Source organism: Streptomyces sp. GESEQ-35, from assembly GCF_017948485.1.
In the GTDB taxonomy this organism is placed as follows: domain Bacteria; phylum Actinomycetota; class Actinomycetes; order Streptomycetales; family Streptomycetaceae; genus Streptomyces.
Genome location: NZ_JAFFSX010000001.1, coordinates 1 through 56870, shown reverse-complemented (window position 1 = coordinate 56870; position 56870 = coordinate 1). Strand labels below are relative to the sequence as shown.

51 protein-coding genes and 5 pseudogenes are annotated in these 56870 nt (G+C 68.2%); 28 read left to right on the top strand and 28 right to left on the bottom strand.

Going from position 1 to position 56870, the window contains the following annotated elements; translation table 11 throughout:
* The first annotated feature begins 70 nt into the window (after positions 1-70).
* Both KCH87_RS00275 and KCH87_RS00270 read left to right on the top strand, forming a co-directional pair.
* Positions 71-787 (top strand): SDR family oxidoreductase, encoded by a 717-nt coding sequence (locus KCH87_RS00275; protein WP_210583141.1) that lies wholly within the window; start codon positions 71-73, stop codon positions 785-787.
* A gap of 267 nt (positions 788-1054) precedes the next feature.
* Positions 1055-2077 carry an LLM class flavin-dependent oxidoreductase gene (locus KCH87_RS00270; protein ID WP_210583139.1) on the top strand — a complete coding sequence of 341 codons (1023 nt, stop codon included), beginning with the start codon at positions 1055-1057 and terminating at the stop codon, positions 2075-2077.
* A gap of 726 nt (positions 2078-2803) precedes the next feature.
* Here KCH87_RS00270 and KCH87_RS00265 read toward each other — a convergent pair.
* The 4 genes from KCH87_RS00265 to KCH87_RS00250 all read right to left on the bottom strand — a co-directional run bounded on the left by KCH87_RS00265 (position 2804) and on the right by KCH87_RS00250 (position 9068).
* Positions 2804-6133: a S8 family peptidase gene (locus KCH87_RS00265; RefSeq protein WP_308298698.1), complete on the bottom strand. Its 3330-nt coding sequence runs from the start codon at positions 6131-6133 to the stop codon at positions 2804-2806.
* A 253-nt stretch (positions 6134-6386) separates the two neighbouring features.
* Positions 6387-6623 (bottom strand): hypothetical protein, encoded by a 237-nt coding sequence (locus KCH87_RS48630; RefSeq protein ID WP_247195509.1) that lies wholly within the window; start codon positions 6621-6623, stop codon positions 6387-6389.
* Positions 6624-6886: 263 nt separating this feature from the next.
* Positions 6887-8005 carry an acyl-CoA desaturase gene (locus KCH87_RS00255; protein WP_210583136.1) on the bottom strand — a complete coding sequence of 373 codons (1119 nt, stop codon included), beginning with the start codon at positions 8003-8005 and terminating at the stop codon, positions 6887-6889.
* Between the two features lie 7 nt (positions 8006-8012).
* Entirely contained in the window at positions 8013-9068 is a 1056-nt protein-coding gene (locus KCH87_RS00250) for a ferredoxin reductase (protein ID WP_210583135.1), read from the bottom strand.
* A gap of 87 nt (positions 9069-9155) precedes the next feature.
* On the opposite strand from KCH87_RS00250, the gene KCH87_RS00245 reads away from it, so the two are divergent.
* Positions 9156-10295, top strand: a complete 1140-nt coding sequence (locus KCH87_RS00245; protein WP_210583133.1) for a CdaR family transcriptional regulator — start codon at positions 9156-9158, stop codon at positions 10293-10295.
* A 554-nt stretch (positions 10296-10849) separates the two neighbouring features.
* Positions 10850-11188 carry a co-chaperone YbbN gene (locus tag KCH87_RS00240; protein WP_210583131.1) on the top strand — a complete coding sequence of 113 codons (339 nt, stop codon included), beginning with the start codon at positions 10850-10852 and terminating at the stop codon, positions 11186-11188.
* A gap of 366 nt (positions 11189-11554) precedes the next feature.
* On the opposite strand, the gene KCH87_RS00235 is transcribed toward KCH87_RS00240, so the two are convergent.
* On the bottom strand, positions 11555-11749 hold the full coding sequence (locus KCH87_RS00235; protein ID WP_210583129.1) for a hypothetical protein: 195 nt from the start codon (positions 11747-11749) through the stop codon (positions 11555-11557).
* A 117-nt stretch (positions 11750-11866) separates the two neighbouring features.
* Between KCH87_RS00235 and KCH87_RS00230 the strand changes: the two genes are divergently transcribed.
* Positions 11867-12133 carry a hypothetical protein gene (locus tag KCH87_RS00230; RefSeq protein WP_210583127.1) on the top strand — a complete coding sequence of 89 codons (267 nt, stop codon included), beginning with the start codon at positions 11867-11869 and terminating at the stop codon, positions 12131-12133.
* A 521-nt stretch (positions 12134-12654) separates the two neighbouring features.
* Here KCH87_RS00230 and KCH87_RS00225 read toward each other — a convergent pair.
* From KCH87_RS00225 to KCH87_RS00215, 3 genes are all read right to left on the bottom strand, one after another.
* Positions 12655-13704: an NAD(P)-dependent alcohol dehydrogenase gene (locus KCH87_RS00225; RefSeq protein WP_210583125.1), complete on the bottom strand. Its 1050-nt coding sequence runs from the start codon at positions 13702-13704 to the stop codon at positions 12655-12657.
* A gap of 84 nt (positions 13705-13788) precedes the next feature.
* Positions 13789-14898 carry an NAD(P)-dependent alcohol dehydrogenase gene (locus KCH87_RS00220; RefSeq protein ID WP_210583123.1) on the bottom strand — a complete coding sequence of 370 codons (1110 nt, stop codon included), beginning with the start codon at positions 14896-14898 and terminating at the stop codon, positions 13789-13791.
* 18 nt (positions 14899-14916) lie between these two features.
* Positions 14917-15681: an SDR family NAD(P)-dependent oxidoreductase gene (locus KCH87_RS00215; protein ID WP_210583121.1), complete on the bottom strand. Its 765-nt coding sequence runs from the start codon at positions 15679-15681 to the stop codon at positions 14917-14919.
* Between the two features lie 185 nt (positions 15682-15866).
* On the opposite strand from KCH87_RS00215, the gene KCH87_RS00210 reads away from it, so the two are divergent.
* Positions 15867-16493, top strand: a complete 627-nt coding sequence (locus tag KCH87_RS00210) for a TetR/AcrR family transcriptional regulator (RefSeq protein WP_210583119.1) — start codon at positions 15867-15869, stop codon at positions 16491-16493.
* A gap of 173 nt (positions 16494-16666) precedes the next feature.
* Here the strand turns inward: KCH87_RS00210 and KCH87_RS00205 are convergent, their stop codons facing one another.
* The 7 genes from KCH87_RS00205 to KCH87_RS00175 form a co-directional block, all read right to left on the bottom strand.
* Complete coding sequence (locus tag KCH87_RS00205; RefSeq protein ID WP_210583117.1) at positions 16667-17497, bottom strand: helix-turn-helix transcriptional regulator; 831 nt, start codon at positions 17495-17497, stop codon at positions 16667-16669.
* A 128-nt stretch (positions 17498-17625) separates the two neighbouring features.
* On the bottom strand, positions 17626-18387 hold the full coding sequence (locus tag KCH87_RS00200) for an SDR family NAD(P)-dependent oxidoreductase (RefSeq protein ID WP_210583115.1): 762 nt from the start codon (positions 18385-18387) through the stop codon (positions 17626-17628).
* A gap of 352 nt (positions 18388-18739) precedes the next feature.
* A complete protein-coding gene (locus KCH87_RS00195) occupies positions 18740-19351 on the bottom strand; it encodes a site-specific integrase (RefSeq protein ID WP_210583114.1) in 612 nt (203 codons plus the stop codon).
* A gap of 28 nt (positions 19352-19379) precedes the next feature.
* Positions 19380-20669: a hypothetical protein gene (locus KCH87_RS00190; RefSeq protein WP_210583112.1), complete on the bottom strand. Its 1290-nt coding sequence runs from the start codon at positions 20667-20669 to the stop codon at positions 19380-19382.
* 1107 nt (positions 20670-21776) lie between these two features.
* Entirely contained in the window at positions 21777-22094 is a 318-nt protein-coding gene (locus tag KCH87_RS00185) for a helix-turn-helix transcriptional regulator (protein WP_210583110.1), read from the bottom strand.
* Positions 22091-23239: a site-specific integrase gene (locus KCH87_RS00180; protein WP_210583108.1), complete on the bottom strand. Its 1149-nt coding sequence runs from the start codon at positions 23237-23239 to the stop codon at positions 22091-22093. Before KCH87_RS00180 ends, KCH87_RS00185 begins: the two co-directional genes overlap by 4 nt.
* 197 nt (positions 23240-23436) lie before the next feature.
* The gene (locus KCH87_RS00175; protein ID WP_210583107.1) at positions 23437-23787 is read right to left on the bottom strand and encodes a GAF domain-containing protein; all 351 of its coding nucleotides are present in this window, start codon (positions 23785-23787) and stop codon (positions 23437-23439) included.
* A 32-nt stretch (positions 23788-23819) separates the two neighbouring features.
* On the opposite strand from KCH87_RS00175, the gene KCH87_RS00170 reads away from it, so the two are divergent.
* The 4 genes from KCH87_RS00170 (at position 23820) to KCH87_RS00155 (ending at position 26330) form a co-directional block, all read left to right on the top strand.
* The gene (locus KCH87_RS00170) at positions 23820-24320 is read left to right on the top strand and encodes a hypothetical protein (RefSeq protein WP_210583105.1); all 501 of its coding nucleotides are present in this window, start codon (positions 23820-23822) and stop codon (positions 24318-24320) included.
* A 761-nt stretch (positions 24321-25081) separates the two neighbouring features.
* Positions 25082-25447 (top strand): hypothetical protein, encoded by a 366-nt coding sequence (locus KCH87_RS00165; RefSeq protein ID WP_210583103.1) that lies wholly within the window; start codon positions 25082-25084, stop codon positions 25445-25447.
* A 38-nt stretch (positions 25448-25485) separates the two neighbouring features.
* Positions 25486-25818: a hypothetical protein gene (locus KCH87_RS00160; RefSeq protein ID WP_210583101.1), complete on the top strand. Its 333-nt coding sequence runs from the start codon at positions 25486-25488 to the stop codon at positions 25816-25818.
* Between the two features lie 71 nt (positions 25819-25889).
* The gene (locus tag KCH87_RS00155; protein WP_210583099.1) at positions 25890-26330 is read left to right on the top strand and encodes a hypothetical protein; all 441 of its coding nucleotides are present in this window, start codon (positions 25890-25892) and stop codon (positions 26328-26330) included.
* A 327-nt stretch (positions 26331-26657) separates the two neighbouring features.
* Here KCH87_RS00155 and KCH87_RS00150 read toward each other — a convergent pair whose 3' ends face one another.
* Positions 26658-27293, bottom strand: a complete 636-nt coding sequence (locus KCH87_RS00150) for a TetR/AcrR family transcriptional regulator (RefSeq protein WP_210583097.1) — start codon at positions 27291-27293, stop codon at positions 26658-26660.
* Positions 27294-27415: 122 nt separating this feature from the next.
* Between KCH87_RS00150 and KCH87_RS00145 the strand changes: the two genes are divergently transcribed.
* The 4 genes and pseudogenes from KCH87_RS00145 (at position 27416) to KCH87_RS00130 (ending at position 29906) form a co-directional block, all read left to right on the top strand.
* On the top strand, positions 27416-28204 hold the full coding sequence (locus KCH87_RS00145; protein WP_210583096.1) for an SDR family NAD(P)-dependent oxidoreductase: 789 nt from the start codon (positions 27416-27418) through the stop codon (positions 28202-28204).
* 180 nt (positions 28205-28384) lie between these two features.
* Positions 28385-28552, top strand: a pseudogene (locus tag KCH87_RS00140) (transposase family protein); the annotation flags it as partial.
* An 8-nt stretch (positions 28553-28560) separates the two neighbouring features.
* Entirely contained in the window at positions 28561-29544 is a 984-nt protein-coding gene (locus KCH87_RS50650) for a hypothetical protein (RefSeq protein ID WP_210583094.1), read from the top strand.
* Positions 29463-29906 carry a hypothetical protein gene (locus KCH87_RS00130; RefSeq protein ID WP_210584053.1) on the top strand — a complete coding sequence of 148 codons (444 nt, stop codon included), beginning with the start codon at positions 29463-29465 and terminating at the stop codon, positions 29904-29906. Before KCH87_RS50650 ends, KCH87_RS00130 begins: the two co-directional genes overlap by 82 nt.
* Before the next feature lie 296 nt (positions 29907-30202).
* On the opposite strand, the gene KCH87_RS00125 is transcribed toward KCH87_RS00130, so the two are convergent.
* On the bottom strand, positions 30203-31126 hold the full coding sequence (locus tag KCH87_RS00125) for an NmrA family NAD(P)-binding protein (RefSeq protein WP_210583093.1): 924 nt from the start codon (positions 31124-31126) through the stop codon (positions 30203-30205).
* Positions 31127-31226: 100 nt separating this feature from the next.
* On the opposite strand from KCH87_RS00125, the gene KCH87_RS00120 reads away from it, so the two are divergent.
* From KCH87_RS00120 to KCH87_RS00110, 3 genes and pseudogenes are all read left to right on the top strand, one after another.
* Positions 31227-31781, top strand: coding sequence for a TetR/AcrR family transcriptional regulator (locus tag KCH87_RS00120; protein ID WP_210583091.1), 555 nt, complete (start codon positions 31227-31229; stop codon positions 31779-31781).
* Between the two features lie 144 nt (positions 31782-31925).
* A pseudogene (locus KCH87_RS00115) lies at positions 31926-32184 on the top strand (transposase); the annotation flags it as partial.
* Between the two features lie 116 nt (positions 32185-32300).
* On the top strand, positions 32301-32783 hold the full coding sequence (locus KCH87_RS00110; RefSeq protein WP_210583090.1) for a hypothetical protein: 483 nt from the start codon (positions 32301-32303) through the stop codon (positions 32781-32783).
* Here the strand turns inward: KCH87_RS00110 and KCH87_RS00105 are convergent.
* The 5 genes and pseudogenes from KCH87_RS00105 to KCH87_RS00085 form a co-directional block, all read right to left on the bottom strand.
* On the bottom strand, positions 32752-33570 hold the full coding sequence (locus KCH87_RS00105; RefSeq protein ID WP_247195504.1) for an IS5 family transposase: 819 nt from the start codon (positions 33568-33570) through the stop codon (positions 32752-32754). The two genes, KCH87_RS00110 and KCH87_RS00105, sit on opposite strands and share 32 nt — an antisense overlap.
* 270 nt (positions 33571-33840) lie before the next feature.
* Positions 33841-34791, bottom strand: a pseudogene (locus KCH87_RS00100) (alpha/beta fold hydrolase).
* Between the two features lie 236 nt (positions 34792-35027).
* The gene (locus tag KCH87_RS00095) at positions 35028-35609 is read right to left on the bottom strand and encodes a YdeI family protein (protein WP_210583089.1); all 582 of its coding nucleotides are present in this window, start codon (positions 35607-35609) and stop codon (positions 35028-35030) included.
* Between the two features lie 649 nt (positions 35610-36258).
* Positions 36259-37120: pseudogene (locus KCH87_RS00090) on the bottom strand (IS5 family transposase).
* Positions 37121-37370: 250 nt separating this feature from the next.
* Positions 37371-38604, bottom strand: a pseudogene (locus KCH87_RS00085) (IS701 family transposase).
* Between the two features lie 167 nt (positions 38605-38771).
* Between KCH87_RS00085 and KCH87_RS00080 the strand changes: the two are divergent.
* Positions 38772-39176, top strand: a complete 405-nt coding sequence (locus KCH87_RS00080) for a type II toxin-antitoxin system PemK/MazF family toxin (protein ID WP_210583088.1) — start codon at positions 38772-38774, stop codon at positions 39174-39176.
* 374 nt (positions 39177-39550) lie between these two features.
* On the opposite strand, the gene KCH87_RS00075 is transcribed toward KCH87_RS00080, so the two are convergent.
* On the bottom strand, positions 39551-39943 hold the full coding sequence (locus tag KCH87_RS00075; RefSeq protein WP_210583087.1) for a helix-turn-helix domain-containing protein: 393 nt from the start codon (positions 39941-39943) through the stop codon (positions 39551-39553).
* 106 nt (positions 39944-40049) lie between these two features.
* Here KCH87_RS00075 and KCH87_RS00070 point away from each other — a divergent pair, with 106 nt between their 5' ends.
* Positions 40050-40886, top strand: a complete 837-nt coding sequence (locus KCH87_RS00070; RefSeq protein WP_210583086.1) for an enoyl-CoA hydratase/isomerase family protein — start codon at positions 40050-40052, stop codon at positions 40884-40886.
* Between the two features lie 164 nt (positions 40887-41050).
* Here KCH87_RS00070 and KCH87_RS00065 read toward each other — a convergent pair whose 3' ends face one another.
* The gene (locus KCH87_RS00065) at positions 41051-41374 is read right to left on the bottom strand and encodes a hypothetical protein (protein ID WP_210583085.1); all 324 of its coding nucleotides are present in this window, start codon (positions 41372-41374) and stop codon (positions 41051-41053) included.
* Positions 41375-41580: 206 nt separating this feature from the next.
* On the bottom strand, positions 41581-42567 hold the full coding sequence (locus tag KCH87_RS00060; protein ID WP_210583084.1) for a helix-turn-helix domain-containing protein: 987 nt from the start codon (positions 42565-42567) through the stop codon (positions 41581-41583).
* Between the two features lie 116 nt (positions 42568-42683).
* Between KCH87_RS00060 and KCH87_RS00055 the strand changes: the two genes are divergently transcribed.
* Entirely contained in the window at positions 42684-44039 is a 1356-nt protein-coding gene (locus KCH87_RS00055; protein WP_210583083.1) for an FAD-binding oxidoreductase, read from the top strand.
* A gap of 316 nt (positions 44040-44355) precedes the next feature.
* Here KCH87_RS00055 and KCH87_RS00050 read toward each other — a convergent pair whose 3' ends face one another.
* A complete protein-coding gene (locus KCH87_RS00050) occupies positions 44356-45117 on the bottom strand; it encodes a MerR family transcriptional regulator (protein ID WP_210583081.1) in 762 nt (253 codons plus the stop codon).
* A gap of 192 nt (positions 45118-45309) precedes the next feature.
* Between KCH87_RS00050 and KCH87_RS00045 the strand changes: the two genes are divergently transcribed.
* From KCH87_RS00045 to KCH87_RS48615, 5 genes are all read left to right on the top strand, one after another.
* Complete coding sequence (locus KCH87_RS00045; RefSeq protein WP_210583080.1) at positions 45310-45996, top strand: DUF3159 domain-containing protein; 687 nt, start codon at positions 45310-45312, stop codon at positions 45994-45996.
* Between the two features lie 147 nt (positions 45997-46143).
* Positions 46144-47853, top strand: a complete 1710-nt coding sequence (locus KCH87_RS00040) for a CocE/NonD family hydrolase (protein WP_210583078.1) — start codon at positions 46144-46146, stop codon at positions 47851-47853.
* Between the two features lie 123 nt (positions 47854-47976).
* The gene (locus KCH87_RS00035; RefSeq protein WP_210583076.1) at positions 47977-48537 is read left to right on the top strand and encodes a hypothetical protein; all 561 of its coding nucleotides are present in this window, start codon (positions 47977-47979) and stop codon (positions 48535-48537) included.
* 187 nt (positions 48538-48724) lie between these two features.
* Complete coding sequence (locus tag KCH87_RS48620; RefSeq protein ID WP_308298697.1) at positions 48725-49063, top strand: transposase; 339 nt, start codon at positions 48725-48727, stop codon at positions 49061-49063.
* Positions 49060-49566, top strand: coding sequence for a transposase (locus tag KCH87_RS48615; RefSeq protein ID WP_308298696.1), 507 nt, complete (start codon positions 49060-49062; stop codon positions 49564-49566). Before KCH87_RS48620 ends, KCH87_RS48615 begins: the two co-directional genes overlap by 4 nt.
* Positions 49567-49602: 36 nt before the next feature.
* On the opposite strand, the gene KCH87_RS00025 is transcribed toward KCH87_RS48615, so the two are convergent.
* Positions 49603-51552, bottom strand: coding sequence for a CocE/NonD family hydrolase (locus tag KCH87_RS00025; protein WP_308298695.1), 1950 nt, complete (start codon positions 51550-51552; stop codon positions 49603-49605).
* Between the two features lie 232 nt (positions 51553-51784).
* Between KCH87_RS00025 and KCH87_RS00020 the strand changes: the two genes are divergently transcribed.
* Both KCH87_RS00020 and KCH87_RS48610 read left to right on the top strand, forming a co-directional pair.
* The gene (locus tag KCH87_RS00020) at positions 51785-53359 is read left to right on the top strand and encodes an AbgT family transporter (protein WP_210583074.1); all 1575 of its coding nucleotides are present in this window, start codon (positions 51785-51787) and stop codon (positions 53357-53359) included.
* 21 nt (positions 53360-53380) lie between these two features.
* Positions 53381-54472 (top strand): DUF5937 family protein, encoded by a 1092-nt coding sequence (locus tag KCH87_RS48610; RefSeq protein ID WP_210583072.1) that lies wholly within the window; start codon positions 53381-53383, stop codon positions 54470-54472.
* A gap of 417 nt (positions 54473-54889) precedes the next feature.
* Here KCH87_RS48610 and KCH87_RS00010 read toward each other — a convergent pair whose 3' ends face one another.
* Positions 54890-55858, bottom strand: a complete 969-nt coding sequence (locus KCH87_RS00010; RefSeq protein WP_210583070.1) for a helix-turn-helix domain-containing protein — start codon at positions 55856-55858, stop codon at positions 54890-54892.
* 332 nt (positions 55859-56190) lie between these two features.
* Between KCH87_RS00010 and KCH87_RS00005 the strand changes: the two genes are divergently transcribed.
* The gene (locus KCH87_RS00005) at positions 56191-56631 is read left to right on the top strand and encodes a peptidoglycan-binding protein (RefSeq protein ID WP_210583068.1); all 441 of its coding nucleotides are present in this window, start codon (positions 56191-56193) and stop codon (positions 56629-56631) included.
* The last annotated feature ends 239 nt before the right edge of the window (positions 56632-56870 follow it).

Below are 56870 nucleotides of genomic sequence, written 5' to 3'. Positions count from 1 at the left end.
CTGCCTCCTCCAGCTTCCTGGTACAGGTTGTCCCTGGCAAAACGGACACGGCCAGGGAACCGTAGGCGTCATGAACGATCGCACAGCACTGGTCACCGGTGCCAACAAAGGTATTGGCAAGCACATCGCCAGCCGGCTCGCCGCAGAGGGCTTCACCGTGTACGTGGGTTCCCGCGACGTCGGGCGCGGGCAGCGGGCCGTCGAGGAGATCAGCGGCGACGCCCGCCTGCTGGTCCTCGACGTCACGGACACCCACAGCATCACCAAGGCCGCGGCACAGGTGGACCGCCTGGACGTTCTGGTCAACAACGCGGGCATCTCGGTCTCGCTCACCCCGCCGACCGAAGCTGATGCCGAGGAGTTCCGGCGCACGTACGAGACCAACGTGTTCGCGGTCGTCGAGGTCACCAATGCCTTCCTGCCCGCCCTGCGCCGATCGCCGCACCCCCGCATCGTCAACATCTCCAGTGGCACCGGATCGCTGACCTGGAGCACGAACCCCAATCCTCAGTTCGCCCCCGGAACTGGTGGCGCCGCCGCCTACCGATCGTCGAAGGCCGCCCTCAACGCCCTGACCGTCTTCTACGCCCAAACGCTGGCCGAGGAGGGCTTCAAGGTCAACGCGCTCGCCCCTGGTCTGCGAGCCACCGACCTCAACCCCCGGGCAGCCGCTGCCGGTGGGGACCCGGCCGACGCCGCCCAGGGAGCCGTCCGCCTCGCTCTCCTGCCGGACGAAGGCCCCACAGGCGCGTTCTTCTCCTGGGACGGAACACCCGTGCCGTGGTGAGCGCGCAGACGCCCCTTACTCGTTACTGACCCACGCTCCTAGGCCGTGCTCGTCGACGGGCCCGCCGGCGGGTAGGCCCGTACGCCGTCCAACTGCTCGCCGCCCGCGGTGTGACCGTCGTGGCGACCGGCACTTGGCGTCGACCTCGGCGCGGAAGCGGCAGTCGCACTCCTGAGAGGGATTCCGACGGCCACGTCGGCCGGTTGGCCTGGTCACACCGTGCCGACGCGGGGAATCAAACATGGGGGCCAGATGCTTCAGAGATGTGTGAAGAAGATTGGTTTTCTCTCCTTTGGCCACTGGTCGCCGAGTGCGCATTCCAGGACCCGGTCCGCTGCTGACTTCCTGCACCAGTCCATCGACCTGGCGGTCGCTGCTGAAGAGCTGGGCGTGGACGGTGCGTATTTCCGCGTGCACCACTTCGCGCAGCAGGCGGGCAGCCCGTTCCCGCTGCTCTCGGCCATCGGTGCACGAACCTCGAAGATCGAGATCGGCACCGGCGTAATCGACATGCGCTACGAGAACCCGCTGTACATGGCCGAGAACGCGGGCGCCGCCGACCTGATCTCCGGCGGCCGACTGCAGCTCGGCATCAGCCGCGGCTCACCGGAACAGGTGATCGATGGCTGGCGTTACTTCGGCTACGCCCCCGAGGAGGGGGAGACCGGCGCGGACATGGCCCGCAGGCATGCCGAGGCTTTCCTCAAGGTGATCGAGGGCGAGGGCTTCGCGCAGCCGAACCCGCGGCCGATGTTCCCCAACCCGCCGGGGCTGCTGCGCGTCGAACCGCACTCCGAGGGGCTGCGCGAACGCATCTGGTGGGGCTCCAGCTCGAACGCGACCGCCGTCTGGGCCGCGAAGCTGGGGATGAACCTGCAGAGTTCCACACTGAAGGACGACGAGACGGGCGAGCCGCTGCACGTCCAGCAGCGCAAGCAGATCGAGGCGTACCGCGAGGCGTACAAGGAGGCGGGTCACGCGCGAGAGCCGCGCGTGTCGGTCAGCCGCAGCATCTTCGCCCTGACTGACGACGTGGACCGCGCCTACTTCGGCAACGACCGCAACTCGCGGGATCAGGTTGGCATGATCGACGACACGACCAGGGCGATCTTCGGACGCTCGTATGCTGCCGAGCCGGAGGTGCTGGTGAAGCAACTCCAGGAGGACGAGGCCATCCAGGCTGCGGACACCCTGCTGCTGACCGTCCCGAACCAGCTCGGGGTCGACTACAACGCCCATGTGCTGGAGAGCATCCTGACCCATGTGGCACCGGAGCTCGGCTGGCGCTGAGTGTTCTGCCGCCCTGCACGCGGGTCGGCTCGGTACCGTGGGGGTCAGGTCGTCTGCTGAGCCGAGCACGGGCCCGGCTCAGTACCGCTGCACCTCGTGCTTCGCCTTGCACGGCCATCGCGCCCTTTGCCGCCGGGCTTTTGGAATGACGGCCCGATGTGGAGCGGCAGAAGCAACGGTGTCACAGCGGCTACCGCAATGAGGTGGAGCGGACCTGGCTGCCGTGACTGGTGCGGGAGTTGAGCGTTCGGTGCGATCCATGGGTACGTCACCATGGATCGTGTCGGACAGGTGGGCACCCCACTGGCGGGGTAGTTCCCAGTACAGCCGCTCTGGGACCAGATCACGGCTTCCGACCCCGATCTCGGTCGCTGACAAGGCGGTTACCGGCACTCCAGCACATCCCTGCCCGGGGGGAGAGAGACGGCGCGCCCGGTGTTCACGCGCCACGTCGCTCCGGCCCTGTGACACCCCGGTCCGGTCATCATCAACCGCCCGAGCACAGCGAAGACGCCCAGCGGCGCCTGTTCGCCGCCGTCCGGCTCGTGGTGTGCGAGGTTCTCGAGATCACCACCGCGAGGGGAGCACCCCTGCCGCACTGGGAGACGGCCGTGGGGGAGGAGAGGCCTACCTGATCTCCGGCCTCACCGGCGGTTCATCGGGCCCTCCTGCGCAAAACCGCTCCCGCACAGGCCACAGCACTGTGCGGGAGCGGTCGGCGCCGGGTTACCGGGCCGTGTACGCGCGGAGGATCGTCTGGTCCACCGTGTTGCCTCGCTTGTCGGCCGCCTTGGCGCGCAGGGACACGCTGCCGCCCGTCTGCGGGGTCTTGACCGAGACCTGGCCTGCGATGACCGGCCGCAGGGTCCAGTGCGCGCCCTCGTCGTAGGAGACGTACACGTGCAGCGCGGCGAGATGTTTGCCGGCCGCCGCGCCCTGCACGGTCACCGGGATCTTCAGGGTCGAGCCCGCGGTGGCCGTGCTGTCCGCCGCGAGCGGCGGGGCGAAGCGCACCACAGACATCGGCAGCGCGGTCTTCTCGGCGACGTTCTGCGAGCGGAACGTCCAGCTGGCGGTGACCTTGTGGGAGACCGGGGTGCCCGTGGCCCGGGTGGCCGTGGTGGTCAGCCGGTACGCGGCGGAGCGGGCCGGGACCGTGAAGGACGCGGCGCCGGTCAGCGGATCGTCGCTGGTGCCGATCTCGGTGCCGTTCCTGGTGAGCGAGGTCCGCGCCGAGGCGTACGTCAACGGAATGGAGTTGCCGTCGCTGTCCGCGAACAGCGGGACCGTGCCGGTGATCTTGTCACCGGTACGGGACAGCCCCTGCCCCGTACCGAGGTGCGGCCCGAACACGCCGATGCCGAAGGCGCGTTGATAGGTCCTGCCCGGCTCGTACGCCGTGTACGGGGCAACGTACTGGGCTTCGAAGAGGCCGGTCGCGATGTCGTACCGCCGGAAGTCCACTTGCCATTTGGTGGCGTTGTCGGTGTTGACGTGGACCGTGGCCTCGTACGGCAGGCTGCGGCTGACGATGTACGCGGCCCCGGTCGGTCCATTGCCGGTGTCGGCGTTGAGCAACAGATAGGCGCGCTTGCCGGGGGTGGGCGAGCCGAGCCGGGTGGAGATGTTCGCCAGTTCGTCGGGCTTCGGGCTGCGGACGAATCCGTCGGTGTAGCGGGTGCCTGCGGCCTGGTACGCCAGGTGGTACTCGGACGCGGTCGCGTCGTTCAGGAAGGTGGCCTGGATGCGCTGCTGGAGCTCACCGGGGTTGGCGTCCGCCCCGAGGTGCGCGGTGCCGAACGTGAAGGTCTTGAAGCTGCTGAGCAGCCACGAGGCGCTGGTCCGGTACTCGGGCGTCTTGATCTCCGCGCCGACATAACCCGAGAGAGCCGTGGCCTTCGGATCGGGCGGGGTGATGTCGACGGGTTTGGCGGTGCGTTCGTCGATGGTGACCTTCGTGTCGTGTTCGAGCTGCAGGTTGGCTTGGTTGATCACGTCCGCACCCGTCCACGTGGAGCCGGTGAAGACGTAGAAGGAGGTGCTGACGAAGTAGCGCCCCTTGGGCAGCCGGATGCTGTCGGTGCCGGTCACGTTGCCCAGATCGCCCCAACGGCCCTTGCCGAGTCCGCCGACGCCCACGTAGTGGCTCTGGTAACTCTTGGCAGGCGTACCGTCCTTGGCGATGTGTTCGAGGGTCAGGTCGTACGACTCGACCTCGCGCTCCACGACTGCCGCCGTGCGCACGGTCTGACCGCCGCCGCTCGCCGTGACGTACGCACTGTAGGCGCCGTCCAGTGTGCCGGCGCGGGTGTCCGCGCTGACGGTGGTGGACGCCTCGCCGCCGGCGGGCACGGTCAACTGCGGGTGCTCCACGGTGAACACGCCTTCGGGCGCGGGCTTGCCGTCGGGGCCGGTGGCCGCCACGGACAGGTCGAGGGTGACGGGCTCGGTGCCCTCATTGCGGTAGGTGAGGCGCTTGGTCAGGAGTTCGTCGTCGGTGTGCGGCCACGTCTGCCGGCCGAAGGAGAGCGAGTTGGGCTCGGCGGTGACGCTCTGGTCGATGGCGCGGGCGAGATCGATGCGGCCGGAGCCCTGCTGGAACGGGGTGTAGCCACCGGAGACCGTCGATCCGGTCAGCGTCGACTTGATCTGCTCGCCGGTCCAGCCCGGGTGCTCCTGGGCCAGGATGGCGGCGGCGCCTGCGACATGTGGCGTGGCCATGGATGTTCCGGAGATGGCCACATAGCCGTCCGCGACGGGCGTGCCCGACTTCGCGATGGTGCTGTCCGGCGCCGCGGCGGCGCCGATACTCACGCCGGGCGCGGTCACATCGGGCTTGATGGCGGCATCACCCAGGCGCGGGCCGCGGCTGGAGAACGAGGCGAGCTGGTCGCTCTTGTCGACGGCGCCGACGGTCAGGGCGGCGTCGGCGCTGCCGGGGGAGCCGATCGTTCCGGTGCCGGATCCGACACCGCTGTTGCCGGCAGCGATGACGAACAGCGTGTCGGTCTCGGCCGAGAGCCGGTTGACCGCTTCCTCCAGCGGGTCGATGCCCGGACTGTCGAGGCCGCCCAGACTCAGGTTGACAACGTTGGCACCCTGCGCGGCGGCCCACTCCATACCGGCGATGATCCCGGAAGTGGCGCCCGAGCCGTAGTCGTTGAGCACCTTGCCGTCGAGGATCTTCGCGCCCGGTGCGACGCCCGTGTACTTCCCCGCGGACTTGGCTCCCGTACCGGCGGCGATGGACGCGACGTGGGTGCCGTGACCGTAGCGGTCCTTGGAGTCGGCGGAGGTGGAGAAGTTCTTCTCGGCGATCTCCTGGCCGGCCAGATCCGGGTGGGTCTGGTCCACTCCGGTGTCCAGGACGGCGATCGTCGTGCCGGCGCCGTCGTAGCCGGACTGCCAGGCAGTCGGGGCGCCGATCTGCGGCACGCTCTTGTCCAGGTCGGCCTGGCGGATGTCGTCCAGCCAGACGGCGTCGATCCCGGACGCGGTCGTACGGTACGGGGCGGCGCTCGCGGGCTCACTGGTGAGCGCGTCCCAGGTGGCCGTGGCGTCCTCGGGCGGGGTGGTCACGGCGTCCGCGTCGAGTGTGGCGAAGGAACGTCTCAACTCGTTGTCGCCTGCGGTGCGTACGTCCTGCCGTGCGGCGGGGCGCGCGCCCTGATAGGTGACGATGAGCTGGATGCCGTCGCGCTGTTGGGCCAGATACGCGGGCTCGCTGAGCGTGGTGAGGTCGAACAGCCGCTGGTCGACGCGGCCTTCCTGGACCAGACGTGCGGCGTCGGCCGGCACGGCGTAGGTGTGGTCCTCGACGCGCTGGATCTGGATGGGGATGTCCGCACGGCCCGCCGGGCGCTCCACGGACACCGGCTCGCCCTCGCCGTCCACGGCGATCCGGTCGCCGGTGACGAGGGTGATCCAGTTCAGCGCGGTGCCTGCGTCAGATGCCGTCAGCGTCTCGGACGTGCCGGTCTGCGCCGCTGATGCTGCACTCCCCGACGCGGCCGCAGGGACCACGGCCAGTCCGGCGACGAGTGCCGTGGCCGACACTGCGGCGACCGAAATGGCGCGTATTCGGCGCGGTCTGCTGCTCGGCTGTCTATTCAATTCTGTGCCCCTGACGAAGTCAATGTGAAAGGAGACCCCATCGGGCCCCCGATCACACAGTATGAGCATGACAAGAGCGTTCGCTCAACTAGCCTCCGGTTATGGGAAGTTGGCGTAAATAGGCCACGATCCCATCGACTTCAGTAAACCCTTTGGCATGTTTCCACTTTGTGAAATTAAATTCGGGCGCGCCGCATTATCGGCAAAAGGCGTCCGCGTTCTTCGCGAGGGCGGGGGAGAGCGACTCCAGGCCGCTGAACGGCGTGCCCTGCTCGAGGTGGCCGGCGCTCAGCAGCTGCGATCGGCCGGCGTGGATCTCCAGGAAGACCTCGTGTATGACCTCTTCCGCGGCCGCCCGGGTGCCCGAGGAGTTCGCAGTGGTCCGGCGAGCATCGGTTCCGGCAGTGTCCGCGTCACAGCCCGTGCCTTCCACCCAGCCCGCCCGTCGGCAAACCGAGTGCGTGTACGCACCCGACTACCGGCCCGACCATGGCAGGTCAGCGCACTACAACACCTCGCCGGGGGCTGTGTGCTGAGCTCCTGGCGCACGTCCAGGTAGCAGCGCAGCCGGACACCGGCTGCCCCGGATCCCGTGTCGTACGGTCTGACGTCGCGGTCGCCCACCGTCCGCAACGGATCTCACCGAACCCGGCGGTGCCGCCGGTACGGCCGAGGGATCTGAACCAATACCGGGAATCAGGCGGCGACGAGCTCCTGCTCGCGGTCCGGCGTCTTGACCTTGGGCTTCTTGTTCGGCAGCGAGAGCCGGAAGACCTTGTGCCACGCGGAGAACACCTGCTTGGGCAGCGGCCCGGTGACGTACTCCAGCTCGTACTTCTCGAACAGCGCGCGCACCTTCACCGCGACCTCGGCGTACCGGTTGCTCGGCAGGTCCGGGAACAGGTGGTGCTCGATCTGGTGCGACAGATTGCCGGTCATGAAGTGCATGGCCTTGCTGCCGCTGATGTTCGCCGAGCCCATCATCTGGCGCAGGTACCACTGGCCGCGCGTCTCGCCCTTGATGGAGCGGCGCTCGAAGACCTGTACGCCCTCGGGGAAGTGCCCGCACATGATCACCGAGTGGGTCCAGATGTTGCGGACCAGGTTCGCGCTGAACGTGGCGGCGAGCGTGGGGAGGAACGACGGGCCCGACAGCAGCGGGTGGATCACGTAGTCCTTGAGCACCTGCTTGCGGATCTTGCGGCCGACGGCCTTGGCCCGCGCGCGGAACTCCGGGTTCTTGCGGCGGCGCTTGTTCAGGTTCTTGCCGAGCTCGAGGTCGTACGCTGCGATGCCGTACTCGAAGAAGCAGGCGTTGATGAAGTTCCACAGCGGCTGGCCCAAGTGGAACGGGTGCCACCTCTGGTCCTCGTCGACGCGCATGATGCCGTAGCCGAGGTCGTTGTCCTTGCCGATCACGTTGGTGTACGTGTGGTGCAGCTCGTTGTGCGAGTGCTTCCACTGGTCGGACGGCGAGACGTGATCCCACTCCCAGGTGGTGGAGTGGATCTTCGGGTCCCGCATCCAGTCCCACTGGCCGTGCAGGACGTTGTGGCCGATCTCCATGTTGTCCATGATCTTCGCCACGGACAGACCGGCGGTGCCGATCAGCCACGCGGGCGGGAAGATCGAGAACAGCAGCACGCCCCTGCTGACCAGCTCGAGCTTGCGCTGCACCGAGATGACCTTGCGGATGTAGGCGGCGTCTTTCTCGCCGCGGTCGGCGATCACCTCGTCGCGAATCGCGTCCAGCTCGCGGCCAAGCTCCTCGATCTGCTCCGCGGTCAGGTGGGCGGTGGGGTCGATGGCGGTCAAGGTGCTCCTACCGTTCGATGTCGCAGGGGCCCGCCGCGGCGGACACGCAGGTCTGGATGAGGACGCCCGGCTCGGCCTCGGTGATCTCTCCGGTGCGCAGGTCGCGGACGGCGCCCGTCTTGAGCGGCGTGACGCAGCCGAAGCAGATGCCCATGCGGCACCCGGAGGGCATGAGCACGCCGGCCTCCTCGCCGATGTCCAGCAACGGCGTGGCGCCGTTGGCGTCGACGGTCTTGCCGGTGACGCTGAATGTGACCTCGCCGCCGTCGCCGGCGACGACGATGCTGGGGCGGAAGCGTTCGGTGTGCAGGCGCTCGTGGACGCCGTGCTCGCTCCAGTGCTTCTCGGCGGCGTCGAGCAGGCCCGCGGGCCCGCAGGCCCAGGTCTCGCGCTCGGCCCAGTCGGGCACGAGTTCGTCGAGACGGGCGATGTCGAGCATGCCGTCTGTGTCGGTGTGCACCTCGGTGAGCCGCAGTTTCTTGTCCGCGGCCAGGTCGTGCAGTTCGCTGCGGAAGATCACGTCTTGCGGCTGTGGCGCGCAGTGGACCATGACGACGTCGTCGAACTCGGTGTCGCGCAGCATGCCCATTACGGGCGTGATGCCGCTGCCGGCCGTCAGATAGAGCACCTTGGCGGGCTTGGCCTGCGGCAGCACGAAATCACCGGTCGGCTGGTCGAGCTGGATCAGCGTGCCCGGTTTGGCCCTGCGGACCAGGTGGTTGCTGACCTTGCCGTCCGGGATCGCCTTCACGGTGATCGTGACGCGGCCGTCCTGGCGGTTTGTCGGCGAGGTGAGGGAGTAGGCACGCCACAGGCGCACCCCGTCGACGTCGACCCCGATCCGCACGTACTGACCGGCTGTGTGGCCGCGCCAGCCCCGTCCCGGCCTGATCACGACAGTCGCGGCGTCACCCGTCTCGGGGTGCACGGCCTCGATGCGCCCACGCAGGTCGGCGCCCGCACGCAGCGGGCTGACCAGGTCGAGGTAGTCCGACGGCAGCAGCGGCGTCGTGACCATCTCCAGCAGTTTCCACGCCCTGCTGCGGAGGGCTGTACTCGTCATGACTCCAGCTTGCTGCGCCTCAGGGCGTAAAGTCCTGACCGCAGGACGTAAATCTGGTCGGCTGAATTGTTCGCAGGGAATAGAAACGTGAGCCATGCAATCCCGAGGGCCAGCGAACTGGCCCTGGATGAGACGACAGTCACCGCACTTCGGGCCGCGCTGAAGAGCACCGCCGACGAGGTCGTCCAGGCGATCATCGACGAGGTCCCTCCCTACGCCAACGCCCTTTCGGGCCACATGGGCGCCACCATCCGCCGAGCCGTCCGCACCGCCCTGGGGCACTACCTGGACCGCGCGAGCGGGAACGCCACAGGCGGCGACGCCGGTGACGCAGCCTATGAGCTGGGCCGCGGCGAGGTGCGCGACGGCCGTTCGATGGACGCCCTGCTCAGCGCCTACCGCGTCGGCGCCCGCGTGGCCTGGCGATGCCTGGCAGCGGGTGCCGTACCCGCAGGTCTGCCCGCCGCCGAGGTCGCCAAATTCGCCGAGCTGACCTTCGCCTACATCGACGAGCTCTCCGCCGCGAGCGCCGCGGGCCACGCCGACGAACTGGCCGCCCGGGGCAGGGACCACGAGCGCCACCTGGAACACCTGGCCCGCGACCTCGTCGCCGGCGCGAGCCCGGACGTGCTGCTGGCCTCTGCTCAACGGGCCGGGTGGCAGCCTCCGGTTTCACTGACCGCGGTCCTGCTGCCCGCCGCCCAGGCCCGGCCTGCCTACCGCGCGCTCGACCCGATCACCCTCGTCCTCGACGATCTGCCGGACGCCACCGGTGTGCTGCTCGTCCCCGATGCCGACCGGTCACATCTCTTGCGGCAGCTGACCGACCGCACCGCCGTGGTAGGCCCGGCCCGGCCATGGACTCGTGCGTCCGCCTCGTACGCACGAGCCGTACGCGCGCGCTCCCTCTCCTCTGATATTCGCGACACCGAGGACCACCTGCCCGAGCTGGTGCTGAGCGCCGACGCGGACGCGTTCGCAGACCTGCGTGTCCGAGCCCTCGCACCGTTGCGGACCTTGCCTGTCGCGACCGCACGGCGGCTGGAGGAGACGTTGCGAGAGTGGCTGCTGCACCAGGGCAGGCGGGACGAGGTGGCGGCGGCGCTGTTCGTCCATCCCCAGACCGTCCGGTACCGGATGTCGCAGCTGCGGGAGCTGTTTCCGGATCTCGCATCGCCACACCGGGTCCTTGAACTGACGCTGGCGGTCGGTCTTCGGGGCAACTGACGCGTACTTCGACCGTCCACGACCGCGTCCGCGCGCGGTCCAGGAATCGTGCCTCGTTCTCGGCGCCATCAGCCGGCTCATGCGGCCCGGGGAAGAGCGGTATGAGCCGGCTGGAGACCGGGGTTTGATGTGAAGACCGGACAAGGCCTCGGGAAGCCCTTCTGGGGCGCTGTCTCTGAGAAGCGCGGTGGCGGATACGGCTCGACTGGATCCGGTGGGCGATGCGCACCCGCCCGCTCGTCGACGCGCTCATCGAGCATCCGGTCGGTGATCTGGGCCGCTATGCCCTGGAAAGGGGCTTTCATGTCGTCGTGGAGGGTGCTGCCCTGGCACGAGCTGACCCACGGGCGCGCGGCGGGCTGAAGCTGGGTGACCGGCAAGGCGGCCAGGCCGGGTCACCAGGGACGGGGGGCCAGGCCGCTCGCGCCGGGGACCACCGTGGTTCTGCGACGGCCCCGTGCCCCCCTTCCGACAGGTCAACCGGACGACCGGCCTGGCACACCGCGCGAGGGATGATGGGGATGGAATGACGGAACGTGAGGTCAGGAGCTTCCATGGCGCAGCGGGTTCACCGACCCCGTGAGGACGCGGAGTTCAATTTCATCCTCGGGATGAGCGCAGTTCCGGTCCTCGCATACTTCACCGGGACATGGCCCAAGGCAATCGAGCCCTGCCGGGTGATGGACCTCGTCGTGGGTGGCATCGCCGACGACTACGCAGGCCGCCTGACGGCCGTCCGCACCGACATCACGCGTTGTCCGGCCGCAACCGAGCGATACGGGATCACCGGAGCCCCGTCCTACGTCCTGCTGAAGGAGGGAGAGGCGGTGGCGCACGGCACGGGGCCTGTGACCATCGCCGAGGTACGGAAGTTTCTGGACGGCCACGTCTGAGCGGCCGCTGCGGCACGTGGCCGCGACGCCCGTCACGTCTCGTCCATGGGAGCTGCGCCGCCTGAGGCACGTTGGGGCTGAGACACCCCCACAGGTCACATAACGCCGTCCAGGACCACGCCTGGCGGCAATTCCATCCCGGGAGAGCGACATCCATCCAGTTCGCGGTCACATCCCGGCCAGACCGTGCCTGGAGCCGCACGCCGTCGGGCGGGCGCCACAGGACCGTCCGGTGGCCGTCGAGCTTGATTTCGAACCACCGTCCGGGCCCGGTCGGCAGCACGGAGACAAGCTCGGCCGGCGCGACATCCACGGTGAATTCCACGTGATCAGCCTCCGTCCATGAACGGTCGCACTCCCGCCGGCCTACTCCGGAATGACCTGAAGCGCCGTGTCCGGATTGCAGAAGGGGCGCGCCGTGCGCCCCGCCGCCGCGGCCACCTGCGTCGCGACCTGGGCGGACAGCCGCGCGCTGATGGCCCGGGTCAGCCGGATCCGCCCGTCCGGCAGCCGTACGACGAGCGCCCTGGGGCGCTTCGCCGGCCCCGTGTAGCCGGTCACAGTAGCGTCGGTCGTCTCCGCGTGTCTGGGACCCGGGGCGCCGCTGCCACCATCGCAGGGTCCGCTGCCAGCGCGGTTCTGGTTCTGACCACGCAGGACCGGTACGGGATGCACGGCATGGCACTTCAAATGGCCCTTGTCATGGGTCCGTTGGCGCTGATCCTGAGCGCATACGGGCGACTGATCGTCGCGCGGCTCTGGCTCGGCGCCACGGGCCGACTGCCCTGGCGGCTCATGACCTTCCTGGAGGAGGCGCACACACGAGGTGCGCTTCGGCAGACCGGTGCACGCTACGAGTTCCGGCACCTCCGGCTCCAGGAATGCCTTGAGGCGAGCAGCCCATCCAACGAGCCGGAGACCACGGACACTTCCGCTGTGCGCTGATGGAGGCGCATGTACGGCTGTCCCCACTCCCAGTACGACAGTCTCGCCGCCGAAGTTGGCCACGAGTACGAGACACGGCAGTTGTGCGTAAACAACCCGTGTCCTGAAGCGAGTTGTACCAGGCCCGCGCCATCGACAGATCGTCCGTCGGCGACACCGCCTGAATCGGCGAAGGCGTAGGCAGTCCGGCGAGCACATCGAGCATCATCGCGCGCCGCTCGATGTATGGCCGCCCGCGAACATCTCTCGTCGGCAGGGCGAGGACGTCCCACGGAGAAGCGCGCGGGTTTGCGGGATCCTGGAGCGAAGGTGCCCGGAACCCGTACGCCGACCCCGGTCTGTGTGTGGGGGGCGTACGGGTTCCGGGTCCGACTCACCCGCGAGTCTGCCGTGGACCGGCATGGCGTGTCGCGGCACCCCATTTTTCGAACGAGTGCGCGGTAATGATCGTACGGCCACCGACGCCGTGCATCCGCGACGTTCATTTCCGTGTCCTCCGTGGATGCGGCCGTACTGGATGTTCAGCCCTGGAACTTGGTCATGTCGATGACGAACCGGTAGCGAACCTGGGACCGGTCGAGGCGTTCGAAGGCGTCGTTGATGTCGCGCATGGCGATGGTTTCGATCTGAGCCTTGATCTGGTGGTCGCCGCAGAAGTCGAGCATTTCCTGGGTCTCGGGCATGCCGCCGGTGGAGGAGGCAGCGTAGGAGCGGCGGGCGGGGATGAGGGCCCAGTTGTTCATGGTGATGTCGTCGTCGGGGGCGCCGACGTTGACCAGGGTGCCGTCCAGCTTCAGGAGGTTGAGGTACTGGTCGAAGTGGAGGGCACCGGAGACCGTGCACAGGATGAGGTCGAAGGTGCCGGCCAGCCGCTCGAAGGTGTCGGGGTCCTCGGTGGCGTAGTAGTGGTCGGCGCCCAGCTTCAGACCGTCGTCCTTCTTGCTGAGGGTGCGGGAGAGGACGGTGACTTCGGCGCCCATGGCGTGGGCGATCTGGATGGCGATGTGCCCGAGGCCGCCCATGCCGAGGATCGCGACCTTCTTGCCGGGACCGGCGTTCCAGTGTGCGAGGGGCGAGTAGGTGGTGATGCCGGCGCAGAGCAGGGGGGCGGCCGCGTCGAGGGGCAGGCTGTCGGGGATGCGGAGTACGTAGCGCTCATCGACGACGATCTGCTTCGAGTAGCCGCCCTGGGTGATTTCCCCGTGCCGGTCCTTGGCGTTGTAGGTGGGCGTGCAGCCCTTCTCGCAGTACACCTCGAGCCCGGCTCGGCACGGCTCGCACTCGCCGCAGGAGTCGATGTAGGTGCCGACGCCGACACGGTCGCCGACGGCGAACTTCGTCACCTCCGGGCCGGTCTCGGTGACCACGCCGGTGATCTCGTGTCCGGGGACCATGGGGTAGAGGCCGGGGCCCCAGCCGTCGGAGGTCTGCAGGAGATCGGTGTGGCATACGCCGGTGTACTGGATGTCGATGCGGACATCGGCGCCGCGCAGATCACGGCGGGAGATCGTCAAGGGCTCCAGTTTGGCGCCGGTGGACGGGGCGGCATAGGCCGCAGTGGTAGTGGACATGACACACTCCTCCGAAGTGCTTCAAGGAATAGGGGGAGATCGGGAAAGAGGCGACGCCGGGGGTTCGCGGGGCCGACAGGTGGGTCAGCCCGCGGTTTCGGGGTGCAGGACGGCCTTGATCGCGGTGCCGTTGTCGACGTCGGCGATGGCCTGGTGGATGTCCTGGAGGGGGTAGTGGGTCATGAGCCGGTCCACGGGGAAGACCCCTTGCCGGTAGAGGTCGACGAGGCGGGGAAGGATCACCGACGGTGCGGCATCGCCGAGGGTCGTGCCGTGCACGCTGCGGCCGCGGATCACCTTCCAGGCATCGACGGGGAAGCTCTCGCCGGCCGCGACGCCGGTGATCGCAGCGTGGCCCGTCTCGGCGAGGACCTCCACGGCGGTGGTCATGACGTCTGTTCTGCCGGCTGCCTCGACGGTGTATTGCACGCCTCCGCCGGTCGCGTCGCGGACGAGGTCGGCGACGTCGCCGTCGCGTGCGCTGAAGGCGTGCGTCGCCCCCAGCTCCAGTGCGAGGTCGAGTTTCGGCTGCCGGTTGCCGACGGCGATGATCGTGGTGGCGCCGGCGGCCTTGGCCGCCATGACAGCCGCTTGCCCGACCGCGCCGAGCCCGAAGACGGCGACGGTGCTGCCCGGCTCGACGGCCAGGGTGTTCCACACGGCCCCGGCTCCGGTCTGGATGCCGCAGCCGAACGGCCCCAGCACGCTGTGATCGACATCCGGAGGCAGCTTGACCGTGTTGCTGGCGTGGGCCAGCGACAGGCCCGCCCACGAGGACTGGCGCATGAAGTGCCCGAAGACGGTCTCGCCGTCGAGGCCGCGCAGACCCGTGCCGCCGTCCAGACGGGTGCCGGTGAAGTTCATCGCCGTGTGCTGGTCGCAGTAGGGGTGGGCCCCCGTGCGGCAGTGCGCGCAGGTGCCGCACGCGGCCGCGCCCAAGGCGACCGTGTCCCCTGGTTCGACGGTCGTAACGCCGGATCCGACCGCCGCCACCGTGCCGGCCCCTTCGTGGCCGGCCACGAAGGGCAGCGGGAACTCCAGGGTGCCCTCGAGGATTTCGAGGTCGGTGCGGCAGATCCCGGAGGACTCCACCCGGACGAGGATCTCGTCCGGGCGGGGCTCCTCGACGAGGATGTCCTCCAGTTCGATGACGCCCGCGCCCCGGATGACGGCGGCTTGCGTCCGTAGTGACATGGCTCGTCTCCTCGCGGGTCAGAAGTTCTGGTCGGTGGGCCGGATCACGATCTCGTTGATGGCCCGGCGGCGCGGGCTGGTCGCGATGTAGGCGATGGCGTCGGCGATGTCCTCGGGGTGGAGCTTCTCGACGCCTTCGAAGCGCTGGCTCTCGGCTTCCTTGGCGTGTCCCTGCTGGTGGCCGAACAGTTCGGTGTCCACCGCGCCCGGTTCGACGACCGAGAAACGCAGGTTCCGGGCCCCGAACTCCTGGCGCCAGGCCTCGGTGGCCGCGGTCACGCCGAACTTGCTGGCGTTGTAGATCGCGACGCCGGCCGTAGCGACGCGTCCGGCCACGGAGCTGATGTTGATCACGTCCGCGACCTGCCGGTCCGCGTTCTTCGCCGCATCGAGAAGGTGCGGCAGGGCGGCCTTGACGACGTACATCACGCCCTTGACGTTGACGTCGACCATCTGGTCCCACTCGTCGATGCGCGCCCGGATCGAGTCGCCGTTGAGCATGGCGCCCGCGGCGTTCACCACGATGTCCAGGCGGCCCAGGCGTTCGACGATCGTGCGCACCGTCGCGGCGGCGGCGTCCGCGTCGGTGACGTCGGCGGGGATCGCCAGCGCCCGGCCACCCTGGTCGGTGACCGTCTTCGCCAGTTCCTCCACCCGGTCCTTGCGGCGTCCGACGAGCGCAACCGTCGCGCCTTCCTCGGCGAGCCTCAGGGCCGTTGCCCGGCCGATACCGCTGCTGGCGCCGGTGATGAGCGCCACTGTGGACTGCAGCCTGCTGGTCATGTCTCTGCCCTCCTGAAGGCATAGTCGCTGCTCACACCCAATGTGTGAGGGCTCTTACTTGCTTCAATGTAAGAGCCCTCTAGCAGGAAGTCAAACCACCAGACCGGTGAAGGATGGGGGCGTGCGAGAGCGCTGTATCTTCATGTAAGATCACTCTTACATTCAGTGATGGAAGGGAGGAAGACGTGCCGAAACGCAGCGCCTACCACCACGGCGACCTGAAGACCGAACTGGTCTCGACGGCCTTGCAGCTGATCGCCGAGCAGGGCATCGCCGCACTGTCTGTGGCAGAGGTGGCCCGTCGCGCGGGCGTCAGTACGGCGGCTCCCTACCGCCACTTCGCGAGCAAGCAGGCCCTGCTGATCGCCTGCGCCGTCGCTGCGGCGGGCGCACTCGTCGAGCGGATGCTCCAGGCCCAGGAGGAACTGCCGCGTGACGAGCACGGGACGGACCCGGTCGAGGCCATGGCGGCGTCCGCGGCCGCCTACGCGCGTTTCGCCGCCGAGAACGGCTCGGGGCTCGACCTGATCTTCGCCCCCGAACTGCAGGACGCAGGCGACGAGGACCTGCTCCAGGCCGGACGCACCGTCATGGACGCGTTGCTCCCACCGGCCCTAGCCGTAACGGGCGGAGACGCGCGCAGCGCCCTGAGCCTGCTGGAGCGGCAGATCGCGGGCGCCCACGGCTACGCGGCGCTCCTGCGCAGCGGCTTCCTCAGCCGCCGCCACCCGACGCTGGATGACATTGCCTCCAACGCGGCGGTCATCGCCAGAAGCCTGGCCCGCGAGGCACAGCAAGCCCCGCAGAACTGACCGACAGGCACACGTGAGACCGGAAGACCACGCCTTCCTGGCGAGTGCCCACGCCCGTTGTGGCCATCGCTCGCTCAGCCGTATGACCGGGTGGTTGCAGACACGCAGGGAGCGGGTCGTCCGGCCGCGGCCCTTTGGACGTGTCGCGGCCGGACTGGAGCACGGGTCAGCGTCTAGGCGCCGACGGCATCGGACAGTTCTCGCAACTGGTGCTGCCCGTCGGCCCCGGCCGCAGTGAAGACCAGCAGGCCGTGCGCCTGGCCCGCGCTGAACAGGAGCTGGCAGTCGAGGTCGACAAGTCCCACCTCCGGATGCCTCACCCGCTTCTCGTAGCCCTCGTGGTGCGTATCGATCTCGTGCATGCTCCACAGCGTGGCGAACTCCTGGCTCTGTCCGAGCAGGGCGGTGACGATCCGCTCCGGGAAAGATCCCGCGCCCTGCTGGATGCAGGCCGTGCGCAGCTGGGACGTGAACGACCTGCTGTGCCGGGCGTGGTCGGACTCGGGGTAGATCCGGCGGGTCTCGGGACGAGTGAACCAGCGGTACATCAGGCTGCGCTCCAGGCCCTCGTACACGCTCTCGTCACCGAAGAGAGCGAGGGAGAGCGGTGTCTGCGCCAGGGTTTCGCCGGCCGGCGTGACGATCTGGGCGGGGCTGCCCCGAAGCAGGTCCAAAAGCCGCGACAGACCAACCGAGCGGGCCCTCTTCACCGGTTCACGGGCGGGCGCCTGCCGGCCCGCCAGCAGGAAGAGGTGATCACGCTCTCGCGGCGAGAGCCGCAGGCCACGGGAGATCGCGCCAAGCACCGTCTCGGACGGCGCCGGGCCACGGCCCTGTTCGAGACGGGCGTAGTAGTCGGTCGACATCTCGCTGAGCGCGGCGACCTCTTCGCGGCGCAGCCCCGGGGTTCGTCGACGAGGCCCGCCGTGGAACAGGCCTACGTCCCCGGGCTGGAGGGCTTCGCGGCGGCTGCGCAGGAAATCGGCGAATTGCTTTCGATCCACACGCTTAAGTGTCCACCAGACCCGTCCCGCCGGCCCTCGAAGGCCGAGAGCCTGAGCTGTCTTCGGGTCCACCGGGCGGCAGGGGGGCACTGCCGCCCGACGGACTGTCCGGAATCGTCCCTGATGTTTCAGAGGCGCATGCCGCCGGAGACTCCGATGCGCTGGGCCGTGATCCAGCCGGTTCCGGGTTCCAGCAGTGCCGCGATCGCGCCCGCGATATCGTCGGGCTCGCCGACCCGTCCGAGCGCTGCCTGGCCTGCAATCACCTCACGAAACTGCACGTCATCGCGGATCGCCCCGCCACCGAAGTCGGTGCCCACCGGTCCTGGCGCAATGGTGTTGACACTGATGCGGCGCGATCCCAGTTCCTTCGCCAAGTAGAGGCTGTACGTGTCGACTGCGCTCTTGACGGCGGCGTAGACCGACATCGTCTCATTGACGGTTCGAGTCAGCGCAGTGGACACGTTGACGATCCGGCCCCCATCTGTAAGCAACGGCAACAGCGCTTGGGTCAGGAAGACGACGCCTTTCAGATGCACGTTCACCATGAGGTCGAACGCTTCTTCGCTGGTCTCGCCGAGCGGCGTGCGGGCGGCGCTGCCGGCGTTGTTGACCAGGAAATCGAACGTGTCCCGCCCCCATCGCGCCTCAAGTTCCTGGCAGACGGACTCAGCAAACGCACCAAACGCCCCGAAGTCGGTCGTGTCCAGATGCAACGCGACTGCCCTGCAGCCGAGAGCCTCGACAGCCGCCACAAGGGACGCGGCCTCGGCCTTGCCCGACCGGTACGTGATGATCACATCGGCCCCGGCCTCGGCGAGCTTGAGCGCCGTAGCTCTTCCCAGGCCACGGCTTCCTCCGGTGATCAGACCGATGGCATTGCTACTCACGGATGGTCTCTCCTCTTGTCCTGCCACAGAATCGCTCCCGATAGTGGGGGAGCCGTTCACGGGAACCTGCTGCTGATCCTTCACTTGAGGGTGCAGCGCGTGAAGGCACAATCGATCCAGGGACAAAAGATCCCCCCTTTCCCTGGCGCCGCCTTGCCTGACGTGTCGACCCCGCCCTGGGTAGGCCTCCTTGCTCGACCCACCCGCCCGCCTGGTCCCACGTACGCACTGGCGGGTGCGCCCTGTAGGTCAGGACCACGCATCTGGGGTGACCGGGCTTGCCTGTGGCAGCCGGCTCCTGGCGGAGCTTGTGCTCACCCGCGCTGCTTGCCTCCGTTCTGATCAACCGAGGTCAGCGGATGCGGGGCAGTGCCTTGTCAGGGTGGGCGGCGTGGACGTAGCGGACGGCGGTTCCAGGATGGATGCCGAACAGGTGCACCAGATGTACCGGGTCGGCGGTCTGCCGGGCCTCGTCCAGTACGCGGTCGCTCCACATCTGGCGCGGGGTGATTCCGGTGCGGTCGAACGCGCGGCGCAGTGCGCAGTAGCGGACCGGCGGAAGGGCGGGGTGGTGCGCCGAGTGCGTCGTCACCAGCAAGCGCGGGTTGGGGGATGCGGGCCACTGGTCATGCCGTTCCTGAAGCCACTCGTCCAGGAGACGGCGGGTCAGCGTGTCGAGGTAGACCGTGTGCGGCTGGCCGCGTAGGTGGACTGTGAGGGTCCCTCGGGCAAGGTCGAGGGCGGTCACGGGCAGTTGAGCGACGTTGGTGACCTTGATGGCGTGGACGGCGACCAGGCCGACGGCCAGACGCCCCATCACACTGTCGACCAAGTCCAGCAGGCCGCGCAGCCGGTCGCTGGGCAGTGGTTCGGGAAGCCGTACGGGGGTGGTGAGGGAGAGCCCGGCAAGTGGGTTGGTGAAGACGGTACCTTCCTGCTTGAGGGCACGAAAGACACTGAGCATGCCGTGGGTGCTGGGCGGTGTCGCCCGGTCAGCGGATCCGGGGCAGGGCCTTGTCCGGGTGCGCGGCGTGTACGTACTTCACGGCGATGCTGGGGTGGATGCCGAAGAGGCGCACGAGGTGGACCGGATCGGCAGTCTCCCGGGCCTCGTCCAGAATGCGGTCGGCCCATACCTGCCGTGGCAGCAGCCCGATCTGGTCGAACGCGGCCCGCATCGCGCAGTAGCTGATCTGCGGAGAGGCCGGGTGCCGGTAGGTCTGGGAGGTGATGAGCAGGTGCGGGTTGGTGGCCTGGGGCCAGCGGCGGCGGCGCTCGCGCAGCCAGTCGGCCGTCAGGTCGGTGCTCAGGTCGTCGAGGTAGACGAGGTGGATGCCTTCACCTCGGCGCACCGCCAGTGTCCGGCGGGCGAGGTCGGGGTCGGCCAGGTCGAGCCGGGCGACCTCGACAGCACGCACGGCGTGGATGGCGACCAGACCGACGATGAGGCGCGCGGCCGGACCATCCAGCCGGTCCAGGGCCCCGGCCAGGCGATCGCTGGACAAGGGTCGCGGCAGGTGTACTCCAGCGGGCAGCTGCAGCCCGGCCGTGGGATTGAGGAAGATCAGCCGCTCCTGCTTCAGGGCCCGGAAAATGCTGCGCAGCACGCTGAGCAGCCCGCGGGCCACGTTGCCCTGATGGCGGGCGAGTTCGCTCGTGATGTGATCGGCGGTGACCTGCCGCAGGTCCAGCCCGGCCACCGTCCACGCAGTCAGGGTCGGCCAGGCGACGCGCAGGTAGCGACGGATACGCCGGAAGCCGGCCGGGGCGTGCCGGTAGCGGCCGCGGCCGCGCAGCACCCGCACCCAGGCGCTCAGCTGGTCGGCCATCGGAGCGGGAAGCTGAGCGATCCGTGTGTGCAGGGCCATCTCGTCGTGCCGGTCGCGCCGTTCCTGGCTCAAGTCCGGTACGTGCGGGGGTGCTTGGTGCTGGACGTAGGTGAGCAGCTGCGCGGGTGTCTCGGAGAGTTCGTCCGCCTCCAGCAGCGCGTGCGCGTGGAGGAAGGAGATCACACGGCGCGTGGCAGCGGTGCCGGCCGCAACGGTCCCGGCCAGGGAACGTACGTCCCGCTCGGGGATCGGCACGTGCGGCCCCAGCCGGGCCAGCAGAGTATGCAAGACCACGGCCGCACCGCCCGGCACGTTGCGTTTGTCGGCGAGCCAGGACCGCGGGTAGGCGGCGGTGAAGGTATCCAGCAGGTCCTGCGCCGGAGCCGGCAGTGGGGACAGCGAGGCCAGCGCGAGGACGCGGGCGCGCTGCTTGCGCTGCCAGGTCCGCGGCATTGAGAACAGAGAAAGCTGCCCCGGGCCTACCGGCATCGCCACCGTCTGTCCCCCCGGGGAGGGCGTTGTGCGAGTCCGGGCACGTGAACGAGAGGCCGGGCCAGACCGGTTGTGCACGACGAAGCCCAGCTCCCCGGCCCGCCGCTTGAGCTGGTGCGCGAGCGGTCCGGCGAAGGTGAGTTGCGTGAAGGACACCGCCGCCGACTCGGCGCCGACCTCGCGCACGTAGGGCCAGGCAGGCGCGGCACAAGCCCTCCTCCACGTGCAGCGGCAGATCGTCCCGCCGGCATCTCGGACACCGGCCCACCCGGTAGCGCTCACGGTTTTGCCGCCACTCGCGACACCCGCGGCACCGGGTCGCCGTAACGCCCCAGCACGCACAGTCCGCGCAGGACCGCACCGGCCAGGCCGCAGGCGGCGGGGCCGTGCGCGGCCTCAACATCCCTGCCTGTGCGAGCAGTTCAGCAGCAGATTTCAACGGTAACCGCACCTGATCGAGCATCTCCTGCGCGACCAGTGCCTCCCCCTCGGCATCCCGGATCGCCAGCGCACACCTGATCAGCCGCAGCACCATCTGCGGCCACGTCCCGGTCAGCCCCGCGTTCGCCGCCCGCAGACCGGCGAGCGCCTGCAGGACCTCCTCCTCCGGCCACGTACGGCCGCTGATCCGCCGGGCATCGCTCCGCTCCAGGAGCCGCCGGACCGGGAACAACGTCAGTTGCCCGCGCATCACGGTGGGACAGATCCTGGGGTCGTCGACCAACTGCCGCACCTCGCGCGGCCCCAGAAATGGAGCGGCCGCACCTCGGGGACGCGGCAGGTTCCGTGCACGCTGCTGCCCCAGACCCAGCACGTAGACGTGCAGCTGGGTCGGCCCCGGGAAGACGGCATCGATGCCGGCCCGGATCTCCTCCCGGACCGCAATCACGCACGGACGGCACAGGCCGTCACCGTCCACCGATCCGACCCGGCAGCACCGCGGACACCGCGCCGTCCCCCGGTTCTCCAGCCAGCCACGACAGCTCCAGCACAGCCCGTCCCACAGACGCAACACGCCCCAGTCCAGGCAGAGCCCACACTGCCGCACCACCACCGCAGCCCCCACCGTCAGTTCGGCGGCCGCAGCCGGCGCGGGCCGTCCCGGCGCGGCACCGGCCGCACCTCGCCGCCGACTGCCCGCTCCTGCTCCTCCTGGCCCCCGGCGGCAGCCAGCGGCTCGGCCTCCATCAGGTCGGCCACCGTGCACCCCAGCGCCGCGCAGATCTTGTCCAGGTCCTTCAGCCGCACCGTCACCGGAGTGCCGCCCCACAAGGCGGCGACCTTGCTCAGCGACGGCGTGAACCCCACCTTCGCGAACGCCGCCTGCAGGTCGACAGGCCGCCAGATGTCGCGCTTGGCCGCTGCCCAGCGCAGATTCCACTTCACCGCAAACTCCCCCTATCCGCGACCAGCCGCTGCCCGGCCCGCGCCGCCGACTGCCGCCAGCGGTCCGCCTGCTCGGGATCGGCCTGGGCCGTTGCCAGGTAATTGACCGTCGTAGTCGTCCAGATATGTCCGAGCATCCGCTGCACCTCCCACAACGTCATGCCGCGCTCGTAGTTGTGGGTGGCGCACGCATGCCGCAGCAGATGCGGGAACAACTCCGGCACCGGCCCCGGCAGATACAGCCGCGACGCCGACTTCAGCGCCCGCCGGAACGTCGCCGGGACGATCGCCGGCGCGATCGGAAGGTTCAGCGCCGCCACCGGATTCGGCAGCCTCTCGGAGGGAAACAGCGGCGCCGCGGGATGCTCCGGGTCATCCTGGAACAGGCCGCGGACCTCCTCCACGTACCACCACAGCAGCTCACGGCCCTCCTCGAACAGGAACGCCTCCCGCGGCCTCGGCCCGGACCCACGGGCTCCCTTGCCCTGGACCACGAACCGGCCCCACCGGCCCGACTCCCAGTGCACGTCCCCGAGCGCCACCCCGCACAGCTCAGCAGCCCGCACCCCGGACACGTAGGCGATCTTCGCCATCACATAGTCCCGGCACGCCACCGCCTCCTTACGGGCCTGCGGCAAAGCATTCCGCCACGCCGTGAAGAACTCCCTCATCGCCCGCTGCGACGGAGGCACCCGCAACCCGAAGTCACCCCGGTGACGGGGCCGGTTGAACGGATCGACCGGCGACTCCACGACCGCCCCGAACAGCCGATGGATCTCCCCGGCGTACCGCTGTTCCAGGAACGCGAAGTACGCGTCGATCTTGCTGATCTTCGCAAGGACCGTCGACCGGGCACGCTTGCCCGGACCCGCGAAGTAGCGGTCCAACGCGGCCGGCGTGAGCTGCCACGGCACGACGTCGTAGTGCTCGCACAGCTCGATCACCGGCTTGACCAGCTGGTCAATCGATGACGGCATCAGCCCTGCCGCATCCCGCGCCCACTGGTACTCCGCGAGTGTGTCGAAGAAGTACGACCGCTCATCCCGCTGCCCCGAACGGTTCCGGTAGGTGTGGAGGGAGAAGACCTCCGCCAGGCCGACCGCATCGCGTCCAGGGGTCAGGGAACAGGTTTCGGATTCCCCCATGGACCCGCAGATTACGAGAGTCACTTGCAGAATCTGCGAGTGATTGCGGGAATCTCACACCCTTGAGGGACAACTCGAACAAGGGTCTCCTACCTGCTGACTTCGCCCGATCGTGCCTCTGGTCCCGACTCAGGAACCCGTGCGTACTCCAGTTAGCGCGCGGGTTCACAGTTTCCTGAAGCCGTAATACGCCGGTCTCAAGAGGACTCCCGCGAACGGCGACCTGCGGGAACGTGATCGGCTCCGTGCCACTCGCAGAACTCTCGCAACCGGTCAAGTATGCGAATCGGGCAGGTGCGGGTGGCCGCCACCACGCGGTCGCGCTGGGCCTGGAGCGCCTGGGTGAGTTCGAGGGCGCGGACGAGTACGGCGACCTGGGCCGCCATCGCGGCCAGCAGCCGGACGTCGGCCTCGGTGTACGTGTCCGCCGGGTTGCGACGAGCCATCTCAAGGGCCCCCACATCGCGCCCGCCGACCTGCAGTGCCACGGTGTGGCCGTGCACCGGCGGGCTTCCCCAGGCGCCGAGTCGGCTGCCGTCGGGTGCCATGCCCCGGGGGCGCGTACGGCGACGGAGACGGCGTGCAGCGCGGCTGGCAGGAGGTCGGGCTCGTCGGCGGCGGCGACCTGGTCGCCCAGGCGGGCCAGCGCACCCAGGGGGTCCTGGCGGGCTCCGTACACCAGCGGGTCCGCAGCGAGTTGCAGCCGGGCTCGGGCTGGAGTGAGCATCACGGCCACCAGGCCGGCGGCCATCATGCCGGGCAGCGGGCGCCGGTCCAGTGCCGAACCCGCCAGGGCGGTCACCGTGAGGTAGACCACGATCACCACAGCGGTCAGCGTTCCGTAGACGACTCCGCGGCGCAGGATCGTCTCGATGCCGAGCAGCCGATGGCGCAGCACACCGACCGCGACCACCACCGGCACCGGGTAGACGCAGATCGCCAGGGCGGGTTCGGGGATGTCGAGGTAGGTGGCAGCCAGGAGCGGTCCGGCGATACAGACGAACCAGGCGAGTTGCTGGCGTTCGGGCGGCTTGGCGCGCACCAAGCGCATGACAGTGCCCACCCAGATGGCGACCGTTGACAGGGCCAGCGCGGGGACACAGACGGCCCACAGCACAGCCCCCCAGCACCAGTGGCGGAAGCGCGGGCGGCGGGTCCACTCCCGGCGAGGAGTCGGCGAACGCCTCGGGGTAGAAGGGCAGAGTGGCCAGGAGCAGCAGCATGACGGTGGCGACCGCGGCTACCGGCCACCGCCACCAGCGTGCCGGGAGCCACCCGTTCGGGTAGTACGCCAGCATGATGGTCGAGGGGGCGATGACGGCCGGCATCCACGTCGCCGTACTGGCCGCCGCGACCACGTCCGCGGCTGGCCAGGCGGGCTGGGCGATCGTGGCCCCGTAGACGCCGTATCCGTTGAGCCCTATCTGGCACATCGACGACGCCCCGGTGGCCAGGAAGAGCCAGCCGAGCACATTGCGGGGACGCAGCCAGATCAGGACCAGGCCGGTGAGTTCCCATTCCAGGCTCGCCCCTCCCACGACCCCCACGAAGTAGACGTTGTCGCCCAGCCGTTCGGCATGGGGCAGCGAGGTGATCCAGCCGGCGAACGCCAGCACGGCCGTGCTGAGGAGCACCACCGTCCCGGCAACCGCGCGCGCAGCCATTCCCTCAGTGTGCGGCGGTACGCCTCCCTGCGATACGGGCGACGTCCCGTCGGGCACGGGAAGTGTGCCCGCGCACATCGGGGCACTGGCCCCAGGCCCTTGGGCGCCCATCCGCCGCATCGTGGTTGCCGCTCCTCCTGTCCGGGAGGGGCTGCAACTGCGAAGGAAGGCAAGGAAGATGACGATCCATATCGAATGGAGCCAGCTGGAGAAGGCCGAGCGTCTTCGGGAGGACCAACTCAGGCTGCGGATCAGCGACTCCGACGACCCGGAGATCACCGAGTTCCGGCTGAGTCTGCTCGGCGCCGTGAACTGGTGGAAGGGCGTCGAGATCAAGAACTCCGGCGGCCAGCTCGTCGCTTTCGTGGAGGCCACCGGACCGCAGGTCGGGCTGACGGAGGTCGAGTGGGACTCGGTCGTCGGCGGCAGTGTCGTGCTGTGGAAGGCCAAAGCCTTCGGTATCCACACGCCGATGTACTCCCTCGATGTGGAGGACCACCTCAAGGGCAGGCGCCTTGCCTTGCGGTGGGTCGCAGACAGCTGACGCCGAACGCGCACCACCACACACCTCAGGGGATCCTCATGCGCACCACACCACGACGACCCATCGCCGTAGCCGCGGCCGCCATCTGCACGGCGGTTCTCCTCGCAGTGTCGGCCTGCGGCAACGACAACGGCCCTAAGGAGCCGGCGGATTCGACCGGCCTGGAGGAGGTCATCACCGACGTCCCCGAGCCGGATCCGGAACCGGCGGACGAGACGGACCTACTTCCGGCCGACCCGGATTGGGAGTACGTCCCGGACGAGCCTTCCGTGGACCCGCGCGGCGGCACCAATCCGTGTGCCTTCTACGGCGACCCGCTCTGCCCCGACACCCCGATCGTCATCCCCGCCCCGGATCTCGGCTCCTGGTGACAGCCACCGTACCCATGGCCGCACACCAGCCGGCGGCATCCGCCACTTCCATGCGCGAGGAGAACGAGAACATGACCACCACACAGGCACCCCCGTACGACCATTGGACCGAGATCTCGCCGGAACTCGCCCAGCGCGTTCCGTTCACTCACCCAGCCAATGCCGAATTGATCAACGCCGTCCGGACCAGCACACTCACGCCGGCACAGGTCAGCCTGCCGGCCGCTGCCGAAGGCGTCAGCGGTGTCACGGTCCGGGCGTTCTGGTGGGGCTTCCACGTTGAGATCGACCACCCCTCACTGGAGTCGATCCTCAACTCGGCCGACGCGGTGAACGCACTTGTCGGCATGATCGGCGGCGCCATTCCGAGCCCCGCCCAGCCGTGGATCGTGCTCGCGGCTCAGTTCGTCGCCGGGGCACACCAGCTGCTGCGCAGCCTGGACCGGGGGCAGGGAATCTACATCAGCATGAGCTGGTTCGCCCCGGGCGTCTTCGTGCCGACCTCGGTGTGACCTGGCTGTGACGACCGTCGGCGGCCCCGGCAGAACGGCCCCAACTGGCCCCGGATTCTTGCCGGTTGAACGACGGTACGAAGTGGCCCCTCGCCTCGAACTGCACGGTCGAGGTGGCAGATGGGGCCGCTTCGGGTCGCCTCGAACGCCTGGCGGCGCCAATGGTCGATCGACCGCAGGGCCGCGGGCTATCGGGCGCGCCTCCATCGCGAAGGCGGCAGTTCCAAGGAGCTCCAGCACCGTGCGACTGTGTACTCGACGGGACCGAGGGCCTGCCTGTGCGAGCGGTATCGGGTGGTTACGCAGAGCGGTGGGGCACCTGGTGTCTCAGGCGCCGTGGGTCCCCGGCGCTCCGTATCGGGCGAGCATGGTCAGCACCGCTTGGTCGACCGCGTTGGTGATGGCGGAGTCGTCGGGCTCCCAGCGCGCGAGCAGCATCCGCGGCCAGAACACGTAGTTGGAGATCATTCCGAGGAATTGGGTCGCCGCCATCTCCGCATCGTCAAGCCGGGCTGTACCAGCGGCGTTCTCCGCTGCCAGGTAGCGGCGGACCGATTCGAAGTAGGGCATCTTGCCGAGCTTGAACTGGGTCTCGCCGAGCTCCGGGAAGCGCGGTACCTCGGCGATGACGATGCGGAAGAGGGCGGCCATGCCGGGCTGGGTGAGAAGCGCCGCGTATCGGCGTCCGATGGCCTCAAGCCCTGCGCGGAGGTTCCCTGGCTCGGGGAAAGGCGCCTCGTCGTCGACCTTCCAATATTCGGTGACGATCGCCTCGAACAGGGCCGCCTTGGTGGTGAACTGCTTGAACAGAGTCGCCCTCGACACTCCGGCCGCCTCGGCGATGCGGGCCAGCGAGGTGCCGTCGTAGCCGGAGTCGAGGAACAGCTTCGTCGCTGCCTCGATGATGGACGTCCGCTTCTGCGCCGCAACGCGCCGGTGGTATTCCGAAGGCTGTGCCGTCATGCCCTCCAGTATGCCTCTCGCTACGAGGTGAGTCACTTGACTCACCTCTATCCCTGCTCTTACCTTGAGAGGGGAGGTGAGTCACTCGGCTCACCATTAATGTGAGCCTGGAAGGATGCATCATGGGACGCTTTGAGGGCCAGACGGTCATCGTCACGGGCGGCAGCGGGGGCATGGGCAGCAGTCATGTGCAGGGCTACCACGCCGAGGGGGCGAACGTCGTCATTGCCGGCCGCGACGACGACGCCGGCCGCGAACTCGCTGCTCAGCTCGGCCATCGGGCTCTGTCCGTTCACCTGGATGTCGCCAGCGAGGACGACTGGGCGGCGGTGGTGCGAGAAGTCGAAGGCCACTTCGGGCCGATCACCATCCTGGTGAACAACGCGGGAGTCCAGAACCCGGCGGCCCCTATCGAGCACACCGAACTCCACACCTGGGAGCACACCTTCAGCGTCAACGTCACCGGCCAGTTTCTCGGCATCAGGGCCGTGGCTCCGTCGATGCGCAGGGGCGGTGGCGGAACCATCGTCAACATCGCCTCGACCGTGGCCCACGTCGGCACGGCCTTCTACGCCCCCTACACCGCCAGCAAGTGGGCCGTGCGCGGGCTGACCAAGACCGCCGCGCTGGAGCTGGGGCGGGACAACATCCGGGTCAACTCCATCCACCCCGGTGTCGTCTCCACACCGCTGATCAACGAACCCACCGTCGCAGGCCAGCCGGCCATCGCCGACTTCTACTCGCCCGATCCCTTCGCCATCCCCCGCCTCGCCGAACCCTCTGAGATCACCCGACTGTTGCTCTTCATCACCTCCCAGGACGCATCTTTCGCTACGGGCTCGGAATTCGTCCTGGACGGGGGCATGCTGCTCGGCCCTGCACTCCAACCGAAAGCCGACATCGCAGCTTGAGCCGGCATGCAGTACGGGGTGTGCGGTCGCGGGCGTCCATCTTGTTCAAGGCGAATCTTGTTCAAGGCGAAGCGATCTTGCCCTGCGATGATGACGCGCTGTGGCAGTTGTGATCACGGCGTCCGAGCCGTCCTAATCCGGTGTTAGCGACAGCCTCGAGGAACATGCGTCCCAACCGGGCTGAGCCCGCACTGCTTCGGCAGGTTGGTGGCCGCGTTGCGACGGGAGGGCGCGGATGCGGTGCGGCGGGGCCGTCCGTGGAGTCTTCCGCTGGAAGACCGGGTGCTGCTCGTGACAGCGTACTGGCGCACGAACTTGACGATGCGCCAGCTTGCCCCGCTCTTCGGCAGTGCCTCATGCTGGCCGGCTACGCCCACCATGAGGAACTGCGCGCCTGGGCACTGAAGGAACTGAAGGGGTACGCGACGGCCGATGAGCTGCCCTCGCACCGAAGGGTGTCGGCCGCACTTGAGATCACGGTGAACTTCAGTCTGCCGGGCACCCTCCTTCGGAACGAGATCCGTCGGGTCAGCCCCGGTCGGCTGCCCCAACACGCTCGCGATCGCGGCATTGGGGAGAGCGCACCGATCCGGCAAGGAGTTCGAGAACTCGAAGCCATCGTGGCCCGCGGTGACAGGGTGGTGCGCCTATGCCCGCCCGGCTCGACTGAGTACGTACTGCTGATGACGCAGGAGCAACACCAGCTGGGAAACGAAGAGGCCGACATCACGTCCCTGCATTGGGACGTCTCCGTCGCGAGCATCGAGGGCGTCCTCGACAACATCAGAACAGCCCTGGTGGCACCGAACCTCGGTCATCTGGACCGCCGTCGCGGAAGTGGCGACGATCGCCGGCGTCATCGTCACCGTGATCGTGGCGAAGTGAGACTCCGCCGAGGCCGCCTGGACCGACTGGGGGACGACGTCGTCAACGATAGCCGCCCGCTCGCCCCGACCTTGCGCCAGGTGATCGCTCTGGGCGGACATGCTCACTCCGAACCGCTGCGCACCTGGGCACTGCGGGAACTCCAGGGCTACGAAGGCACGGATGTGCCGATCCCCGATTACCGCAGGATCTCGGCACCTCTGGTGATGGACGGCCTCGCTGGGATGTGTACTGCGCCAGGGCCGCAACGCCCCGCTCGAAGGCGTTCACGGGCACCGACCCTACTGAGTACTTGGGCGTTGGGGTATGACGAAGAAGGAGGGCGGGTGGCGTGTGTCAACGCGTTGACACACGCGTGTTTTGAGGAGGCGTCGTGCCGAGGTTCCGGAACGAGTGGGGCGAGGAGACCGACTTCGCGATTGGGCTACGTGATGTGGCGTTGTGGGTGTTGCTGACGGTGGCCATGATTGTTGAAGTGCTGTGGATGAGCGGCGACGACCCCCGTGCCGACTGGCCGTGGGAAGCCGCACTGGCGATCGCGGTATGCACTCATCCCTTTGCCTTCGTGCTGTTCTCCAAGTCCACCGACAGTGGTCGCCGCCCCAGCGAGTGCACCGCGCTGGCCGCGGTCCTGCTCCTGGCCCTCGCAGCCATGGCACACGGCGCACGGCATTCTGAGCATTGGTTTTATGTCGTGGTCCTGTCCGTCTTCACGGCTTTCGTGCTCTGGGGGACGTCAAGGGCTGGCCGGGCCCTGACTATGACAGAGGAGGTCGACATACGGGTTCGACGGGCCAGGCGCGGCCGTAACATCTGACACCGTGCCTATGCGGGCTCCATGAGCTGCCCTGTGGAGGCGGTCGCGTAAACAATCGCACAAAGCGCCCCGGGCTCCGCCCGACAGCGTCAGGATGCCGCCCAGTCGAGTCCGAGGGCGGCGAGCGCGGCCAGCTTGTCCGCGGTGAGCTTGGCGCGGCGGCTCTTGGTGTTGAGGAATTGTCAAATTCTGTGGACGGCTTGCGCGGATCAGGGCTGTGTTCGTGGTGAGTGGGCGGTGTCGTAGCCGGAGAGGACCTGGCCCTCCTGACGGACCGGACGACACCCGGGGCCGTCTCAGGCGGTGGGCCGCATGCGCTCCTGTGTCCATTCCTCGAAGCTGGTGAGTGCGATGCCCAGGTCCCTCGCGTACTGCGGGCGGCCCGGCTGACCGGCTACGTTCAGCCACTCGTGATTGGCGCCCATCGCTGGCATTCCGGCGGTGAGGGCCTCCTCCTCGGTCATGTCCGGCGCGGACAATTGCGTGCCCAGAGCGTGGGAGAGGGTCTCGGCGATCTCCGTCATCGACAGGTAGTCGCTCGCCAACTCCAGTTCGACCCTGTCGAATCGCTCCGGCGCGATGATGGCCGTGGCGGCCGCCCTGCCGATGTCGTCCACCGCGACCAGGGATAGCCGGGTCTCGGGGTTCAGAACGCTCACCAGGCCGCCCTCTATGCCGCGCGGGAACAGAAACGCCATGGACGGGAGGAAGTTCTCCATGAAGAAGCCCGGCTTGAGAAGCGTCCAGTGGGGGAAGCCGGCCGCGCGGACCCGGTCCTGGATCGCGCTCTTGGCGCCCAGGGTGGGTTCCATCGAAGCCCAGCGGCCTTCGGCCCAACCGGGAGTTTCGGTGTGCTGGCCGGCGCCGGTGACGGATGTATGCACGAACTGAGGCACTCCGGCGGCTTTCGCGCCCTCGATGAGGTTGACGCCCTGGGCCACCTCCCCTTCGAAATCGAAGCCTTCGGTGGTCATGGCGGGCATCTGCACGGAGAAGACGGCGCGGGCACCCTCGGCAGCCCGGACCACGGAATCGCGGTCGTGAAGATCGCCGGTGACCAGTTCGGCGCCGATCGCCTCGACGGCCTTGGCCCGGTCGGTGGTCAGGTCGCGCACCAGGGCACGGACGGGCACGTCTGCTGCGCGCAGGGCACGGACGGTGGCACCGCCCTGTTTGCCGGTGGCGCCGGTCACCAGGACGGGCGCGGAGTCTGTGGACATGATGCTCCTCAGGTGCGCGGCGATAAACGGCGGGGCCCGCCGTTTATGCTCCGCTACGATACGGCGGAGCCCGCCACTTATCAATCCTGGAGGTGATGCCATGCCCGAGCGCCAGCGTGCGGACGCCCGACGCAACTACACGCGAATCCTCGCCGTGGCCGAGGAGGAGGTCGCTGTCCATGGTGCCGACGCCTCCCTGGAACAGATCGCCCGCACCGCGGGGGTTGGCTCAGCAACCGTGCGCCGACACTTCCCCACGCGCCGCGCACTGTTGGAGGCAGTCTCCAGGAAACGGATCGAGGCCTTGTGCGTCCGCGCCCATGAGCTGACCGGCAAGGGCGACAGCCGGAACGCGCTCCTGGAATGGCTTGATGACGTCGTCGCCTACTCCGTCTCCGCCCGGGGGCTGGCGGCAGCACTGGCCTATGACGGCCCGGTGCACGAGAACAGCTGCTCGGCGGCCCTGGAAGAGGCGGCAGGCCCCCTGCTGCACCGCGCCGTGCAGGACGGCGCGCTGGCGACAGACGTCACTGTCGCTGACCTGATCACGCTGGTCGTCGGCATCGTCCTGGCCACGGAGCACTACCCCGACCCCGCCGCCCAGGCGGACCGGCTGTTCTGGCTGGCCGTGGCGGGACTGAGTCCGCAGAGCTGAACAAGGTACACAACCGGCAGAACCGAGAACGGGCCTACACGTTTCCGGGCGCACTCACCACTGAAGCGACCCGCTCGCAGCGTCCGCCGGCCATGATCCGCCGGACAGGACCTACTAGCTAGGGTCTGTGTGAGGTCGTGATCAATCTTGCCGATCCGGATCCGCCTGGAACCGTTCCTGCCGATAGGCGAGTACGGCCCGTACCCCGAGCGGCTCCGGGATCAGTTCGAGGGCGTGATCTGGCGGTTCAAGACAGGGCGCGCAGTGGCGGGAGATGCCGGAAAAGTTGGGGCCCTGGTCGACCGTCTACGGACGTTTCCGGGTCTGGCGGAACGCCGGTGTCTTCACCGCCCTGCTGGAGGGCCAGATCACCGAAGCCGCCCGCCAGGGCGAGACAGACTTAGAAGGCTTCCGCTTTCCGAACGTGATCGTGTGGTTCGAGGTTGGTGGGCGTGAACTCTGCCTGTGGGTGGGAGAGATGGGGCGGTTCGTCTGCTCGTCTTGTCCGTGGAGGTGGCTGTGCCGTCGGTGCTCGGAATGCTGGAGGCCCGGGAGAAGAAGGTCCGTGAGGAGGTGGCCCGGCTGCGGGAGGAGGCCGAGCGGGTGCAGGCCGCGCTCGTGGCGGCGGAAGGCGCCCTGGTGAGGCTGGCCGGCGCCCGGGAGACGATGGCCGAGGTGCTGGGTGAACAGGCAGGTCAGGGCGGCGAGCTGACCTCTGGTGCGGTAGCGGGCTCGACCGTTCCGCACCGGGGTGGGAATGCCGTCGTTGAGGTGCTCGCGCCCGAATACCAGCAGGTCCTGCGGGTCCTCGCTGTGCCGGAGGCGGCCGGTGGGATGCGGGTGAAGCAGATCCTGGCCGGGCTGGGGTGGGAGGCGACACCGACCCGGGTCGAGGGCGTGCGCTCGCGGGTCAAGCGGCTGGCTGCCCGCGGGTGGGTCACCGAGGTGCGGCCGAACGTGTTCGTCTCCGCTATGACGACGGAGTCGGCTGCCGCGGGATGAAGGCGTTGCGGCGGCGTTCGGCGAGCCGGCTGCTCATGAGCATGGTCATCGACCACAGCACCATCGCCTCGTGCATCGCGGGCAGCGTCTCGTAGTCACGCACCAGACGACGCGAGCGCATCAGCCAGCTCAGCGTTCTCTCCACCACCCACCGTCGCGACAGCACCACGAACCCGGTGGTGTCGTCGGTGCGGCGGACGATGTCGAGGGTGACCTGGAGCTCTGAGCGGGCGAAGTCGACCAGGCGGCCGGCATAGCCGCCGTCCGCCCAGACGAGACGGATCGAGAAATACTGCTCGCGCAGCCGCGCCAGCAGCCCGACGCCGGCGTCGCGATCCTGCACGCTCGCCGCACTCACCAGCACCGTCAGGACCAGGCCGAGACAGTCCACCACCACATGCCGCTTGCGCCCGCCCACCCGCTTGCCGCCGTCCCAGCCCGACGTCGCGCGCGGGATGTTCGCCGCGGCCTGCACCGACTGCGAGTCCACGATCGCAGCCGTCGGATCCACCGAACGGCCCTCCCTGACGCGTACGCGGTCGCGTAGCCGGTCATGGAACTCGGCCAGCAGGCCGGTGGCCTGCCAACGGCGGGCGAAGGCATGCACCCGCCTAAACGGCGGGAAGTCCGCAGGCAGGTTGACCCACTTCACCCCGTTGTCCACGACATAGCGGACCGCACCCAACATCACGCGATGGCAGTACCCCTCCGGCCGCCCGCACTGGCCCTGGAGCCAGGCCGGAACCGGCAGCAACGGCCGGATGACCTGCCACTCCGACTCGCTCATATCGGAGCCATAGCACGAGGTCCGGTCCGTCCGGTCCGCGGCGTTTTCCGAACCGGTGCGCGAGACAATCGCACGGCGCCACGCGGGAGTTGGACGCGACAGCCGTGGTCACGCAAGACTGCGACAACAGGGTCTCCTGGGTGTTCGAGTGGCTTCGCAACCCCGAGCTGCCGAGGGGGCCCTGTCTTCATGCGCCGACGCCGCAGCGATCACCCGATCCAGCACCCAGTTCGACTGACCACACCCATCGACCGGTATGCGGAAGCCTTCTCAGACGGTGGCATCCTGCTGTTCCAGCCATTTGGAAATCAGCTGGTTTGTTTCCTCAGGCATTTCCTCCTGGATCCAGTGCCCGCAGTCCAGGCCGACAACTTCCACGTTGGGCACGAACTCTGTCAGGGCTTCGGACCTCGGGCCGAAGGGGTCCCGGTCGCCGTAGATCATGAGGGCGGGCTGCTGGATGATCGGGTCCACGTCCGCCAGCTGGTGCCAGTTGCGGTCGAGGTTCCGGTACCAGTTGATGCTGCCCGTGAATCCCGACGTTTCGAACCCGGAGATGTAGACGGCCAGGTCGCTGTCGCTCATGACAGGCTCACCGAGCGGTGCTTCCGCCAGGGCGAGGTTGATAAACGCCATGCCCGGCTCAGGGGGCGCCGGGGGAACGTTCTTCCGGTAGAGGTTGCGGAGAAACTGGCTTGTGTTCGCATCGAACACAGCGTCCGCAACGCCCGGCTGTCGATTGAAGTGGACGAAGTAGAAGTCGCCGCCGAGGAACTGTTCCATGACCTCGATCCACGGCGTTTCACCGCGCACCTGGTAAGGCAAGGACAGGTTGATCACCTTGTTCACACGGTTGGGGTGCAGCAGGGTCAGTCCTCAGACGACGAACGCACCCCAGTCATGGCCGACGAAGGTGGCGTCTTCGTATCCGTAGTGGTCGAGGAGCGCGACGAGGTCGCCCGACAGGTGCTCGATGTCGTAGTCGGTCACTTCGGCCGGGCGGGATGAGTTGCCGTAACCCCGCTGGTTCGGTGCGATGACGTGGTAGCCGGCTTCGGCGAGGACGGGCATCAGATGACGCCAGGAGTACGCGTGCTCAGGCCAGCCGTGGCAGAGCACGATGGGCTTTCCCTTGTTTTCTCGTCCTGCTTCGAAGACTTCGAGTTCCACGCCGTTGACCGGAACAATGGTGGGCTTGGGGAAATCGCTAGAATTGGTCATCGTGTTTCCTTATTGCCTTTCGGGTGATTTGGCTTAGGTGAAGTTCCCGAAGAGTTCGGGCTACCTGTTGAATCACGAACTCTTTGCGCGGGGGCCCTGTGCGGAATGAAGGTCTGACACTGAGATCGCCGAGACGCGAGACGACGGTTGCGCTTCGTGACAGCGCCTTCTTGGGGCTCCCTATGAGCCTCCGCGGGCCTTGATGCCCTTGATCTGCGCGTTGACCGAGCGGTCGATCATGATGGCCGCTCGGACCTTGCCATCGACGCCACTATCCGCTCCAATCGGGCCAGCCGCGTCTTCTCGGTACGGGCGGTGACCAGACCGAGGTGCAGGGCGAACTGGTCGGACTTGCCGAGCGTGTCGTAGAACACCCGCGCTGCAGGGTTCGCGTCGAGGGCTTCGATGAGATCCGGTGGTGCGGTGGCGTTCTTCTGCGAGGCGTATGCCGTCTCCCAGCGGCCGTCCGCCCGCGCCGCCTCGACCTCGGCCAGGCCGCGGGGGCGCATCCGGCCTGCCGCGATCAGGGCTTCGGCCTTGTCGACGTTCACCTGCGACCAGGCGGAGCGGGGGCGGCGGGGTGTCGTGCGCTGCAGAAAGTACGAGTCGTCGAAGCCTCGCCGCTGACCGTCGATCCAGCCAAAGCAGAGCACCGTGTCGACCATCTCTTCCCAGGTGAGCGACGAGATGCCGGTATGCTTCTTGGCGATCTTCACCCAGAGCGCGGCCTTCTCTCCGTGATGCTCTTCGAGCCACGCCTCCAGCTCGGCCGGGCTCGCGGGGACAAGGATCTCGACGCCGTCCTCGTGTTTCTGCATAAACCGCAGACTAGAGGCCATATAGGACAGATGGTGACCTACTCAAGCGACCCGCTCAGGCGACCTGACCGGTTCACTACTTGGCGAGCTTCGCCCCTGCTTGCCTCAGGTCACCCGTCGAGTTGATGAATTGCTTGAGCTGGCTTGGGATGTTGCCGTAGCGGGTCGGCGAACCGACCGCAGGGTCTAGCCAAGGCGGCTACCGACACAGATGTGCTTGGGGCGATTCGACTCCCACAACGGGCTTTCGGGACTCCGCCCTGGAGTATCGGTGGCCTGGTGACCATTGGGCGGTAGTGCCACTCCCGTGGCGGGGTGGGTGTCCACCGCGGTGGACACCCACCCCGCTGCCGCTCCTGTCTCTGAGAATGCTTCCGCATACCGGTCGATGGGTGTGGTCAGTCGAACTGGGTGCTAGATCGGGTGATCGCCGCGGCGTCGGCGCATGAAGACTTCTTCTCCCGGGTCTCCAGCATTCCGAGCGCCGACGGCACGGCCACCTCCACGGACAAGACGAGCAGACGAACCGCCCCATCTCTCCCACCCACAGGCGGAGTTCACGCCCACCAACCTCGAACCACACGATCACGTTTGGAAAGCGGAAGCCTTCTTAGAGGGCGTCCGATCTAGGTGGACTGCCATTTATGTTCTAGTAAGTTCCTCGCCAGGTGGGTGTCGTCTCGTCCGTTATGCGCTTGGTGAGGTTGTCGATCGAGGCGACGTGGATCAGGGCCTCGGAGCTGGCGGGCAGGGTCTCGCAGTCGCGGGCGAGGCGCCGGTGCAACATGATCCAACCAATACTTCGTTCGACAACCCAGCGCCTTTTGACAACGTGGAAGCCGCGAACTCCTGGGTTGCTGTTGACGACTTCGACGTCGATTCCGAGGCTGGCGCCGTGCTCGATGACGGCGTTCTTGAAGCCGGTGTCGACCCAGCTCTTGGAGATGTGGGGGTAGGTCTTCTTGGCCTGGGCGAGGAGCTGGATTCCGACGGCGTTCTCGGACAGGCTCGCGGCGGTGACGGTCACGGCGAGGAGCAGACCGAGTGCGCCGGTGATGATGCCCCGCTTCCTGCCGACGATCTTCTTGGCGGCTACGGCACCGAGTCTTCCCGGACCCGGCGGCTCCCATTAGAGGCACATTGGTGGAGGTCTTTACGCTCTGGGTGTCGATCACGGAAGCGGTCGGTTCGGGTTTGCGTCCTTCCTTACACGCGGGCCAGGCCGGTGAGGTCGTAGTTGAGCTGGGTGAGGATTCCCTCGTCGCGCCGGGCGGCGTAGCAGGCGTAGACGGTGCCGTGGTTGGGGAAGTCGTGCGGGAGGTATTTCCAGGGGAGTTTCGGTGCGGTTGATGTAGAGGAGTGCGTTGAATACGTCGCGCGGGTCGACCTTGGCCGGCTGTCCGGTGGGCCTGCGGTCGAGCCGTGCCTTTCTCCAGGCTGTCAACGTCGGCTCGATTAAAGGCCCATCGGGCGTCGGACAGGTCGCTGGGGTACGGCTTCCGCTGGCTCACGCCGTAGCGTGATCATGGATGCGGCGGACGGTGCTGTTTCGCTGCCGCTGGGCGTTTCTGCCTGATCTTCAAACCAGGCGGACTGTGTACACGAGAACGGGAGCAAACGGGCGGCCAAATTTGCAGCTCGATGGACGCGTGGGTGCGCGTATGGGGCAAAAGAGCTCAAGCCTGACGGCCGTGAACGTTACTTACCGACATAGACCATCTCTAAATTCCCACTTAGTGCTCCAGCCGTAGATCGTGATCTTCATGCCTGAGTGGCTTGTCGACGGTAGTGGCTGGCCTGGGATCGGGCCTGGTGGCGGCGTCGCCAGTCGGACCAACCGAGCCGGTGGGCGGCATCGTGGACGGGTCGGACAACGAGTGTGATGAACAGGCGCTGGATCTCGTTGCAGGTGAGTGGAATGAGGGCATCGGGTGCGGGGCGGGTGTGCTCGTCTGCGCGTACGACGGCGAGGAAGGCGTGCGCGAGCATGGCGAGGGTGACCCAGCGGGACCAGGAGGCATAGCGGCGGACCTGGTGCTCGTCGAGAGCGGCCAGGCCCTTGCCCGACTGGAAGAACTCCTCCACCCGCCATCTTGATCCAGCGACTCTGACCGGCACGGTCAGCGGCACGGGTGCGGGCGAGTAGCAGCGTTAGTAGGCGAGTTCGCCGGTGCTGCGGTTACGGCGGATCAGCAGTTGCCGACTCCCGGGTCGGGGGTCGGCGGGGTCGATGACTGCCCAGTCGTAGAAACGGTGGCCCTTGGCCCCGGCCCCTGCGGAGAGCTTCTGCCAGGCCCGCTTGGGCACCTTCTTGGCCAGGGTGTCCGCACGGAACCTCCCCCGCCCCGGTGGTGACTTCGTGCGAGCAGGCCACCGTGAGGACGTGGCCGGTGCCGCGTTCCTCCAGTGCGGTTCGCAGCCTGGGGTTGCCGCCGTAGACCTCGTCGCCGGCGACCCATGCGGGCTGGTGGCCGGCGTCCAGGAACCGGGCAACCATACGAGTGGCCAGTTCCGGCTTGGTGGCGAAGGCGGTGTCCTGGTCGAGTCCGGCATGCCGGCAGCGGTCAGGGTCGGAGGTCCATGAACGCGGGACGTACAGTTCCCGGTCCACTGCCGCGTGCCCGGGCCGGCCGGAGTAGACCAGGTAGACGGCGACCTGGGCATTTTCGATCCTGCCCGCGGTGCCGGTGTACTGGCGCTGGACGCCGACCGTGCCGGTGTCCTTCTTCACGTCCCCGGTCTCGTCGACCACCAGTACCGCCTGGTCGTCGTGCAGGTGGTCCACCACGTAGTCACACACATCGTCGCGGACCCGGTCGGCGTCCCACTTGGCCCGCCCCAGCAGATGCTGCATGCCGTCCGGGGTCCTCTCCCCGGCCCATTCGGCGATGGTCCAGGAGTTCTTGGGCGGCAGGTCCGACAGCAGTCCGAGCACCAACTTCCGGACCCGGAACCGGGGTTCGACCCGTGTGAACCGTCCCGCCATCCGGCTCATCAGGCCCTCGAACGCCTCCTGCCAGCGGGCAGGGTCTACGCTGTGACCCGCGGCCACCGCGTGATCGTTTGTCTTCACACACCGATGATCAACGGGTGGCCGCACCCGTCTCCACAGCGCGTCGGGGCCGCGCAGCGTCCGCCCGCCGTCCTGTGTCAGGAGGACATGTGCAACGTGGCGAAGTCTGGTGGGTGGAGTTCGACGAGCGGCGGCCGGTCGTGCTGCTGTCGGGAGACGACGCGTCCGGGATCCGGGTGATGCAGGTCGTCGCTCGGGCGGGTGTCGACATCACCGGTCTGGGCGTCGAAGTGGCAGTAGGCGCCGTGGAAGGACTGCCCTTTGAAGGCGTGCTGCGGTTCGCGTTGCCGCGTCCGGGCTTTACCCCTTGCACGTGGCTGACCACCGTGTCCCGGGACGACCTGATCGAGCGGGCGGGCGTTCTGTCCTCCGCGAAACTCAGCGAGATTGAGAACGCCCTCCGTCTCGCTGAGCAGGCGAAGGAGTGGACCCCGGCGACGACCGCGAAGCTCAGCGAGATAAGGAACGCCCTCCGTCTCGGTGGACTCGGGTAGGCGGAGAAGGAATCGGACGCCCGCGACGGCGTGGTCGGTCTCGTCCAGATGATCGACGCTGCCAGCTGCCTCCTCGGCGCCGCTCACGATCGAGATCACGAACTACGGCTGGAGTATTGGAAGTGGTTGGATCACTCGGGGAATGGTGATCTGGGGGGCGGGGTGGCTCGCCGAAGGTGTGGGAAGTCGACGACGAACTGGGGTCGGTGATCGAGCCGCTGCGGATCAGGACCGGACCGCCATGGTGACAACGCCCACGGCCGACGTCGGCTCTCGGCCAGCGCTCACCCTGCTGGCCCAGACCACGCTCTCCAACCGCATCAGACCAGGGGCCCAGCCTCGGATGACATGTCTATAGGTGATTGAGCAGGCGGCTATGTGTCAGTCCTGCTGTCGTACGCCCGCTGGCTGTTCTGGATTTCCTCGCTGTGCTCGACCGTCCAGTTGTAAAGATGCCCGAAAGGCTCGCGCAGGGACTCACCCAGCGCCGTGAGCGAGTACTCGACGCCGACCGGTGAGGTCGGCAGTACCTTCCGCTGGATCATGCCGTTCCGCTCAAGACGGCGCAGTGTCTGAGTGAGGACACGCTGCGTCACACCTTCCAAGCGGCGTTTCAGCTCATTGAACCGCATCGGCCGCTCCAGAAGCGCCATGACCATCATCGACCACTTGTCCGCTATCTGGTCGAGGATCGGCCGGCTGGGGCAGTCCGCCCGGAAAACGATGTGTGTTCCCGCGTCAAGGCCGTGCGGGGCGGTATCCCTCATGATCCTTGGTTCTCCCAGAGTGCGTTCTTGACGGTCCCAAAGGCGTCGCCGACGGTAGGTATGTATTGCAAACCTACACACCTATCGGTAACTGACGGAGAGCCTCTTGACCACCAATGTCTACTCGACTCTGCACGTGAGCATCGAAGACGGCGTCGCCCGGATCGTCCTCGATAACCCGCCGGTGAACGTGCTCGACGCGACGATGATGCGCGAGCTCCGTACGGCGCTGGACGCCTTGAGGGGCGATTCATCGGTCCGGGTGATCGTCTTCTCCAGCGCCAACCCGGAGTTCTTCCTCGCTCATGTGGACATGCGGATCGGGGAGAGGATGGACGTTCTGGAGCAGCTCGCTGCGTCGGCGCCGACGGACGTCAACGTGTTCCAGGCCGTAGGCGAGCTCCTCCGCCATCAGCCCCAGGTGACCATCGTGAAGCTCGCCGGGAAGACCCGCGGAGGCGGGGCGGAATTCGTAGCCGCAGCGGACATGGCATTCGCCGCTGCCGAGACCGCCGGAATCGGCCAGATCGAAGCGCTCATGGGCATCGTCCCAGGCGGAGGCGGAACGCAGTACCTCCGTGACCGCGTGGGCCGCAACCGTGCACTGGAGGTGGTGCTCACCGCAGACCTGTTCGATGCCGAGACTGCAGCGTCTTACGGCTGGATCAACCGGGCTCTGCCAGCCGACCAACTCGATGAGTACGTCGACCGGATCGCCCGCAATATCGCTGCCCTGCCCGATGGTGTCATCGAAGCAGCCAAGCGCGCATTGCCTGCCGAACACATCACGGACGGACTCCTCCGCGAGAACGAGGCCTGGGCCACTCAGATTGCTTTGCCCGCTGTTCAGCAATTGATAGGCCGAGGACTGCGCAACGGGGCGCAGACACCCACAGGTGAACGCGCCCTCGAGGAACTGATGCGCAGTGCCATGCGCCGGTGAGCCAGAACCAGTATCTGGCGCCGAGGCGACCGCGGGTAGGTGGCGCGATCCCGCAGCTCCCTGGAGCGGCCGCTACTGGAGCGTCCAGCAAGAACTCCTATCGCAATGACTTCAGGCGTCGCCAGCAGATGAGTGCGCATCCGAGGGTCAGGGCCGATGCGTTCTCAGGAAGTGGTCTTGAGGAGTGTGTTGGCGTGCTCGGGGCGTGACTGGTAGTGATCGGTTGGGGTGGCGATGTTGTGCCAGCCGGGCTGGCGCATCAGGCCGATGGCGTGGTTGCGCAGGGTGGTCATGAGGCGGGGTGGGGTGCCGGTGCGGATTCGGGAGGTGTCTTCGCCGTAGGTGACGTCTGGCACGTGGTGCAGGGCTTCCACCGGCCAGTGGTCGTGGACGAGTTCGGTCAGGCGGGCGGGGTCTGTTTGCTGGGGGGTGAGGTTGGTGGCGGTGTAGACGGTCTTCGTCTGGGCCCTGTCGGTCTGGTGGTTCACGCGGCCGAGTTTCACGGTCAGGCAGTCGCGCTGATGTCGCTGACTCTCGCCCGGTCGCTGCGTCACAGTCGGCAGCCGCTGCCCGGTGCCGTTGGAGAGGGCGGCATGGAAGTGGAGTGACAAGCGCCTTTCGGGGGCGTGTGACCGGCCGGTCTTCAGCAGGGGCCGCCGGGGCCGTTTGCGGTGCGGCTCAGGTCAGCTTCGACTCACTGCGCTGGTGACCCGCCTGGGCGGGTGGCCGTGCGGGCGAACTCGGCGGGGGTGCGGCCGTACCGGCTCTTGAAGGCGCGGATGAAATGGCTGCTGTCGGCGAACTGCCAGTGGGCGGCCAGCTCCGCGACGCTCGGCCTGCCCACCGGGGTGAGAAGTTCGAGCCGGGCTTGTTCGAGCCTGCGGCGGCGGATGTAGCCTGCGACGCTCTCCTCGACGGCCGCGAACGCCCGGTGCAGCGTGCGTACGGAGACGCTGAGTTCGCGAGCCAGCATCGAGGGGGAGAGGTCCGGGTCGGCGAGGCGGCTGTCCGCGAGGTCTTTCGCCGCCTGGGCCAGTGCGGGGCCGAGGTGGGGTTCGGTGCCGTCCGCCTGCTGCCTCAGTACCCCCTCGACCAGGGCGAGAAGGGCGTTGCGGGCGGCCAGTGCGCCGGTCCCGGTGAGGTCCTGGGCGGTCTGGTCGACCAGGTTCAGGTGGCCCAGGAGCAGTCGCACTTCGGCCGAGGATGTCGGTCCGGTGATCAGCCGGTCGCGGATCAGGTGGGACAGGGGCGATGCGGGCAGGAGGAGTACCGTCGCCGTGGTGCGCCGCGCTTCCTCGAACGTCGGCGGGCCGTTGCGCTGGAGCATGAAGTGCCCTGCGGGGACGGTGTGGTCGCCCTCGCGCGGCCGGGCGAATCGCCACGCGTTGTGCCGTATCACGTGCATCACCACTTGCTCGTCGCCTTGGTGGAGTGAGTTGGTGTGGGTACCGGTGAGTGACTCGCTGCGGACATCGGCGATCACCGCGTCGTGCGCCGTGACGGCACGGGCACTGATCCTGAAGTCGCCGGAGCCCGGCGTGAAGTCGGGCGCCGGATGTTCCTGGCCGAGTTGTTCTTCCCATCCGCGCCAGAAGCGGCCGAAGCGCGCTTGCACGGTGCCGGGTGCGGTGGCATCCGCGGCGGACGTGCCGCTGGAGTCGGGCTCGTCCGGCACCGTCATACTTGCCTCGCCTTCTCCGTGACACGGATGTGCCATCGGTATGGCACTGGCGTTCAAGCGTAGACGGCGCCGCACTTCCTAGTGTGATCACTGTGACAACATCGGGAAGGAAAACCATGTGTTCCGCGAATGCGGTCGATGAACTCTCCCGTCGTCTGGGGGAGCGGTTGAGGGCTGACCGTGTGCACCGTCCGGGTGACCCGGCGTTTGCCGGCGCGGCGACGCTCTGGAACGGCGCGGTGACCACACGGCCGGCTCTGGTCGTGCGGCCGCGTACGGGTGCGGAGGTTGCCACAGCCGTTAGCGCGGCGCAGGAATTCGGCGTGGGTCTGTCGGTGCGCGGAGGTGGTCACGACTGGGCCGGCCGGGCGCTGCGCGAGGGCGGGCTGGTGATCGACCTCGGCGAGATGCGTGATGTACGGGTCGAGGGGAACACCGCCGTGATGGGAGGCGGAAGCCTGGCCGGTGACGTCGTCGCGGCTGCCGCATCGCACGGCGCGAACGTCGCCACCGGGACCGCCGGGGTCGTCGGCATGGCCGGGCTCAGCCTCGGCGGGGGCTATGGCCTGTTGCTGGGCACGGCCGGCCTGGCCGCCGACAATCTGCTCGGCGCGGAGGTCGTGCTCGCCGACGGGCGGCTCGTCTCGACCGAGGACGACCCCGAGCTGCTGTGGGCGCTGCGCGGCGGCGGCGGGAACTTCGGTGTGGTGACGACGATGCACGTCCGCCTCCACCCCGATCGCGGCCTCGTCGGCGGCATGGTCCTGTTCCCCTGGGAAGAAGCGGCGACGGTGCTGGCCCGGTACGCGGAGCTGACCGCGAGTGCTCCCGACGGGCTGACCGTCCTGCTGGAGATGACCTTCGTCCCCGATGTCGGGCCGTGCCTGCTCGCCGTGCCCGTCTGGTCCGGTGAGCAACGGCACGCCGATGCCGCCATCGCCGACGTCCTGCGGCTCGGCACCCCGATCTCCAGCACGGTCGGCCCGATCACGCAGAAGGACCTGCTGGCCCAGTTCGACCAGCACGTACCCCACGGGATGCACTGGGACCTGCGCACCCGCACCATCGCCGCACCCACGCCCGGCATCATCGACCTCCTCATCAGCTCCGCGGAGGCACGGCCTGGGCCGGGAGCGGGAATCGGACTACGGCAGTTCCACGGCGCCGCCACCCGTGTCGGCGCCGACGACACCGCCTTCGGCCTGCGCACCGGCCATGTCGTCGTCGAGATTTCAGCCGGTCGCGGACCGGACGACGACGCCAGTGCGTACCGGAAATGGGCCGAAGACGTCAGGACGTCACTGGAGCCACACGCCCTGCCGGGCGGCTACCCCAACTTCCTCCTGCCGGATCAGGACGACCAGGTCGCACACGCCTACGGCTCCCACACGGCACGCCTGATCGCGGCCAAGCAGTCCTACGATCCCCGGCACGTCTTCACCGCCACCCCGCTCCCGGACCGTGGACTGTGAGAAGCAGGAGGATGTCTTCCGGCCGGATGCAACTCCGGTGCGCAGGAGGGCATCTGGAAGATCTGTGACCAGTTCCTGTGTTCCTCGGCGGAGTCGGCGAGTTCCGGCACCAGGTGCACGTTCAGGAAGCGACGGCCTCGGTCTTCTCGTCACGGGCGAACCGCTCGGCCGCCTGAGGGCGCACCCGTTCCCGCTTCTCCTGCTCATGGGGCGTCGGCCCGCCACGATGGGCGTGTCGCATGACGACGTCGTACCGCAGCGATCAAGAAGCGTCACGGGCTGAGGGACTCCGCGGGTTCAACCTGAGTAAGTGCGCTCAGATCCCGGTGCTGTCAGGCGGTTCGGTGCCCCGCCGTGCTTCGGCGAGCAGGACGCCCAACCGGCGCAGGACGTCCACCTGGGCGTCGTGGTAGATGTCCTGGACGGCCTGGCCGACGGTCTTTTTCGCGAACTTCTCGCCGCGCGGGGCGTCGGCGGGCAGGGTGCTCAGACCCGGGTGCTGCCGGTACAGCGAGTGCACGAAGGCGACCAGCCCCTCGGCGACGTCGGCGCGGGTCTGCTCGTCGGCGTCGGCGGGCAGCCGCTCGAACCTCTCACCGGCGGCATCGATTACGGGGTTCCTCATCAGGTCCGCATAGGCCGCCGTGCCCTTCGGGCCGAGCACCCTGCTCATCACGGTGACGAACGAGCGATCCGCGTCGGACATCGGGGTGTCGACCGCGGCCGCGGCGAACTCCGCAGGCAGGTCGGTCGGAACCGACTTCTTCAGGATGAACCCGAGTTCCATCCTGGCCCGCTGCAACCGTTCGATGGTGGCCGCCAGTTCGGCGTCGAGCGTGCGCAACGCCTCCTCCGGATGATCATCGGACTCGCCCATCTCGGCGATCTGGGACAGGGGGAACCCCAGGTCGACAAGGCGCTTGATGCGCAGCAGCCGCACGAGGTGGGCCACGCCGTACTGCTTGTAGCCATTGGCCCGGCGTTCCGGCTCGTCGAGCAGACCGACCTCGTGGTAGTGCCGTACCGCCCGCAGGCTGGTGCCCGCGAGCTCGGCGATCTCACGCGTGCTCCATGCCATGGCTTCGCACTCCGTTCGGCTCCTCGCGCGTCAGCGCACGGCCTCGGCTCACTCCATTCGAAACCATGCCGTCGCGGCACCCTCAAGCGCCACCCCACCCCTCCGTAAGGGCTTGACTGTGCCGTGACGGCACGGTTTTTCGTGGTTCCCATCGCATCGACGGCACGGGTTCGCGAAGACCGGGGAGACGCCATGACCGAGCACCACCGCACCGACACGGCCGGGCACCATCCCGCCGACAGGACACCGGCCGAGCCCGCCGCGCAGAGCGCAGCGCATCAGAAGCTGCTCGACCAGCTCGGCGGTACGAAGGGGATGGTGTACTCGGCGATCCCGATCTCGGCGTTCGTCGCGGCGAATGCCGCTCTCTGGCTGCCGCTCGCGATCGGCATCGCACTCGCGGTGGCCCTGCTGATCACCGTGTGGCGGATGGCGCAGGGGGAGCCGTTCAGCGCGGCGGGCGGCGGTGTCTTCGGCGTCGCGGCCGCCGGTGGCGTCGCGGCGTGGACCGGCTCGGCGGGTGGCTTCTTCCTGATCGGCATCTGGGCGAGCTGCGCGGGCGCGGTGCTCCTGCTCGTCACGTTGCTGGCCCGCAGGCCGGTGACCGGCCTGCTGTGGAACGCGCTGCACGGCAACAGGCACACGTGGCGGGGCGACCGCCCCAGCCTGCTGGCGCACGATGTCGCCACCGCCACTCTGACCGTCCTGTTCGCAGCGCGGTTCGGTGTGCAGCAGTGGCTCTACGAAAGCGATGCCACGGGCTGGCTGGCTCTCGCCAAGGCCGGTATGGGCATGCCCCTGCTCGCATTGGCTCTGCTGGTCGTCTTCTGGGCGTTCCGCCGGACGACCAAGCGGCTCGTGGAGCCGGTGAGCCGGTGAGCCGGTGAGCCGGTGGGCCGGGCGATGGCCCGGCATGACCGTGCCGCGACGGCACGGTGCCACCTCGCACCGGCAGAGCCCGCACCAGCAGAACCCCTCGTTGCCGCCGAACTCAGGGTCGGCCGCACGTCGTTTCCGGAGGAGACCATGAAGAGGATTCCCGTGCCCGCCGCGGCCTCTGCGGCAGTCGCCGCGCTGGCGTTGGCCGGTGGGTCCGTCGGCCCTGCCGGCGCGGCACAGTCCGCTGCCCCCACGGTGGCCACCGCCGATGACCCCGTGACACACAGGGACAACGAGCGTGTTCCCAAGGGCGCGGCGTGGACCCAGCACTACTTCCCGTCCTCGGACGGCTCCGGCACCGAGCTGCACGCCGATGCCCTGCTGCCGGAGAAACTGCCCCGGGGCGAGAAGGTGCCGGTCATCCTCTCTGTCGGCGCCTACTTCGGGCACTCCGGAGAGCTCACGGACGAGAAGTGGCCGAAGACAGGCCCGTCCGCACGCTTCGAGGACCTCGTCGAGGGAGGCGACCTGTTCGAGCGGGGCTACGCCCTGGTGCAGGTGGACCTGCGTGGCTTCGGCGGGTCCAGCGGCTGCCTCGACTACATGGGCAAGGGCGAGCAGGCCGACGTCAAGGCGGCGGTCGACTGGGCGGCGAAGCAGCCGTGGTCCACCGGCATGGTCGGCATGTACGGCAAGTCGTACGACGCGACGACCGCCCTGGTCGGCAACAACCTGGACCAGGACGCGCTCAAGGCCGTCGTCGCCCAGGAACCCGTCTGGGACATGTACCGCCTGACCCGCTCCAACCGGGTGCCGAAACTGGGCGGGGTCCTCGCCCCCAACTCCTACAACCAGATAGCGCAGTTGCCGCCGCTGCCCGACGACCAGAAGCGCTACCGGAAGAACAGCCGGTACGAGCTGAAGCACCCCGAGTGCACCGCGTACAACACGGACAACAACCTCAAGCCCTACCCCGAGGATCCGTACTGGCAACAGCGCGACCTGGCGAAGCAGGCCGAGGGCAGCGACACCCCGCTGTTCCTCACCCAGGGCTTCATCGAGTCGAACACCACGCCGGAGGCGATGCAGGAGTACCTCGCGGGCCACCAGGGCACCGAGCGCGGCTGGCTCGGCCAGTGGGACCACGTGCGCGGCAACGACCGCACCGAGGACGGGCGTCTGCAGATGGGGCGGGCGGGCTGGTTCAAGGAGGTGATGTCCTTCTACGACCAGCACCTCAAGGGGATCGCTCCCACGACCGACTACCCGGCCTTCGCCGCCCAGGACAGCACCGGAACCTGGCGTTCCCAGGACACCTGGCCCCTCTGGGACCGGTCCGCCGACGTGGTGCTGCGCGACGGGTCCTACGTGGACCGGGGCGAGCCCGGCGGCTCGGCGAGCTTCCTCACGTGGTCCGGACCGGTCGAGCGCGACATCCGCATCACCGGGACGCCCAGGATCGAGATGGACACCGAGGGCAGTGGCAACGTCATGGTCAAGCTGTACGACGTCGCGCAGGACGGCTCCGCCGTCATGTTCGACGAGCAGGTGGCGGTCGTGGATGCCTCCGGGCAGGTGGCCGTGGACCTCAAGTCGACCGACTGGCGTCTGAAGGCCGGCCACTCCCTGGCCGTCGAGATCGGCACCGTCGATGACGGCGCGTGGATCGACACCCCGACCGGCGACCGCATCAAGGTGACGGACGCGCGCCTCGGCCTCTGTGTCGACGACCCCTCCGACGACCAGGCCACCGAAGGCAAGCGCTCGCCGTACCTCGACACCTACGTGAAGGCGTACACGAAGAAGAAGTTGGCGACGCAGCCGCCGTCGTTCACGGTCCCTTCGGCTCGTGACTGATACCCGGCCGGCTCGTGCCGAACTCGCCCCTTGATCCTGCTTTTGTGCAGGCCAAGGGGCGATTCGCTGCAGTGGCGTGTTCCGGCCGGTGCAGAGCGCGGCGTCCGCTGCGGCCTGTAGGCGGTGGAGCCGCCCGGGCCCGCTGCCGACTCCGGCGTTGCTGACGAGTACGTCGAGTCGGCCGAATCGCTCACCGGCCAGCGCGACCAGAGCCAGTCGTTCCGGTTGCTCATCGCCCTGGAGGCGCTCGGAGTCGGCCGGATCGCGGGCGGCACCATGAACATCTGCGGCAAGCTCTCCGCCGTACCGCTGCCCGACCCGCCGAACGACGAGATCCTGGAGATCGGCACCCTGTACGGAATGTTCGGCGCGGCCCTGATCCGGATGATGGAGCGCGCGGGCCGCGACCCGAGCCACCGGGCTGGCTGCCGACGGCAAGACAGTCCGCGGATCGCGCACCGACGGCCACGCCGTCCACCTGCTGGCCGCGGCCCTCCACGACAGCCAGACCGTCATCGCCCAGCGCCAGGCCGCAGCCAAGAGCACGGCCGGAGCCGCGGCCGCATCCAGCAGGGCTTCTCCGAGGACGCCGAGGTGCGCGCCCTGGTCTGCGAACGCGGACGCGGCTCCAGGTCGATCTTCGGTCTCAGTGGGCATTTAGAGATGGCCTATGTCGGTAAGTAACGTTCACGGCCGTCAGGCTTGAGTTTTTTTGCCCCATACGCGCACCCACGCGTCCATCGAGCTGCAAATTTGGCCGCCCGTTTGCTCCCGTTCTCGTGTACACAGTCCGTCTGATTTGAAGATCAGGCAGAAACGCCCAGCGGCAGCGAAACAGCACCGTCCGCCGCATCCATGATCACGCTACGGCGTGAGCCAGCGGAAGCCGTACCCCAGCGACCTGTCCGACGCCCGATGGGCCTTAATCGAGCCGACGTTGACAGCCTGGAGAAAGGCACGGCTCGACCGCAGGCCCACCGGACAGCCGGCCAAGGTCGACCTGCGCGACGTATTCAACGCATTCCTCTACATCAACCGCACCGAAACTCCCCTGGAAATACCTCCCGCACGACTTCCCCAACCACGGCACCGTCTACGCCTGCTACGCCGCCCGGCGCGACGAGGGAATCCTCACCCAGCTCACCTACGACCTCACCGGCATGGCCCGCGTGTAGGGAAGGACGCAAACCCGAACCGACCGCTTCCGTGATCGACACCCAGAGCGTAAAGACCTCCACCAATGTGCCTCTGACCAGCCAGGGAACCGACGCCGCCAAGAAGGTCGTCGGCAGGAAGCGGGGCATCATCACCGGCGCACTCGGTCTGCTCCTCGCCATGACCGTCACCGCCGCGAGCCTGTCCGAGAACGCCGTCGGAATCCAGCTCCTCGACCAGGCCAAGAAGACCTACCCCCACATCTCCAAGAGCTGGGTCGACACCGGCTTCAAGAACGCCGTCATCGAGCACGGCGCCAGCCTCGGAATCGACGTCGAAGTCGTCAACAGAAACCCAGGAGTTCGCGGCTTCCACGTTGTCAAAAGGCGCTGGGCTGCCGAACGAAGTATTGGTTGGATCATGTTGCACCGGCGCCTCGCCCGCGACTGCGAGACCCTGCCCGCCAGCTCCGAGGCCCTGATCCACGTCGCCTCGATCGACAACCTCACCAAGCGCATAACGGACGAGACGACACCCACCTGGCGAGGAACTTACTAGAACATAAATGGCAATCCACCTAGATCGGACGCCCTCTTAGTGCCGCTGAGGGGGCGTCGCCGTTTCGTCCGGCCAGGCGAGCGCGTCCGCTCCTCCTTCCAGCCACACGCACAGGTGGGAGGGGTGTTCGGCATCCATGTGCACCGTGTTCACGGCTAGGGCGGCGCGGCGGGCGGCGGCCTCCGGTTCGCCGGTGTTGGTGTTGACGTCGAAGCGGGGAAAGTTGCTGGAGGAGACGTCGAGCCGGATGCGGTGGCCGGCGGCGAAGCGGTTCGCCGTGTCCGGGGCGGTCACTTCGATCTCGTACACCTCACCCGGAATGAGCAACTCCGGCTTCTCGTAGGAGCGGTGGAAGCGGCAACGGACGATGCCGTCGGTGAGGTTCATGGCGAAGCCGTGCGGATAGTCGGCGTTGGGCGGATGGACGTCGATCAGCTTGATGGTGAAGTCGGTGTCCGGTGCCGTGGTGGAGATGTGGAGCTTCGCCGACACCGGGCCGGCCAGCACCACGTCCCGTTCGAGCGGCGGTGTGGTCAGGCTGATCACGTCCGGGCGGGAGTCCAGTGGCAGGTACGGTTCCCGCGCCCCGTGCACCCGGCCGTCCGGGGTGTTCTGGTCGTAGGCTCCGCCCGTCATCACCGGCTCGCCCGAGGTGACCTGGCCTCCCATAGTGGGGACCGGGTGGCGCGGGTCGAAGTCGTAGGTCACCGACGCGGCGGCCACGGTAAGCGAGTCGAGGGTGAGGGCGCCGTCGGCGGTGAGGTACAGGACCACGGGGGCCGTCGACGCCGGCGGCCACTGGGTGTCGGTGCGCCAGTCGCCGCCGTGCTGCATCCGCCCTGCCGCATCCCGTCGGCCGCCGCCGCCGCCCATCAGGAAGTACTGGACGGCGGGGAGGTCCCCGCTCTGCGGATTCCCCTCGTCCTTGCGGCCCAGCGCCCGGTCGAACCAGCGGCGGCGGAACTCCAGGTACGACGGGGCGAGGTTGCCGTCCAGTGCCGCCCGCGGGCCGAAGTCCACGTCTCCGGCGTACGTCTCGCAGCGGTGCCCGTGCGTCCACGGGCCCATCACCAGGTAGGAGGGTGCCGACTTCAGCCCCTGCAGGGTGGTGAAGTTCTCGATGGTGGAGCGGACGTAGGGGTCGTACCAACTGCCCATGTGCAGACTCGGCGCGTCCGGGAACCGCTCGTAGAAGCCTCGCCCGTAGAGCGCCGGGATGCGGTAGTAGTCCCCGAAGGTGTCCTGCCGCCACTGCTCCAGCAGGAAGTCCTCGTACGCCGACAGGTGCCGCAGCGGCGTGCAGCCCGGACGCCACGGCATCGCACCGAACCAGCCCGTCACGTCCACCCGCAGCAGCTGCTCGGCCAGCACCGGATCCGCCGCCGCCTCCGGGCTCTGCACCGCATGCCGCAGCGCCCAGGTCACCTGCTTCAGCTCGAACGCGCCGCCCATCCGCATCCCCGCGTCGTACGCGCAGGAGAAACCGCCCGAGTCCTGGAACATGGCGGCCAGCCCCGTCGCCCCTTCGGCGGCCGCGGCCGCCTGGACGTGGGCGGAGTAGGACACCCCCGTCATCACGACCCTGCCGTCACACCACGGCTGGTTCCTGAGCCAGTCGATCGTGTCCGCCCCGTCCCGGCCCTCGCCGAGGTACTTCACGAACGTCCCCTCGGAGTCGCCGCGGCCCCGGCAGTCCTGCCGTACGACGTGGTAGCGGGCCTCGGTGAAGTGCCGGGCGATGTCCTCGGGCCGCGGGAGCGGCGCGTCGCCGCAGTCCTGGTCCGAACCGCGCTGCGCGCGCCGGCCGTACGGGGTGCGCTCCAGGAGCACGGGAAGCGCGGTCGCCTCCGGCTCGGGTGAGGCGGAGTACAGGTCGGCGGCGAGACGGACGCCGTCCCGCATGGGGACGCGCAGGGTGCGGCGCCACAGAGCGCCGCCCTGGAGGGGTTCGGGTCGGCAGGTGTGGGAGGTGTCGTAGCAGGTCACTCCCGTGACGCTAAGCATTGGCGCAGGTCATGGCGATCACTTGACGTCATCAGGTCAACTGTTCCGCCAGACGGTGACGGCACCGGACACGGGTCCTACTGTGCAGCGAATCCCGGCAACACGCCGCGTGCCTTGCGACGGATCGTGCGCGGTTCCGGGTCCCTGTTTCCCACACAGCGCTCGCCACGCGGCCGCGTAGTGCCCTCGTTCACCGTCCTCACAGGAGGCCGCCATGACCACACCTGCCCACCGCCCCCAGGAGGTGCAGGCCCCGGAGCCCGACGAGGGGGGCCGTGGCTCCCGGCTCCTCGACCTGGTCGAGCGCGCGGGCAACGCACTGCCGCATCCGTTCTGGCTGTTCTGGATCCTGGGCGGGGTCGTCGCCCTCGTCAGCTGGGCGCTGAACGCCTCCGGCCTGCAGGTCGAGGACCCCTCCTCGGGTGACCTGGTCGGCGTACGCAGCGCCCTGTCGGCGGACGCCGTACGGGACCTGATCACCGGCGCCGAGGAATCCTTCGTCACCTTCGGCCCGCTCGGCACCGTGCTGATGGTGATGCTCGGCGTCGCGGTCGCCGAACGGTCGGGACTCTTCGAAGCACTGGCCCGCCGCATGCTGTCGGGCCTGTCCCCGCGCACGGTCGTCCTGGGCGTGGCCCTGGGCGGCGTGCTGGGCAAGTTCCTGTCCGACTCCGCATACGTGGTCCTCATCCCGCTCGGCGCGGTGGCCTTCCGTGCCGTGGGCCGCTCTCCCATGCTCGGCATGATCGTCGCGTTCGTCTCCATCAACGCCGCGGGGGACGCCAACCCGCTGATCGCCCCCGGCGACGCGCTGTTCGCCTCCGTGGCCACCGAGGCCGCGCAGCTCGTCGACAAGGACGCGGTGGTCCGCGCGACGGACAACATGTACTTCACCACCGTCTCGGCGTTCATGCTGGCCGGCACCATCGCTCTGGTCGTGGACAAGATCCTCGCCAAGCGCGAGCACCACCTGACCCCCGACCCGGACCTGGAGGCCGCCGCGGCACAGCGGGTCGTCGCCGCGGAGGTCGACGACGCCACCGAGGTACGGGCCCTGAAGCTGACCGGCCTGACCGTGCTCGGCTACGGCGCGCTGATCGTGCTCGCGATGCTGCCTGCCTCGTCGCCGTTGCGCGGTGAGGGCGGCGCGATCGTGGAGTCCACCTTCATGAACGCCATCGCCGTCTTCCTCACCGTCTTCTTCCTGCTCGTCGGCGCCGTGTACGGGCGCCTCACCGGGCGGATCAGAGGGAGCCGCGCGATACCGGAGTTCATGGCAGAGGGAGTGCGCTCCATCGCGCCGCTGCTGGTGCTCTTCTTCGCCGTCTCCCAGTTCCTCGCCCTGTTCAAGTGGACCAACATCGCCACGGTCGTCGCGGTCGAAGGCGCGGACTTCCTCAAGCAGTTGGGCGCGCCCACGCTGGTGCTGTTCTCCCTGCTGATCGTCGCGGTCGCCCTGATGAACCTCCTCATCACCTCCGGCTCCGCCCTGTGGACCCTCATCGCCCCGGCACTGGTGCCGATGCTGATGCTGCTCGGCACCAGCCCGGCCACCACCATGGCGCTCTACCGCATCGCCGACTCCTGCACGAACTCCATCACCCCGATGAGCACCTCGTTCATGCTCTGTGTCGGCTACCTGCAGACGCTGCGCCGCAAGGCCGGCATCGGCACCCTGGTCTCCTTCACCCTGCCCCTCGCCATGATCATGCTGGCCCTCTGGGTGCTGCTGTTCTTCGCCTGGTACCTGCTGGGCATCCCGCTCGGCCCGGGCGCGCCCGTACGGTGAACTCCGCCGTACGCTGACGGCGTGAGCATCGTCCTCGACCTCGGAAGGCTCGGCCCCGCGGACCTCGCGGCAGGCCCCTCCGCGCTGTCGGAACTGATGGCGAGCCTGCACGTACTCGCCGAACCCGAACACCACCCGGAGGCCGCCGGCTGGGCGGCCCGCGCCACCGCGGCGGGACCCGAACTGCGCGACGAGTTGTCCGTGTTCGCTCCACTGTGGGCCCGCTACCGCTGCCGCCTGTTCTTTCCCCGTACGGTGCCGCTCGCGGCGAGCCTCGACGAAGAACTGGCGGCGATAGAGGAACTGCCGAAGGACGACTTCCTCGAGCTGGTGGCGCCCGGAGTCCTCGGCACCGGCGCGCAGCCCGTCCCGCGGACCCGCGAACTGCGGGCCGGCACCGCCGCAGCGGAGGACTACACACGCCGCTGCCTGCGCCGCTCCTACGCCCGCGGAGAGCTGGCGCGACAGCTGGTGGCGGCACCGCTGGAACTGCGGGACCGGCTGCTGGCGGTGCTACGGGCCGCCGACACCGCGTTCTTCGCCGAGGACTGGCGCACCCTGCGGCCGCCCCTGGAGGACCACGCGCGCGAGGTACGGCGCCGACTGGCGGCCCGCTCGCCCGCGGAGGTGCTCACCGAGCTGCTGCCGACCGCGGCCCGGGTCGGACCGGGGGAACGGGTACGGCTGGACAAACTGCAGATCGACGAGGTGAAGGTGGCCCCGCGCCCCCTCGTCCTCATCCCGTCCGCGCGGGTGTGGCCCCATCTGACGGTCAAGAGCGAGCACCCGTCGTGCGTGGTGGTGCAGTACGCGGCACGCGGCACCACCCCGGACGGACAGCTGACCCTGCGCGATCTGCACCGCCGGCTGATGGCACTGACCTCGCCCGCCCGAATGGAGCTGTGCCGCCATCTGCTGGGCGAGCCCATCACCACATCCGAGCTCGCCGCCCGACTCGGCTCCAGCGAACCCCAGGTCTCCCGCGCCCTGCGCACCCTGCGCGACGCGGGCCTGGTGCGCTCCACCAGGAACGGCAAGCTGGTGCGGCACCGGCTCGCCACGGACGTCATCCAACGGCTGGGCCACGACGTCCTCGCAACCGTGGCACGGTGAACCGACGGGAGAAGCCCGGGCCTACGAGCAGCGCGGGCGGCGGCTGGGCGAAGATGTCACACACCGCCGGATCGAAGTCCGCGAGCAACAGACGGGCCAGCTCCAGGCGGCCCTCGTAGACCACATACCCACCCGTCGTCGCCGACGCGTACTCGCCCGAGTAGTGAGGCATCTCGTGTGCGCTGACTGGACCTCGCGCCACGGCTTCGACTCCCTGAAATCCGCCAACCGCCACCGCCGGACAGGCGCTTCACATACCGCAACATGCCTGAGCGGTAGCGGCCACGGAAGGCATCTCGACGGGGCCAATCCCGGGATCTGGCCAATGGATTCGACGTAGAGTCCCGCGCGGTCTGACCCCTGCCGCAGACCGAGCGTCCAAGGTCGGTCACGCGAAACTTGGCCGCGCGGAGACCATCACGCGGAGGAGCGGGGGTGGTTCTGGTCGCGCCAGGCCCGAGGCGAGATTCCGTAGGCCTGCTTGAACACCTTGCTGAAGTGGGTCGCGTCCACGAAGCCCCAACTTCGTCCTGTCGCTGCGATGGTCCGCAGTCGGCCGTTCGGGCCGGCCAGTTCTCGCCTGCATGCGGCCAGGCGGCGTGTGCGGATCCAGTCTCCGAGGCTGATGCCCGACCGGGACAGCACAGCGTAGAGGTGACGTACGGAGATGTCGTGTGCGGCGGCGATCCGTGCCGCCGACAGATCGGGATCAGCCAGGTGCTCCCTGAGGTATTGAGTGATCCGCAGGCTGAGGGTCGCCTCCAACGGCGCCTTGGCCAGGTTGGCGTTGCCGTGCTGGGACGTCAGGGCGGCGCGGAGGAGTTCGATGCTGGGTTCCACGACGGCGTCGGCGTGCACGCTCTGGTGCAACGCGTCGCTGACGGCCAGTTGGGAGAAGTAGGTGAAGGCCAGGCGCGCAACGGGGTTGTCGGATCCCAGCGGGACCGCGGCAAGGTCTCGTAGCAGCCGCTCGGGGAGCGCGAGTGCCCCGCGGGGGAACCGGAAGAAGTGGTCGTCGATTCCCTCGTCGAAGAGAAGTGTGTAGGGGGCGGTCGATTCGTAGACGGCGAAGTCTCCCGGCCTCAGCAGGCACTGGCGACCGTTCTGCACCACCAGGCTGGTGCCCGTCGTCTGAAGACTGAGGAAGACGGCCGGCTCCTCGTCCTCGCGGGCCAGCCGCTCCGTGCGACGGAGAGTGGCCGCGGTCGCCCGCGCCGAACAGATCCTGAGGGGTCCAATGGCGTCGAACCCTACGCGAACGGAGATGTCCTCAGCCGGAGGACGGTGATCGATATCGACCGCCACCATGGATTCCCACAGCGCGTGCCGAAGCACTTCCTCCCGGTCCTGCGGCGCCATGAACGCGGTGTCCAGGACCGGGCTCATGACGCAGGCCTTCGTCTGTATCGGTCATAACACCGGCCTGACAAAGCCTCGGCCCGTTCCCCCACAGCAACCCCTCAACACGGACGATTTCCGACATCAGCTTGGCGGGATTGTCTCTCGCTGCGCAACGGCTTCGCCGGTCACACACAGGGCCCTCACCTGATGAGGCGTCACCTTGAGGCGGTGCACGACTGACAAAGTTCCCTGCACGGATGACAAAGTCCGAAGCCCACGACGACCCTAAGGTCCATGGGCGAGGCCAGAGAAAGATAGCTGTTCAGCAGGCGCGGACGCGCATAGATCAAACTCCTTACTGAAAGGAAGCAATAGGCATGCGCAAGACAGGTAAGAGCAAGGCACTTCTCGCGACCGGGACCATGATGGCGGCCCTACTGGGAGGAGTGATCACCGCTGCCCCAGCCCACGCAGCAGACCCGGTGTGTACCGGATCCACGACGGTACAGACCACGGGGGACCGGCACTTCGTGGTGCCGAAAAACGTCGCGAACAGCACGATTTACTGCTACCTGCAGTACGGGCATACCGGTGCCGGGGTCAGAGCCCTGCAGAAGAACATGAACAGCTGCTACGGCAAGACGCTCACACTTGACAGCAGCTTCGGACCGGCCACCCGAGATGCTCTCCGAGACGTTCAGGGCAGGATCGGCGCGGCGGTTGACGGCGTCTACGGCCGCGAGACCATGAGCAAGATGAAGTGGGCCCGCTACAGCAACGAAACCGGCGCGCGGTACGACTGCGTCAGTCTGCCGTGACTTAAGGCCCACTGCTTGTGGGTAGATCGTCCGGTGGCGGATCAGGGTGTGGCGGCCGTCTGACGGATCACGTGTCGATCGGGTTCTTGGACGGCGGTCTTCGGCAGCTAGGCCACCACATCAGTCAACGCCCGCGACGGGCGGCCGGCCATGGCCGTGACCGCCACTCGTACCGCCTACGCTGCCGCCGCCCACTGCAGTCCGAGGGCGGCGAGCGCGGCGAGTGTGTGTGGGTGGTG

Coding starts and splice junctions, on each gene's coding strand:
- KCH87_RS00230 (WP_210583127.1), top strand. CDS start 11,867: ATGGCACTTCAAATGGCCCTTGTCATGGGTCCGTTGGCGCTGATCCTG.
- KCH87_RS00045 (WP_210583080.1), top strand. CDS start 45,310: ATGACCGAGCACCACCGCACCGACACGGCCGGGCACCATCCCGCCGAC.
- KCH87_RS00275 (WP_210583141.1), top strand. CDS start 71: ATGAACGATCGCACAGCACTGGTCACCGGTGCCAACAAAGGTATTGGC.
- KCH87_RS00060 (WP_210583084.1), bottom strand. CDS start 42,567: ATGACGGTGCCGGACGAGCCCGACTCCAGCGGCACGTCCGCCGCGGAT.
- KCH87_RS00145 (WP_210583096.1), top strand. CDS start 27,416: ATGGGACGCTTTGAGGGCCAGACGGTCATCGTCACGGGCGGCAGCGGG.
- KCH87_RS00225 (WP_210583125.1), bottom strand. CDS start 13,704: ATGTCCACTACCACTGCGGCCTATGCCGCCCCGTCCACCGGCGCCAAA.
- KCH87_RS50650 (WP_210583094.1), top strand. CDS start 28,561: ATGCTGGCCGGCTACGCCCACCATGAGGAACTGCGCGCCTGGGCACTG.
- KCH87_RS00095 (WP_210583089.1), bottom strand. CDS start 35,609: ATGCAGAAACACGAGGACGGCGTCGAGATCCTTGTCCCCGCGAGCCCG.
- KCH87_RS00180 (WP_210583108.1), bottom strand. CDS start 23,239: ATGGGGGAATCCGAAACCTGTTCCCTGACCCCTGGACGCGATGCGGTC.
- KCH87_RS00250 (WP_210583135.1), bottom strand. CDS start 9,068: ATGACGAGTACAGCCCTCCGCAGCAGGGCGTGGAAACTGCTGGAGATG.
- KCH87_RS00155 (WP_210583099.1), top strand. CDS start 25,890: ATGACCACCACACAGGCACCCCCGTACGACCATTGGACCGAGATCTCG.
- KCH87_RS00005 (WP_210583068.1), top strand. CDS start 56,191: ATGCGCAAGACAGGTAAGAGCAAGGCACTTCTCGCGACCGGGACCATG.
- KCH87_RS00050 (WP_210583081.1), bottom strand. CDS start 45,117: ATGGCATGGAGCACGCGTGAGATCGCCGAGCTCGCGGGCACCAGCCTG.
- KCH87_RS00195 (WP_210583114.1), bottom strand. CDS start 19,351: ATGCTCAGTGTCTTTCGTGCCCTCAAGCAGGAAGGTACCGTCTTCACC.
- KCH87_RS00010 (WP_210583070.1), bottom strand. CDS start 55,858: ATGAGCCCGGTCCTGGACACCGCGTTCATGGCGCCGCAGGACCGGGAG.
- KCH87_RS00105 (WP_247195504.1), bottom strand. CDS start 33,570: ATGAGCGAGTCGGAGTGGCAGGTCATCCGGCCGTTGCTGCCGGTTCCG.
- KCH87_RS00055 (WP_210583083.1), top strand. CDS start 42,684: ATGTGTTCCGCGAATGCGGTCGATGAACTCTCCCGTCGTCTGGGGGAG.
- KCH87_RS00175 (WP_210583107.1), bottom strand. CDS start 23,787: ATGGCACCCGACGGCAGCCGACTCGGCGCCTGGGGAAGCCCGCCGGTG.
- KCH87_RS00220 (WP_210583123.1), bottom strand. CDS start 14,898: ATGTCACTACGGACGCAAGCCGCCGTCATCCGGGGCGCGGGCGTCATC.
- KCH87_RS00120 (WP_210583091.1), top strand. CDS start 31,227: ATGCCCGAGCGCCAGCGTGCGGACGCCCGACGCAACTACACGCGAATC.
- KCH87_RS00020 (WP_210583074.1), top strand. CDS start 51,785: ATGACCACACCTGCCCACCGCCCCCAGGAGGTGCAGGCCCCGGAGCCC.
- KCH87_RS00240 (WP_210583131.1), top strand. CDS start 10,850: ATGGCGCAGCGGGTTCACCGACCCCGTGAGGACGCGGAGTTCAATTTC.
- KCH87_RS00160 (WP_210583101.1), top strand. CDS start 25,486: ATGCGCACCACACCACGACGACCCATCGCCGTAGCCGCGGCCGCCATC.
- KCH87_RS00150 (WP_210583097.1), bottom strand. CDS start 27,293: ATGACGGCACAGCCTTCGGAATACCACCGGCGCGTTGCGGCGCAGAAG.
- KCH87_RS00125 (WP_210583093.1), bottom strand. CDS start 31,126: ATGTCCACAGACTCCGCGCCCGTCCTGGTGACCGGCGCCACCGGCAAA.
- KCH87_RS00165 (WP_210583103.1), top strand. CDS start 25,082: ATGACGATCCATATCGAATGGAGCCAGCTGGAGAAGGCCGAGCGTCTT.
- KCH87_RS00215 (WP_210583121.1), bottom strand. CDS start 15,681: ATGACCAGCAGGCTGCAGTCCACAGTGGCGCTCATCACCGGCGCCAGC.
- KCH87_RS00190 (WP_210583112.1), bottom strand. CDS start 20,669: ATGCCGCGGACCTGGCAGCGCAAGCAGCGCGCCCGCGTCCTCGCGCTG.
- KCH87_RS00040 (WP_210583078.1), top strand. CDS start 46,144: ATGAAGAGGATTCCCGTGCCCGCCGCGGCCTCTGCGGCAGTCGCCGCG.
- KCH87_RS00075 (WP_210583087.1), bottom strand. CDS start 39,943: ATGAGGGATACCGCCCCGCACGGCCTTGACGCGGGAACACACATCGTT.